The 54,938-nt window shown below is 59.6% G+C and carries 55 protein-coding genes (1 of these 55 only partly in view); 25 read left to right on the top strand and 30 right to left on the bottom strand.

All coding sequences use genetic code 11. The annotated features are described in order from the left end of the window. The first annotated feature begins 192 nt into the window (after positions 1-192). Both algB and BMZ10_RS21020 read left to right on the top strand, forming a co-directional pair. Positions 193-1,539: a sigma-54-dependent response regulator transcription factor AlgB gene (gene algB / locus BMZ10_RS21025; RefSeq protein ID WP_093466680.1), complete on the top strand. Its 1,347-nt coding sequence runs from the start codon at positions 193-195 to the stop codon at positions 1,537-1,539. A gap of 10 nt (positions 1,540-1,549) precedes the next feature. Then, positions 1,550-3,337: a KinB sensor domain-containing domain gene (locus BMZ10_RS21020; RefSeq protein ID WP_093466762.1), complete on the top strand. Its 1,788-nt coding sequence runs from the start codon at positions 1,550-1,552 to the stop codon at positions 3,335-3,337. 25 nt (positions 3,338-3,362) lie between these two features. Here the strand turns inward: BMZ10_RS21020 and BMZ10_RS21015 are convergent, their stop codons facing one another. The 6 genes from BMZ10_RS21015 to BMZ10_RS20990 all read right to left on the bottom strand — a co-directional run bounded on the left by BMZ10_RS21015 (position 3,363) and on the right by BMZ10_RS20990 (position 10,429). After that, the gene (locus BMZ10_RS21015) at positions 3,363-4,982 is read right to left on the bottom strand and encodes an EAL domain-containing protein (RefSeq protein WP_093466678.1); all 1,620 of its coding nucleotides are present in this window, start codon (positions 4,980-4,982) and stop codon (positions 3,363-3,365) included. Between the two features lie 81 nt (positions 4,983-5,063). Continuing rightward, the gene (locus BMZ10_RS21010; RefSeq protein WP_093466676.1) at positions 5,064-5,840 is read right to left on the bottom strand and encodes an N-acetylmuramoyl-L-alanine amidase; all 777 of its coding nucleotides are present in this window, start codon (positions 5,838-5,840) and stop codon (positions 5,064-5,066) included. A 98-nt stretch (positions 5,841-5,938) separates the two neighbouring features. After that, positions 5,939-8,092 (bottom strand): GGDEF domain-containing protein, encoded by a 2,154-nt coding sequence (locus BMZ10_RS21005; protein WP_093466674.1) that lies wholly within the window; start codon positions 8,090-8,092, stop codon positions 5,939-5,941. Next, a complete protein-coding gene (locus BMZ10_RS21000; protein ID WP_093466672.1) occupies positions 8,089-8,967 on the bottom strand; it encodes an endonuclease/exonuclease/phosphatase family protein in 879 nt (292 codons plus the stop codon). The genes BMZ10_RS21005 and BMZ10_RS21000 overlap by 4 nt, the downstream gene beginning before the upstream one ends. Positions 8,968-8,976: 9 nt before the next feature. Then, on the bottom strand, positions 8,977-9,618 hold the full coding sequence (locus BMZ10_RS20995) for a thiol:disulfide interchange protein DsbA/DsbL (RefSeq protein WP_093466670.1): 642 nt from the start codon (positions 9,616-9,618) through the stop codon (positions 8,977-8,979). A gap of 193 nt (positions 9,619-9,811) precedes the next feature. Further along, positions 9,812-10,429, bottom strand: a complete 618-nt coding sequence (locus BMZ10_RS20990) for a c-type cytochrome (protein WP_093466668.1) — start codon at positions 10,427-10,429, stop codon at positions 9,812-9,814. 174 nt (positions 10,430-10,603) lie between these two features. Here BMZ10_RS20990 and yihA point away from each other — a divergent pair, with 174 nt between their 5' ends. Further along, entirely contained in the window at positions 10,604-11,239 is a 636-nt protein-coding gene (yihA, locus tag BMZ10_RS20985; protein WP_093466666.1) for a ribosome biogenesis GTP-binding protein YihA/YsxC, read from the top strand. A 369-nt stretch (positions 11,240-11,608) separates the two neighbouring features. Here yihA and polA read toward each other — a convergent pair whose 3' ends face one another. Then, positions 11,609-14,377: a DNA polymerase I gene (gene polA / locus BMZ10_RS20980; RefSeq protein ID WP_093466664.1), complete on the bottom strand. Its 2,769-nt coding sequence runs from the start codon at positions 14,375-14,377 to the stop codon at positions 11,609-11,611. A gap of 74 nt (positions 14,378-14,451) precedes the next feature. Between polA and BMZ10_RS20975 the strand changes: the two genes are divergently transcribed. Further along, positions 14,452-14,742: a DUF2782 domain-containing protein gene (locus tag BMZ10_RS20975; RefSeq protein WP_093466662.1), complete on the top strand. Its 291-nt coding sequence runs from the start codon at positions 14,452-14,454 to the stop codon at positions 14,740-14,742. Positions 14,743-14,776: 34 nt separating this feature from the next. Then, on the top strand, positions 14,777-15,727 hold the full coding sequence (locus BMZ10_RS20970) for a homoserine kinase (RefSeq protein ID WP_093466660.1): 951 nt from the start codon (positions 14,777-14,779) through the stop codon (positions 15,725-15,727). A gap of 106 nt (positions 15,728-15,833) precedes the next feature. Here the strand turns inward: BMZ10_RS20970 and znuA are convergent, their stop codons facing one another. Beyond that, positions 15,834-16,766, bottom strand: a complete 933-nt coding sequence (gene znuA / locus BMZ10_RS20965) for a zinc ABC transporter substrate-binding protein ZnuA (RefSeq protein WP_093466658.1) — start codon at positions 16,764-16,766, stop codon at positions 15,834-15,836. Positions 16,767-16,823: 57 nt separating this feature from the next. Between znuA and zur the strand changes: the two genes are divergently transcribed. The 4 genes from zur (at position 16,824) to BMZ10_RS20945 (ending at position 19,759) form a co-directional block, all read left to right on the top strand. Further along, positions 16,824-17,306, top strand: coding sequence for a zinc uptake transcriptional repressor Zur (zur, locus tag BMZ10_RS20960; protein ID WP_093466656.1), 483 nt, complete (start codon positions 16,824-16,826; stop codon positions 17,304-17,306). After that, positions 17,306-18,112, top strand: a complete 807-nt coding sequence (gene znuC, locus BMZ10_RS20955; protein WP_093466654.1) for a zinc ABC transporter ATP-binding protein ZnuC — start codon at positions 17,306-17,308, stop codon at positions 18,110-18,112. The genes zur and znuC overlap by 1 nt, the downstream gene beginning before the upstream one ends. Further along, positions 18,105-18,887 carry a zinc ABC transporter permease subunit ZnuB gene (znuB, locus tag BMZ10_RS20950; RefSeq protein WP_093466652.1) on the top strand — a complete coding sequence of 261 codons (783 nt, stop codon included), beginning with the start codon at positions 18,105-18,107 and terminating at the stop codon, positions 18,885-18,887. Before znuC ends, znuB begins: the two co-directional genes overlap by 8 nt. Before the next feature lie 158 nt (positions 18,888-19,045). Further along, positions 19,046-19,759: a PA5502 family lipoprotein gene (locus tag BMZ10_RS20945; RefSeq protein WP_093466650.1), complete on the top strand. Its 714-nt coding sequence runs from the start codon at positions 19,046-19,048 to the stop codon at positions 19,757-19,759. A gap of 199 nt (positions 19,760-19,958) precedes the next feature. Here the strand turns inward: BMZ10_RS20945 and katE are convergent, their stop codons facing one another. Continuing rightward, positions 19,959-22,118, bottom strand: coding sequence for a catalase HPII (gene katE / locus BMZ10_RS20940; protein ID WP_093466648.1), 2,160 nt, complete (start codon positions 22,116-22,118; stop codon positions 19,959-19,961). A 371-nt stretch (positions 22,119-22,489) separates the two neighbouring features. Between katE and BMZ10_RS20935 the strand changes: the two genes are divergently transcribed. From BMZ10_RS20935 to BMZ10_RS20925, 3 genes are all read left to right on the top strand, one after another. Next, positions 22,490-23,497 (top strand): methionine ABC transporter ATP-binding protein, encoded by a 1,008-nt coding sequence (locus tag BMZ10_RS20935; protein ID WP_093466646.1) that lies wholly within the window; start codon positions 22,490-22,492, stop codon positions 23,495-23,497. After that, positions 23,497-24,171: a methionine ABC transporter permease gene (locus BMZ10_RS20930; protein WP_093466644.1), complete on the top strand. Its 675-nt coding sequence runs from the start codon at positions 23,497-23,499 to the stop codon at positions 24,169-24,171. The genes BMZ10_RS20935 and BMZ10_RS20930 overlap by 1 nt, the downstream gene beginning before the upstream one ends. Positions 24,172-24,237: 66 nt before the next feature. Further along, positions 24,238-25,011: a MetQ/NlpA family ABC transporter substrate-binding protein gene (locus tag BMZ10_RS20925; RefSeq protein WP_093466643.1), complete on the top strand. Its 774-nt coding sequence runs from the start codon at positions 24,238-24,240 to the stop codon at positions 25,009-25,011. 561 nt (positions 25,012-25,572) lie between these two features. Here BMZ10_RS20925 and BMZ10_RS20920 read toward each other — a convergent pair. The 4 genes from BMZ10_RS20920 to BMZ10_RS20905 form a co-directional block, all read right to left on the bottom strand. Then, positions 25,573-26,205: an SCO family protein gene (locus BMZ10_RS20920; RefSeq protein WP_093466641.1), complete on the bottom strand. Its 633-nt coding sequence runs from the start codon at positions 26,203-26,205 to the stop codon at positions 25,573-25,575. A 169-nt stretch (positions 26,206-26,374) separates the two neighbouring features. Beyond that, the gene (locus tag BMZ10_RS20915) at positions 26,375-27,442 is read right to left on the bottom strand and encodes a COX15/CtaA family protein (protein WP_093466639.1); all 1,068 of its coding nucleotides are present in this window, start codon (positions 27,440-27,442) and stop codon (positions 26,375-26,377) included. Between the two features lie 12 nt (positions 27,443-27,454). After that, on the bottom strand, positions 27,455-28,048 hold the full coding sequence (locus BMZ10_RS20910) for a hypothetical protein (RefSeq protein ID WP_093466760.1): 594 nt from the start codon (positions 28,046-28,048) through the stop codon (positions 27,455-27,457). Beyond that, entirely contained in the window at positions 28,014-28,778 is a 765-nt protein-coding gene (locus BMZ10_RS20905; protein WP_093466758.1) for an SURF1 family protein, read from the bottom strand. Before BMZ10_RS20905 ends, BMZ10_RS20910 begins: the two co-directional genes overlap by 35 nt. 71 nt (positions 28,779-28,849) lie before the next feature. Between BMZ10_RS20905 and BMZ10_RS20900 the strand changes: the two genes are divergently transcribed. Further along, positions 28,850-29,053 (top strand): twin transmembrane helix small protein, encoded by a 204-nt coding sequence (locus BMZ10_RS20900; RefSeq protein WP_093466637.1) that lies wholly within the window; start codon positions 28,850-28,852, stop codon positions 29,051-29,053. A 46-nt stretch (positions 29,054-29,099) separates the two neighbouring features. Here BMZ10_RS20900 and BMZ10_RS20895 read toward each other — a convergent pair whose 3' ends face one another. The 4 genes from BMZ10_RS20895 to coxB form a co-directional block, all read right to left on the bottom strand. Continuing rightward, positions 29,100-29,984: a cytochrome c oxidase subunit 3 gene (locus tag BMZ10_RS20895; protein ID WP_093466635.1), complete on the bottom strand. Its 885-nt coding sequence runs from the start codon at positions 29,982-29,984 to the stop codon at positions 29,100-29,102. 24 nt (positions 29,985-30,008) lie between these two features. Beyond that, positions 30,009-30,572: a cytochrome c oxidase assembly protein gene (locus BMZ10_RS20890; RefSeq protein WP_093466633.1), complete on the bottom strand. Its 564-nt coding sequence runs from the start codon at positions 30,570-30,572 to the stop codon at positions 30,009-30,011. A 1-nt stretch (position 30,573) separates the two neighbouring features. Then, a complete protein-coding gene (ctaD, locus tag BMZ10_RS20885; protein WP_093466631.1) occupies positions 30,574-32,160 on the bottom strand; it encodes a cytochrome c oxidase subunit I in 1,587 nt (528 codons plus the stop codon). A gap of 64 nt (positions 32,161-32,224) precedes the next feature. Continuing rightward, entirely contained in the window at positions 32,225-33,352 is a 1,128-nt protein-coding gene (gene coxB, locus BMZ10_RS20880) for a cytochrome c oxidase subunit II (RefSeq protein ID WP_093466629.1), read from the bottom strand. A 371-nt stretch (positions 33,353-33,723) separates the two neighbouring features. Between coxB and BMZ10_RS20875 the strand changes: the two genes are divergently transcribed. Next, positions 33,724-34,374, top strand: a complete 651-nt coding sequence (locus BMZ10_RS20875) for a hypothetical protein (protein WP_093466627.1) — start codon at positions 33,724-33,726, stop codon at positions 34,372-34,374. A 154-nt stretch (positions 34,375-34,528) separates the two neighbouring features. On the opposite strand, the gene BMZ10_RS20870 is transcribed toward BMZ10_RS20875, so the two are convergent. From BMZ10_RS20870 to BMZ10_RS20860, 3 genes are all read right to left on the bottom strand, one after another. Next, on the bottom strand, positions 34,529-36,058 hold the full coding sequence (locus tag BMZ10_RS20870) for a SulP family inorganic anion transporter (RefSeq protein WP_093466625.1): 1,530 nt from the start codon (positions 36,056-36,058) through the stop codon (positions 34,529-34,531). 140 nt (positions 36,059-36,198) lie between these two features. Further along, a complete protein-coding gene (locus BMZ10_RS20865; protein WP_093466623.1) occupies positions 36,199-36,927 on the bottom strand; it encodes a carbonic anhydrase in 729 nt (242 codons plus the stop codon). A gap of 250 nt (positions 36,928-37,177) precedes the next feature. Continuing rightward, positions 37,178-38,236: a PA0069 family radical SAM protein gene (locus BMZ10_RS20860; RefSeq protein WP_093466621.1), complete on the bottom strand. Its 1,059-nt coding sequence runs from the start codon at positions 38,234-38,236 to the stop codon at positions 37,178-37,180. Positions 38,237-38,426: 190 nt separating this feature from the next. Between BMZ10_RS20860 and BMZ10_RS20855 the strand changes: the two genes are divergently transcribed. Beyond that, positions 38,427-39,119 (top strand): dual specificity protein phosphatase family protein, encoded by a 693-nt coding sequence (locus tag BMZ10_RS20855; protein ID WP_093466619.1) that lies wholly within the window; start codon positions 38,427-38,429, stop codon positions 39,117-39,119. Positions 39,120-39,298: 179 nt separating this feature from the next. Here BMZ10_RS20855 and BMZ10_RS20850 read toward each other — a convergent pair whose 3' ends face one another. Continuing rightward, positions 39,299-39,586 carry a YheV family putative zinc ribbon protein gene (locus BMZ10_RS20850; RefSeq protein ID WP_093466617.1) on the bottom strand — a complete coding sequence of 96 codons (288 nt, stop codon included), beginning with the start codon at positions 39,584-39,586 and terminating at the stop codon, positions 39,299-39,301. Next, positions 39,583-41,670: an oligopeptidase A gene (gene prlC / locus BMZ10_RS20845; RefSeq protein WP_177182175.1), complete on the bottom strand. Its 2,088-nt coding sequence runs from the start codon at positions 41,668-41,670 to the stop codon at positions 39,583-39,585. The genes BMZ10_RS20850 and prlC overlap by 4 nt, the downstream gene beginning before the upstream one ends. A gap of 76 nt (positions 41,671-41,746) precedes the next feature. On the opposite strand from prlC, the gene BMZ10_RS20840 reads away from it, so the two are divergent. Further along, positions 41,747-42,292, top strand: a complete 546-nt coding sequence (locus tag BMZ10_RS20840) for a gamma carbonic anhydrase family protein (RefSeq protein ID WP_093466613.1) — start codon at positions 41,747-41,749, stop codon at positions 42,290-42,292. Positions 42,293-42,337: 45 nt separating this feature from the next. Further along, the gene (locus BMZ10_RS20835) at positions 42,338-42,988 is read left to right on the top strand and encodes an HAD family hydrolase (protein ID WP_093466611.1); all 651 of its coding nucleotides are present in this window, start codon (positions 42,338-42,340) and stop codon (positions 42,986-42,988) included. A 96-nt stretch (positions 42,989-43,084) separates the two neighbouring features. Here BMZ10_RS20835 and BMZ10_RS20830 read toward each other — a convergent pair whose 3' ends face one another. Further along, positions 43,085-44,152, bottom strand: coding sequence for an aminopeptidase (locus BMZ10_RS20830; RefSeq protein ID WP_093466609.1), 1,068 nt, complete (start codon positions 44,150-44,152; stop codon positions 43,085-43,087). Between the two features lie 106 nt (positions 44,153-44,258). On the opposite strand from BMZ10_RS20830, the gene BMZ10_RS20825 reads away from it, so the two are divergent. Beyond that, on the top strand, positions 44,259-44,675 hold the full coding sequence (locus BMZ10_RS20825) for a PA0061/PA0062 family lipoprotein (RefSeq protein WP_093466607.1): 417 nt from the start codon (positions 44,259-44,261) through the stop codon (positions 44,673-44,675). Between the two features lie 252 nt (positions 44,676-44,927). Here the strand turns inward: BMZ10_RS20825 and BMZ10_RS20820 are convergent, their stop codons facing one another. Both BMZ10_RS20820 and BMZ10_RS20815 read right to left on the bottom strand, forming a co-directional pair. After that, positions 44,928-45,161 (bottom strand): DUF1161 domain-containing protein, encoded by a 234-nt coding sequence (locus BMZ10_RS20820; RefSeq protein ID WP_093466605.1) that lies wholly within the window; start codon positions 45,159-45,161, stop codon positions 44,928-44,930. Between the two features lie 130 nt (positions 45,162-45,291). Next, positions 45,292-45,723, bottom strand: a complete 432-nt coding sequence (locus BMZ10_RS20815) for an OsmC family protein (protein WP_093466603.1) — start codon at positions 45,721-45,723, stop codon at positions 45,292-45,294. A gap of 288 nt (positions 45,724-46,011) precedes the next feature. Between BMZ10_RS20815 and BMZ10_RS20810 the strand changes: the two genes are divergently transcribed. Then, positions 46,012-47,013, top strand: a complete 1,002-nt coding sequence (locus BMZ10_RS20810) for an LLM class flavin-dependent oxidoreductase (RefSeq protein WP_093466601.1) — start codon at positions 46,012-46,014, stop codon at positions 47,011-47,013. Between the two features lie 141 nt (positions 47,014-47,154). Here the strand turns inward: BMZ10_RS20810 and BMZ10_RS20805 are convergent, their stop codons facing one another. Together BMZ10_RS20805 and BMZ10_RS20800 are read right to left on the bottom strand one after the other, a co-directional pair. Then, complete coding sequence (locus tag BMZ10_RS20805) at positions 47,155-47,379, bottom strand: DUF1161 domain-containing protein (RefSeq protein WP_093466599.1); 225 nt, start codon at positions 47,377-47,379, stop codon at positions 47,155-47,157. Positions 47,380-47,539: 160 nt separating this feature from the next. Further along, positions 47,540-47,755 (bottom strand): dodecin, encoded by a 216-nt coding sequence (locus BMZ10_RS20800; protein ID WP_093466597.1) that lies wholly within the window; start codon positions 47,753-47,755, stop codon positions 47,540-47,542. A gap of 179 nt (positions 47,756-47,934) precedes the next feature. Between BMZ10_RS20800 and BMZ10_RS20795 the strand changes: the two genes are divergently transcribed. Further along, positions 47,935-48,261, top strand: coding sequence for an ElaB/YgaM/YqjD family protein (locus tag BMZ10_RS20795; RefSeq protein ID WP_093466595.1), 327 nt, complete (start codon positions 47,935-47,937; stop codon positions 48,259-48,261). On the opposite strand, the gene BMZ10_RS20790 is transcribed toward BMZ10_RS20795, so the two are convergent. Continuing rightward, the gene (locus BMZ10_RS20790) at positions 48,262-49,161 is read right to left on the bottom strand and encodes a LysR family transcriptional regulator (protein WP_093466593.1); all 900 of its coding nucleotides are present in this window, start codon (positions 49,159-49,161) and stop codon (positions 48,262-48,264) included. It lies immediately after the preceding gene. A gap of 120 nt (positions 49,162-49,281) precedes the next feature. On the opposite strand from BMZ10_RS20790, the gene trpB reads away from it, so the two are divergent. From trpB to BMZ10_RS20775, 3 genes are all read left to right on the top strand, one after another. Further along, entirely contained in the window at positions 49,282-50,517 is a 1,236-nt protein-coding gene (trpB, locus tag BMZ10_RS20785) for a tryptophan synthase subunit beta (protein WP_093466591.1), read from the top strand. Continuing rightward, a complete protein-coding gene (gene trpA, locus BMZ10_RS20780; protein WP_093466589.1) occupies positions 50,517-51,329 on the top strand; it encodes a tryptophan synthase subunit alpha in 813 nt (270 codons plus the stop codon). Before trpB ends, trpA begins: the two co-directional genes overlap by 1 nt. 124 nt (positions 51,330-51,453) lie before the next feature. Beyond that, the gene (locus BMZ10_RS20775) at positions 51,454-51,942 is read left to right on the top strand and encodes an anti-virulence regulator CigR family protein (RefSeq protein ID WP_093466587.1); all 489 of its coding nucleotides are present in this window, start codon (positions 51,454-51,456) and stop codon (positions 51,940-51,942) included. 123 nt (positions 51,943-52,065) lie between these two features. Here BMZ10_RS20775 and BMZ10_RS20770 read toward each other — a convergent pair whose 3' ends face one another. After that, complete coding sequence (locus BMZ10_RS20770; RefSeq protein WP_093466585.1) at positions 52,066-52,398, bottom strand: DOPA 4,5-dioxygenase family protein; 333 nt, start codon at positions 52,396-52,398, stop codon at positions 52,066-52,068. Between the two features lie 87 nt (positions 52,399-52,485). Between BMZ10_RS20770 and BMZ10_RS20765 the strand changes: the two genes are divergently transcribed. Then, positions 52,486-53,154: an NAD(P)-dependent oxidoreductase gene (locus BMZ10_RS20765; RefSeq protein WP_093466583.1), complete on the top strand. Its 669-nt coding sequence runs from the start codon at positions 52,486-52,488 to the stop codon at positions 53,152-53,154. A gap of 44 nt (positions 53,155-53,198) precedes the next feature. On the opposite strand, the gene BMZ10_RS20760 is transcribed toward BMZ10_RS20765, so the two are convergent. Next, positions 53,199-54,149, bottom strand: a complete 951-nt coding sequence (locus BMZ10_RS20760) for a choline sulfate utilization transcriptional regulator (protein ID WP_093466581.1) — start codon at positions 54,147-54,149, stop codon at positions 53,199-53,201. 114 nt (positions 54,150-54,263) lie between these two features. Here BMZ10_RS20760 and betC point away from each other — a divergent pair, with 114 nt between their 5' ends. After that, on the top strand, positions 54,264-54,938 hold the start of the coding sequence (betC, locus tag BMZ10_RS20755; RefSeq protein WP_093466756.1) for a choline-sulfatase. It continues 831 nt past the right edge of the window; the window shows 675 of its 1,506 coding nt (coding positions 1-675); its start codon is at positions 54,264-54,266; its stop codon lies off the right edge, out of view.

Genomic DNA, 54,938 nt, shown 5'->3' with positions numbered 1-54,938 from the left:
CTCACCCCGGCACCTGTCCCCAACCCACTGATGCCAGCCATCCAAAGGTTGGAGGCATCGCAGATCAATGGGTTAATGGTTTTTTCCGCAGATCGCTACCATGCATCCCACAGAATCAATCAGAATGAACCATGCAACTTGCCCGATTTTTCCGGGACTAACCAAGATCATTCATTTAGGAGCGTAGGAAAAATGGAAGCAGCCGCTGAGAATCAGGGCCGTATTCTGCTTGTGGATGATGAATCCGCCATCCTTCGCACCTTCCGCTATTGCCTGGAAGATGAAGGCTACAGCGTTGCCACTGCCAACAGTGCGACGCAGGCCGAGGCGCTTTTGCAGCGTCAGGTGTTCGATGTCTGCTTTCTGGATTTGCGTCTGGGCGAGGACAACGGCCTGGATGTATTGGCGCAGATGCGCATTCAAGCGCCGTGGATGCGCGTAGTCATCGTGACCGCCCACTCAGCGGTCGACACGGCTGTGGACGCCATTCAGGCCGGCGCAGCTGACTATCTCGTCAAGCCCTGCAGCCCGGACCAGCTGCGTCTGGCCACGGCCAAACAGCTGGAAGTGCGTCAACTGTCGGCCCGACTCGAAGCGCTGGAAGGCGAAGTACGTAAGCCCAAAGACGGACTGGATTCTCACAGCCCGTCGATGATGGCCATTCTGGAAACGGCACGTCAGGTCGCCAACACGGATGCCAACATTCTTATTCTCGGCGAGTCCGGCACGGGTAAGGGCGAACTGGCACGGGCCATTCATGGCTGGAGCAAGCGCGCCAAAAAAGCCTGTGTAACCATCAACTGCCCGTCGCTGACAGCCGAGCTGATGGAAAGCGAGCTGTTCGGCCACAGCCGGGGTGCATTCACCGGCGCCAGCGAAAGCACGCTTGGGCGAGTCAACCAGGCAGATGGCGGCACATTGTTCCTCGATGAAATCGGGGACTTCCCGCTGACCCTTCAGCCGAAGCTGCTGCGCTTCATTCAGGATAAAGAGTACGAGCGAGTGGGCGACCCGGTGACCCGCCGCGCCGACGTACGCATCCTGGCGGCCACCAACCTGAAACTCGAAGACATGGTTCGGGAAGGGCGCTTCCGTGAAGACCTGCTCTATCGCCTGAACGTCATTACGCTGCACCTGCCGCCGCTGCGCGAGCGGGCGGAAGACATTCTGACGCTGGCTGACCGTTTCCTCGCCCGCTTCGTCAAGGAATACGGTCGTCCCGCTCGCGGCTTCAGCGAAGAAGCCCGCAGCGCGCTGCTCAATTATCGTTGGCCGGGCAACATCCGCGAACTGCGCAACGTGATCGAACGCGCCAGCATCATCTGCCCCCAGGAAAAGGTCGAAATCAGCCACTTGGGCATGGCCGAACAGCCGACCAATAATGCGCCACGCGTGGGGGCGGCGTTGAGCCTGGATGAGCTTGAGAAAGCCCACATCGGCGCGGTACTGGCCACCAGCGACACGCTCGATCAGGCTGCGCGCACGTTGGGTATCGATGCTTCGACGCTGTACCGCAAGCGCAAGCAGTACAACCTGTGACAGGCTATCGATAATGTTCGCCATGAAGTTGCGTACCCGGCTGTTTCTCAGTATCTCGGCGCTCATCACGGTTGCCTTGCTGGGCCTGCTGCTGGGCCTGGTCAGTGTCATGCAGATGGCCAAGTCGCAGGAATCGCTGATCAGACACAACTTCATTACGCTGGATATCGGTCTGAAGCTGCGACAGAACCTGGGCGATCAACTGGTGATGTTGCTCAAGGACAATCCTGATCCGAAGGCGCTGCTACAGAATCAGCAGCAGTTTCAGGAACTGCTCGATCAGGGCATTGATCATGACCAACAGACCAACACGCGCAGCGGCTTTGAAAAGGCCCGTGGGGACTACGAGCGTTTCCTCAAGGCATTACAGGACACCAGACAGCCGACCAATTCGCTGACCGATGACACCGAAGTCACTAACGCCTTTAATACGCTGCGAAACGGTCTGCTCGATGCGCATCGTCAGGCCCTCGCCAATATCAACGACGCCGAAAGCGCCTCACGATCGAAAGCGTTGTGGGTAGCGTCGCTGCTGGGGCTGGTGGGTCTGGCCGTGCTGGCGATCGGTTTCATCACCGCTCATGGTATTGCGCGTCGCTTCGGTGGCCCTATCGAGGCGCTGGCCCGGGCTGCGGACAACATTGGCGAAGGAAATTTCGACGTCACGCTGCCGATCTCTTCGTCGGCGGAAATGAACCAGCTGACCCGTCGTTTCGGAATGATGGCAGAATCCCTTCGCCAGCATCAGGTCACCAACGTCGATCAGTTGCTCGCAGGGCAGCAAAGGCTTCAGGCGGTGCTGGACAGCATCGACGATGGCCTGCTGATGATTGATCGGCAAGGCCGTCTGGAGCATTTGAACCCGGTCGCCCAGCGCCAGCTGGGTTGGGAAGAGGGTCGACTGGGCCAAGGCCTCGGCGAAGCCTTGCAACGACCCGAGCTGGACGAGCAACTTTATCTGGTGCTGCGTGGCGGAACGCTGGAACGGGCACCTGAGGACCTTTCCATCGAGGTTGACGGAGAAACCCGTCTGCTGACGTATAGCCTGACGCCGGTCAGCCACACCAAAGGTCATATTCTGGGTGCTGTGATGGTGTTGCATGATGTCACGGAGCAACGCGCCTTCGAGCGTGTGCGCAGTGAGTTCGTTCTGCGCGCATCCCATGAGTTGCGAACGCCGGTGACGGGGATGCACATGGCGTTCGGACTGCTGCAGGAACGCGTGCACTTCCCGCCCGACTCGCGCGAAATGGACCTGCTCGACACCGTCAACGAAGAAATGCAGCGCTTGATGCAGCTGATCAACGACCTCCTTAACTTTTCCCGCTACCAGAACGGCCTGCAGAAGCTCACGCTGGAACCTTGCGACATCGGGGAATTGCTCGGTGCCGCTCGCCAGCGCTTTGCGGAGCCGGCTGCGAAGCAGGATGTACAGGTGTTGATGGAAATGCAGGAACCGCTGCCCAGACTGCAGGCTGATAAGGCACAACTGGACCGCGTGCTGGACAATCTGCTGGATAACGCGCTGCGCCATACACCGCAATCAGGTCTGATCCGTCTGCAAGCTCGACGTCACGGAGAGCGCCTGATCATCAGCGTTGAAGACAACGGCGAAGGCATCGCCTACGGCCAGCAAGCCCGGATTTTCGAGCCCTTCGTGCAGGTCGGCCGTAAGAAAGGCGGCGCTGGACTGGGTCTGGCATTGTGCAAAGAGATTGTGCAACTGCATGGCGGACGCATGGGCGTGTATTCACGTCCGGGGCAGGGCACGCAGTTCTACATGGCGCTGCCGCTTTAAGCGACTCGATCGGCGTGACCCGATTTCACGCCACATCATCCGTCCTGCGGCCACCGCTGCGTCGCCCGCCGGTGACCAGCTCGGTGAATTTGGCCGCACTCAGCGGCCGGGCAAAGAGCCAACCCTGCCCATAAATCACGCCCTCGCTCTTGAGCAGCAGCGCCTGAGACTCAAACTCGATGCCTTCAGCGATCACCCGCAACTGCAGTGCATGCGCCATGCGAATGATGTGCGGGGCGACGCCGCTGCTGGCAGCATCATGGCCCAACGCGTCGATGAACGCTTTGTCGATCTTCAGGCAATCCACCGGGAGCGTCTGCAGATAGGCCAGGCTGCAATAGCCGGTGCCGAAGTCATCGATCAATACCTGATGCCCTCGGTCGCGCAACGCCTGAAGATGATTGCGCGCGACCACCACATCCACCAGCCCGCGCTCGGTGACTTCAAAAGCGATCTGTCGCGGGGCAACCCGATGCAGCGCCAGCAGCTTGGCCGTAACGCGGCCGATGCGCGGCGCCATCACGTCGCAAGCCGCCAGATTTACCGAAATATAAAGATGCGGATTGGCGCGCAGGAGTTGCCCGAGCTGCTCGAGCAACTGTTGCAGCACAAAATCGGTGATCTGACGGATTTGCCCGGTATTTTCCGCCAGCGGGATAAACAGATCCGGGCTGGTGAGCGTGCCGTCTGGTCGTCGCCACCGCACCAATGCCTCAGCACCCACGCACAAGCGGGTATTGAGGTCGAAAATAGGTTGATACAAAACCTTCAGTTCGCCACGTCTTAGCGCACCGTGCAATTCACCGCCGAGCGACTGACGCTGCCTGACCAGTTGCAGGACCAGAATCCCGATGCACAAAGACACCAGCAGGCTGACGGGCACCAGCAGCCACCACGCCCCCGTGACCTTCTGCTGCAGGCCGCTGCGCGGCGTGATCAGCACCAGCTGATATTCCGGGCTCTGCGTGGGCATCCGGTACACCAGTTTGTCGTGGGTTGTTATCAGCGTTTCAACCGTGGTCGGCGTCCAGTCGGGCGTCGGCGGCCAGGGTTGAGTCGGTCCCAGAACCGGAATGGCTTTGGTCCCCTGATCCAGGACTACCACCAGGCTGCCTCCGGCGGGCAAATCCACAACGTCGGTCAAATGCCCGCGAGAGGTCGACACCCTGAAATCGCCACGCCCCAGCATCAGCGAGGCGAGGTTATCGTCGGGTTGGGTGGAAGTGTTCAGCCAGTAATCGTAAGTCGGTCCGCGAATATCTGGCGCCCTCGGCTTGCCGATCATGCTCTGGCGTGTCCAGCTCGAACAGAACTGGGTGTCGTCGACATAAGCGACTTCATAAATGAAGCGATAGCGGGAGTTCACCTGCCGCAACTGCTCAACCATTTCAGGGCTGCAACCGCGAAGCGGCTGGGCCTCAAGTTGGTCCAGCCCTGCGCGCAGCTGGCCGAACAACTGCTCCAGTCTCACCAGGAACCGCTCGCCCTGGGCATTCATTTGGGCACTTTCTTCCTGTCGCGCCTGATGCATGGCGAGACCGAAACTGGCTGAAAGCAGGACGACCGCGCTCAGCAACGCTGCGAGAAGCGCAAGAAGCGTCGGGCGATAGAGAAAAGTGCGCAATTGCGGCGTCGCCGTAAACATCGGCCGTCATCCAAATGAATACTACTGATGTATAGCAACAAGCGCGCAAATAGCCCGAAAAAAAATCAGAGGATGGCTAACTTAGTGCCTGAGGTTCAGAACCTGAAGGATAGCTGCACTTTGAAGATCCGGTTCACCGTCAAATTTCTGCGGACGGTAATGCATCTGGAAGGCCGCTATAACGTGGCGTGTAGCGATGTCCAGCTCCCCGGTTTGCGGGGTCGGATAGCCCACTAACGCCAATTGTTGCTGAAACCAGGAAATGCTCGGCATCACACCCATCATCTGAGTTTGCCGCTGAGCGACCTGCTGTTCGTCGGGCCAGATCCCCAGCCCTTCCTGCGCCAGGCGTTTCCATGGGAACAAAGGCCCGGGATCAAGCTTGCGAAAGGGCGCGATGTCGCTGTGACCGATCACGTGCCGGGGCTCGATATGGTTCCGTCTGACGATGTCCTTGAGCAGCACGATCAGCGCTTGAATCTGCGCCTCACTGTACGGGTACCACAGACGCCCGGTGGGCGTGTCGCGATAGCCCGGATTCACAATCTCGATGCCGATGCTGCTCGAGTTCAGCCAGGTGCGACCGTCCCATTCGCTTTCACCGGCATGCCACGCCCGCTGGCTTTCGTCTACGAGCTTGTACGTCGTCGCCGGACCGTCTCCGATCAAATAATGCGCACTGACTTCGCCATGAGTCAGCAGCTCCAATGATCGCTCAAGCGACGCGGAGGTGTAATGCACCACCACGAATTGCGCGCGGCTGTCGTAATTGGCTGAAGGATGGCTGGTGTCCAGCTTCGGGCCACTGGCGCACGCGGTCAGCAGCAGGAGCAGGGAAAGGGCAATCAGAGACTTCATAAAAGGCAGAGCACACCGGCAAATAATGCAACAGTGTAACGTAGCGCTGCCGATGTGCTCAAAATTGCCTGAGTATTTTGATGACCTGACCCGAGCGCTCAACCTGGCTCGATTCGATTCCGCCCCTCATCCTTGGCGCGATACAGCGCCTGATCTGCACGCTTGAGTACCACGTCGCTGCGCTCGCCAGGCCTGAAAGTGGTCATCCCCATTGACACCGTAATGGTGACCGGCTCGCCCTTGAAGTGGAAAGGGCATTGTTCGATGGCAGCGCGCAGCTGCTCAAGCAGAGCGAGCCCTTCCTCCATCTGCGTATGGGGCAGCAGGAAGACGAATTCTTCTCCGCCAAAACGTGCGATGAAATCAGAAGGCCGGAGACGCTTTTTCAATTGCCCGGCAATAATCTTCAACACTTTATCGCCAGCCAGATGCCCATAGCCATCGTTGATACGTTTGAAGTGATCGAGGTCCAGAATGCCCAGCAGCAGACTGGCGCGCTTCTTCTGCAACTGATCGATTTCGTGTTCCAGGCGCTCGTTCCATGCCGCGCGGTTCGGCAGGCCGGTCAGCGTATCGATCAACGCTTTCTGTCGCTGCTCCTCAAGATGCACACGAAACCCTTGAGCCTCCTGCTCCATGGTCGCCACGCGGCTGGCCAGCGACTGCAGGCGCGAGGCAACTTCCTGTTCGCGCTGATCGCGCTGCTGTTGATGCTGATCCATGGTGCTGATCAGACCTTCAAGACGGCGTTCGAGAACGTTTTTAAGCGTATTCAGATCTGCCGCTTCCTGAACGCTGTTTTGCAGCCCGCCGACGTGCTCGCGCAACTGATCGTCCAGTTGCCGTGACGCCGACTGTTGGTCAGCATGGTCTTCACTCGCGGCGCGCAGGTTGCTTTGGAAGGACTCGAGTCGCTCGTTGAGCTGCTTGAGATACGCCTCGAACTCGTGCTGCCCGCTGTCGGTGATCGCCAACATCAACACAGCAAGATCGTCGAGTATCGGCAGTAATTCGTACCAGTTCAGCCCATGTTCGAGCCGCGTGCGCATCGCTTCAGCTTGCGGGCGATGATGTTCAGGCAGCGTCAGATCGTTGAGCAGCCCCAGCAGCGTGTCTTCAATGTGCGCCGCAACCGAGCTGTAACTGGGCTCAGGTGAGGAGGGCAGTGCATAGGGACCGTCCTCGTCCTCGATCTCTCCGTCTTCTTCGTCTTCTTCGTCATCCGGCTCTTCGACCAACGCTTCGTAGGCCTCATCCGCCACGGACTGCTCGGCAACCGACGCTTCGTCGTCTACGACGGCCTCGTCATCCGCGACCGTCGATGGACGCTCCGCAGCCGGTTCGGCATCAGCGACGGGCACGGCATCAGGCTCGATGGCGTGTTCAACGACCTTCGCTTGCGCCTCACTGACCTCAGCGTCAGTCGGCAAAGCGTCGACAGGCTCGTCGAGTGCCGGCTCCCCCGCGTCAACATGCTCATTACGCTCGGCGGCCAGGGCTTGCGCTGCTGGCGCTGGCTCTATAGACGAGGCCTCTGAGGCAGAGGCCGGATTTTCGTGAGCGGTCGGATGTTCAGTTGAAACGGGGGCTTCGTTGATCCACTGCGCCTCTTGCTGCGCCGTGGCGTCGGATGTAGGCGCAGGCTCTTCATCCACTTCACGGGCAATGGGTTTTGCCGGCTCGACGGCAGGCTGCACAACCTGCGCCGGCTCCCCATCCTCGCCATGGGCGTGGCTGCCGAACAGACGTTGCAGAAAGCCAGGACGGGCGGCTTCCTCGGGATGATCGAGCTGCGACAGCGCCTTTCCCTGCAGGCCGCTCAACTCACTGAGCAGCAGCGGTAGTTCGCGCGCCTGGGTGACGCGGTCTTCGAGGTTCTTGGCAAAGCGTTTGAGCGGCTTGCTGACTTCCTTGGGCAGCGGCAGCGATTGCAGCTGAGCGACCAGCGAGGTCAACGCGGTGCCCATTTGCTCGACGCGCTTCTCGCGCCGCTGCTCGGAGTCCAGCACAGCCTTCTCAAGGCGCGGGATCAAAGCCGCCAGTCCAGCATCCATATCGTCCTTGCGGACGATCTCGCGCATTTCCTTCATGCATTGATCGACGGCCTTGTCAGCACCTTCGGCCGCCAGGCTGCTGCGTACCAGACCGCGACGCAACAGGTCGAGGCGCGCGTTCCAACGCCGCTCGAGCTTGTCTTGCTGCTCGATGCTTTTCAGGTACTTTTCTTTCCAGCGTTGTGCTTCGTCGCTCATTCCGAAGGTCCGAGAGGAGATGTGCTTGTTATCGGCAGCGAGTCACCGATTAATGAGGCCGGCAAGCGAATCTCCACCGCGACCGGCAGATGATCGGAAATGGGCTGGGCCAGCACCTGCACTTTTTCAAGCGTCAGGGTCGGGCTCAGAAGAATGTGGTCCAGACACCGCTGGGGGCGCCAGCTGGGGAAGGTCGCCTCGATCTGCGGCGCAAGCAGGCCCAGATCGCGCAAAGGCGAGAGCTCCAGCAGATCGGTGGCGTGGGTGTTCATGTCACCCATCAGCACCTGATGACGATAACCGCCGATCAGCTCCCGAATGTATGCCAGCTGGCGAGTGCGCGTCCGAGCGCCCAGCGCAAGGTGCATGACCACCACGACCAGCGCGTCCGGCCCCTCGCCGAAGCGTACGAGAATGGCGCCACGACCGGCAGGCCCGGGCAGCGGGTGATCTTCGATGTCCCAGGGACGCAAGCGGCTGAGCACGCCGTTGCTGTGTTGAGCAAGACGTCCCAGGTTTCGGTTGAGTTGCTGATGCCAGTACGGAAATGACCCGAGCTGAGCGAGGTGTTCGACTTGATTGACGTAGCCCGACCTCAGGCTTCCGCCATCGGCTTCCTGCAAAGCGACCAGATCATAGTCGTTGAGCAGGTCGCCGATCTTTTGCAGGTTCCCGGCCCGGCCGTTGTGCGGGAGCAGATGCTGCCAGCCGCGGGTCAGGTAGTGCCGATAGCGCTCGGTACTGATGCCCACCTGAATGTTGAAACTGAGCAAACGCAGCCGGCCATCGGCTGGCAATCCTGTTTTCTGCAGATGACGCTCGTTGACCTTGGGCGTATGCCGGGCAACGACACGTTCAGTACCCCAGCGCCCCATGATCAGGGCTTACTTGGCAGTCAGCGTGGTGCGCTCTTTGGCGATCAGCTGATCAGCCACTTCCAGCGCCTGGTCCGCACCACCCGCAGAGGCGAGGTCGAAACGATACTTGCCGTTGACGATCATGGTCGGTACACCGCTGATCTCATACTTCTTGGCCAGCTCTTTGTACTGGACGATCTTGCCCTTTACTGCGAACGAGTTGAAGGTCTCGAGGAACTTGGTCTTGTCGACGCCCTGAGTGGCCACGAATTCAGCCATGTCGTTCGGGTCAGTCAGGCGCTTGCCGCCCTTCTGAATGGCATCGAACACGGCGGCGTGGACTTTGTTCTCGACGCCCATGGTGTCCAGCGTGATGAACAGCTGGCCGTGAGCATCCCAAGGGCCGCCGAACATTGCAGGAATGCGCAGGAAGTGGACGTCGGCAGGGAGTTTTTCAATCCAAGGATTGATGGTCGGTTCGAACGCGTAGCAGTGTGGGCAGCCGTACCAGAACATTTCAACGACTTCGATCTTGCCGGGTTCGGAAACAGGGACAGCTTTGCTCAGCTCGACATATTGTTTGCCGGCTTCGATCGGCTCCGCCGCCTGAGCGGTCAGACCGAACAGGCTGGTGAAAACCAGAGCGGCGCTGAGAATCAGATTACGCATGCTTAACTCCTAGGCATGAAAAGTCACCTCGATGGCCGCAGTTCGACCGAGCGAGGTGATACGAGTTCGCAAGTGTAACGCCTGCGGGCACAAAAAAGGGCAGCCGTTCGCTACCCTTTTTAGCCCGTCGATGCGGGGAAACACTAACAAACATTTCACTGGTCGAAGCGCCCTGAATGCGCGTTCCTCCCGATCAGTGCAGCCCTTGAATATAGGCCGACAACGCTTCGATATCCTTGTTGCTTAACTTGGAAGCAATCGTGCGCATCACCATGGTATCGCCGTCATTGGTACGTTCGCCTTCGCGAAAGGCCGTCAGCTGTTTCTTCACGTAATCTGCGTGCTGTCCGCCAAGGTGCGGAAAACCTGCGGCGGCTATACCTGCGCCATTGGGTGAATGGCACCCGGTGCATGCCGGCATGCCCAGATCCAGCTTGCCGCCCCGGAACAACGCCTCGCCGCGCGCCACCAGATTCGGGTCAGCGGCGCCGACACTGCCTTTCTGGCTGGCGAACCAGGCAGCGATATCGGCCAGATCCTGATCATTGAAATTGTTGAGCAAGCCGGTCATCTCAAGGACGACACGCTTGCCATCCTTGATTTCATGCAGTTGCTTGAGCAGATAACGCGGGCCTTGGCCAGCCAGTTTGGGAAAATTGGGAGCCATGCTGTTGCCATCGGGCCCATGACAAGCCCCGCAGACTGCCGTTTTTGCCTGGCCTGCGACCGGGTCGCCTACCACCGCATCGGCGGCGAGCGTCGCGCCAGCAATGCCAAAGGTCAGAAGCAGGCTAACCAGTAGTTTGTTCATCGGTTGATCCAATGCGCTTTATTGTTCGTGTAAGGTTAGTCTGACTTCTACGAACTTCATCCTGCGAGTGGACAAAGCACACACAAAATCTGCGGCATTATATACTTGCGTCCATCAAACGGAAACGACACCCCGTTGCCGCGCCTCTGCCGCAACGCTCCCACCGGATATCCCATGCAACTGAAAAACCCGATCCTCGGTTTGTGCCAACAAGCCAAGTTCATGCTCAGCGCTGCCAAAGTCGATCAATGCCCCGACGACGAAGGCTTTGAAGTGGCTTTCGCCGGTCGCTCCAACGCCGGTAAATCAAGTGCGCTGAACACGCTGACCCATGCCAGTCTGGCGCGCACTTCCAAGACGCCGGGCCGTACCCAGCTGCTGAACTTCTTCAGCCTGGACGATGATCGTCGGCTGGTGGACCTGCCAGGTTATGGCTACGCGAAAGTACCCATCCCGCTCAAGCAGCACTGGCAGCGTCACCTTGAGGCGTATCTGGGCAGCCGCGAAAGTTTGAAGGGTCTGATTCTGATGATGGACATTCGCCATCCGATGACCGATTTCGACCTGCTGATGCTCGACTGGGCCATCGCCAGCGGCATGCCGATGCACATTCTGCTGACCAAAGCGGACAAGCTGACCTTCGGCGCCGCGAAGAACACGCTGCTCAAAGTGCAGTCCGAGATTCGGAAGGGGTGGGGCGACACGGTCACCATCCAGCTGTTTTCGGCACCCAAGCGCATGGGCCTGGAAGAGGCGTACACCGTGCTCGCTGACTGGATGGAATTGGAAGACAAAGCGCCTGCGGCTTGAATCGCAGGCAAAAAAAACCCCGGACTTCATATGGGGAGGGGAAGTTCGGGGTCTAAGTCCAGACCTCTAGGGAAGGGGTCCGGATATCTGCCAACACTTAACACAACATAGGAGCATGAATGGCTACGTCAGCCATTCGCAAACTCTGACCGGGTTTTGTCCGCGGAAGTTCAAAACCTGAGGAAATTTAATGTTGGCGGCAGGCAAGGCTTGCCTCACGCCGCGCGTTTCAGAGCGCTCAACCGGAGGCACTGCCCAGCGCGCGCGCTCGCGAGGTCTCAGGCCCATACGACACCTGTGCGTGGCGTCTGAAGGCTGACTCACGGGCGAGCTCGCTGACAAAGCCGCAAATCTTCGGTCAACTATTGATCAATGCGCCTCGTCCCAGTTGTTCCCCACGCCCACTTCCACCAACAGCGGCACGTCCAGCTCGGCTGCACCGCTCATGTGCACACGGATGTCCCTGCTGATCTGCTCCACAAGGTCCTCGCGCACCTCGAGCACCAGTTCGTCGTGAACCTGCAGGATGACGCGCGCGTCCAGGCCTGACGAATCCAGCCAGCCGTTCACCGCCACCATGGCGCGCTTGATGATATCGGCGGCAGTGCCTTGCATCGGGGCATTGATCGCCATGCGTTCGGCGCCTTTGCGCAGCGCCTGGTTCTTCGCGTTGATGTCCGGCAGGTAGAGACGGCGACCGAAAATGGTCTCCACAAACCCTTGTTCCGCCGCTTGCGTGCGGGTGCGCTCCATGTACTCCAGCACGCCCGGATACCGCGCGAAGTAGCGGTCTACATAGGCTTGCGACTGTTTGCGGTCGACACCAATCTGCTTGGCCAGACCGAATGCGCTCATGCCGTAGATCAGACCAAAGTTGATCGCCTTGGCGCTGCGGCGCATGTCATGGGTGACATCCGCCAGCTCGACGCCGAACACCTCGCCAGCTGTCGCCCGGTGCACGTCCAGATCATTGCGGAACGCGTGCAACAGCCCTTCGTCCTTGGCCAGGTGCGCCATGATCCGCAGTTCGATCTGCGAGTAGTCCGCCGCCAGCAGCTTGTAGCCCTGCGGGGCGACGAAGGCCTGACGAATACGGCGACCTTCGGCGGTCCTGATAGGGATGTTCTGCAGGTTCGGATCGCTGGAAGACAAGCGCCCGGTGACCGCGACCGCTTGGTGATACGACGTGTGAATCCGCCCGGTGCGCGGATTGATCTGCTCCGGCAGCCGGTCGGTGTAAGTGCTCTTGAGCTTGCTCATCGAGCGGTACTGCATCAACACCTTAGGCAGTGGGAAGTCCTGTTCGGCCAGCTCCGCCAGTACGGCTTCGGCCGTGGAAGGCTGGCCGGTGGCTGTTTTGCTGATGATCGGCATGCCCAGCTTTTCGTAGAGGATCACGCCCAGCTGCTTCGGCGAACCGAGATTGAACTCCTCGCCGGCAATCGCAAACGCCTCGCGCTCAAGCTCGGTCATTTTGTTGCCCAGCTCCACACTCTGGATGCCCAGAAGCTTGGCATCCACGAACGCACCCTGGCGCTCAATGCGCGCCAGCACAGGCATCAACGGCATTTCAATGTCGTTGAGCACCGGCGCAAGGGAGGGTGTCTTGCCCAGTTTTTCCTGAAGCGTTTCGTGCAAGCGCAGCGTCAGATCGACTTCTTCAGCGGCGTACATGCCTGCTTGCTCGAGCGCGATCTGATCGAACGAAAGCTGCTTGGCGCCTTTGCCTGCAATTTCCTGGAAGTTCACCGGCGTGTGATCCAGATACTTGGCCACCAGACTGTCACGATCATGCCGCGTAGCCGTGGAATCCAGGACATAGGACTCCAGCATCGTGTCGAACTTGACGCCCTGCACATGGATACCCTGTTGCTGATCGCCGTCGATCGCGCAGTTGGCGAGCAAGTTGATCGCGAACTTTGCGTGCTGACCGACTTTAATCTTGCTGGCATCCTCCAGCATCGGCTTGACGGCTTTGAGCACTGCGTCCCGATCCAGCTGTTGCGGCACGCCCATGTAGGAATGGGTCAGCGGGATATAGCACGCCTCGTGGGTCTTTATCGCAAACGACAAGCCCACCACTTGCGCGCGCTGGGCGTCGATACCGTTGCTTTGCACTACGAAAGCAAACAAATCAGCCGCTTCAAGTTTCTTCAGCCAGGCGTCGAACTGCGTCTGCTCAAGGATCAATTCATACTTGGCTTCAATGACCGGCGCGGGCTCGGCGGCGGCGGTCGGTATTTCGGCGCCGTCCTGCTTGGCTTCGCGTTGCAGATCGTTGATCCAGCTCTTGAACTCAAGCTCGGTGTACAACGCCAGCAACGCCTCGCGGTCAGGCTCGCCGCAATGCAGAGCATCCAGTTCGATATCCAGCGGAACGTCCACTTTGATCGTCGCCAACTGGTAGGAAAGAAATGCCATTTCCCTGTGCTCTTCAAGCTTGGCTGGCAGGGATTTTGCGCCACGAATGGACAGCGTCGGCACCTTGTCGAGGTTCTCATAGAGCTCTTTGAGACCGCCGTTAATACCGACCAGCAATCCGGCCGCGGTCTTTTCGCCCACGCCGGGAACGCCCGGGATATTGTCGACTTTGTCGCCCATCAGTGCGAGATAATCGACGATGTGCTCCGGACCGACACCAAACTTTTCCTTAACCCCGGCCACGTCGAGAACGCTGCCGGTCATGGTGTTGACCAGCGTGATGTGGCCATCCACCAATTGAGCCATGTCCTTGTCACCCGTCGAGATGACGACCGGGCGGTCGGCGGCCGCACTGCTGCGCGCAAGTGTGCCAATTACATCGTCGGCTTCGACGCCTTCAACGCAAAGCAGCGGATACCCCAGGCCTTTGACGCAGTTGTGCAGAAAATCGATTTGCACGCGCATGTCATCGGGCATGCTGGGTCGATTGGCTTTGTACTCGGCGAACATCTCATCGCGGAACGTCCCGCCCTTCGCATCGAAGACCACGGCAAAGGGGCTTTCGGGATATTGCTTGCGCAGGCTCTTGAGCATGTTGAGCACGCCCTTGACCGCACCGGTGGGCAGGCCCTTGGACGTAGTGAGCGGCGGCAGCGCGTGGAAGGCGCGGTACAGATAAGAAGAACCGTCCACCAGGACGAGGGGCGCGAGACTCATGTGCAGGATCAACCTTTTCGGCGGGGTCGGCGCTAGAATGCGAAGACCGTTGACGACAAAGGGACAAGGTTATCATGCGCGCGCCAAATCGCCTGTCACTGGTCTTGTTGTTGGCCGCATGCCCTGCGCTTGCCATGGCTGTCGACGACGAAGCACCTTCGGCGGAGCCCGACGTCACCATCAGCAAGGACGGCGAGAATTTCATTCAGGAGTACAAAGCCAACGGCTTCGTGTATGCGGTTAAAATCACGCCCAAACATGGCAAGCCGTATTATCTGGTGCGCGCTGACGGCACGAGCGGGCAATTCATTCGTTCGGATCAACCGGACATGCTGATCCCTCAGTGGGTACTATTCAGCTGGTAACGCCTTACATTCACTCTTTTGCTGGCAGTCTTCTATGTCCGTTTTTACTCCCCTGGCTCGGCCCGAGCTGGAAGCTTTTCTCGCCCCGTACGGGCTTGGCGCACTGCGTGATTTCCAGGGCATTGCCGCCGGAAGTGAAAACACCAATTTTTTCGTGAGCCTTGAGCGTGGGGAGTTCGTGCTGACGCTGGTCGAGCGCGGCCCCGTTCAGGAGATGCCGTTTTTCATCGAACTGCTGGACGTGCTGCACGACGCCAACCTGCCCGTCCCTTACGCGCTGCGCACCACCGATGGTCAGGCCCTGCGCGAGCTCAAGGGCAAGCCGGCACTGCTGCAACCGCGCCTGGCAGGCAAGCACCCGACCGAGCCCAATACCCAGCATTGCGTGCAGATCGGTGAATTGTTGGCGCACATGCACTTGGCGACCCGCGAAAGAATCATCGAGCGCAAGACGGATCGCGGTCTGGACTGGATGCTGGAAGAGGGCAGCAATTTCATCTCGCATCTTGATGAGGTGCAAGGCGCGCTGCTCACCACGGCTGTGGAAGAAATCCGCCGCCTGAAGGCGAAGATCATGGCGCTGCCGCGGGCCAATCTTCACGCTGACCTGTTCCGCGACAATACCTTGTTCGAAGGCACGCACCTGACCGGCGTGATCGACTTCTACAACGCATGCTCAGGTCCGATGCTCTACGACGTGGCGATTGCCGTGAATGACTGGTGTTCGTTTACGGACGGCAGCATCGACGCCCCGCGTGCGCGCGCCTTACTCGGCGCGTATGCCGCGCTGAGGCCGTTCACCGCAGCGGAAGCCGAGCTGTGGTCAACCATGCTTCGTGTCGGGTGCGTGCGATTCTGGCTCTCACGCCTGATCGCTGCCGAGACCTTCGCCGGCCAGGACGTGTTGATCCACGACCCGTCCGAATTCCGCGTGCGACTGGAGCAGCGCCAGGAGACCCACATTCCGCTGCCGTTTGCGTTGTAATCTTTAAATTGCCATCGCAGGCAAGCGCGCCTAAGGGATTTGCTCAGCCCACAGAGGCGCGTGCACGGCAGGGGCGCGCTGGCCTGCAATGGCGTCAGCCCAGACGTTACAAACCCTCCAGACACCCCGCCAGATCATCCGCGAGTTTGCTCAGCAATTGCTCATAGCCCTGGGCAGTGGCTGGCGTGTACCCGCCCAGCGCGTCCAGCTCCGCCAGTTTGACCGGCAGACCGGCACTCAGCGTGTCGGCCAGACGCGGGCGCAAGGGTGGCTCGCTGAATACGCAGGTCTTGCCGAACTCGCTCAGGCGCGCGCGCATCGCGGCGACGTGCTGGGCGCCCGGCTGCACCTCGCTGCTGACCGCAAAGACACCGGCGTGCTTGATGCCATAGGCTTCTTCGAAGTAGTCGAACGCCTCATGAAAGACGAAGAATTTCTTGTCCGCGATGCCGGCCACGCGTTGCTTGATCTTCGCGTCCACAGCATCCATCCGCGCGTCGAACGCCTTCAGATTGCTGTCGTAGCGCGCAGCGTTGGCCGGATCCGCCTGGCTCAGATCTGCCGCCATTTTTGCCGCAATCACACGGGCATTCGCCGATGAAAGCCACAGATGCGCATCTACGCTCCCTGGGCGGTGATCGTGATCATGCTCGTCTTCGTCGCCATCATCGTGGTGCTCATCGCTGGCTGTGAAATGGCGCAGGTGCATACCCGGCAACGACTGAACGGCCACAGACGCCTGGGTCCGGTTAGCGAGCACGCGGGGGAGAAATGTCTCCATGTCCGGGCCGATCCAGTAAAGCAGATCGACCTCCTGCACGCGCCGTACGTCGGATGGACGCAGCGCGTAATTATGCGGCGACGCCCCCGGCGGCAGCAGCACTTCGGGCACGGCGATGCCATCCTGCACGGCCGCTGCAATCAGCTGTAGCGGCTTGATGCTGGTCAGCACACGAACGTCGGCCTGGGCTGTAGCAATGTAGGAAAAACCGGTGATGAATACGACAAAAAGTAAAAAAAGTCGGGACACGATGACCACTCATTGGGGCAGGAACGGGTAACATAATAACGTCTCTCACAATAGCCGTCGCCGCCCATGTCTAAAACACCGTTGGCCAGTCGCCCTCACGATCACTCTCACTGCGTGCACAGTGCGCTAGCTGAAGCCGATGCGCTCTGCGCCGGTAAAGGCCTGCGTCTGACCGCTCTGCGTCGTCGCGTTCTGGAGCTGGTCTGGCAAAGCCACAAGCCGCTCGGCGCCTACGACATCCTCGCGGTGCTCAGTGAAGAAGACGGTCGTCGCGCCGCGCCGCCCACGGTTTACCGTGCGCTGGACTTCCTGCTGGAGAACGGGTTGGTGCATCGCATCGCGTCGCTCAACGCATTCGCCGGCTGCAATCACCCTACGCACGCGCACCAAGGCCAGTTCCTGATCTGTCGCGAGTGCCATGCCGCCATTGAGTTGCAACACGCGGCCATCAGCGCATCCATCGTGGCAGCGGCCAATGAAGTCGGCTTTGCGGTGGAAACCCAGACGGTCGAAGTCGTCGGAGTGTGTGCTGGTTGCAAGGCTGCTTGATGAGCGACGCACTGATCCGCTTGAAGGACGTCAGCGTCACGCGTGCCGGCCAGAGCGTGCTGGAAAACATCCAGCTGAGCGTCAGCCCCAGCGAAATCGTGACGCTGATCGGGCCCAACGGTGCAGGCAAGACCACGCTGGTGCGCGCGGTGCTCGGCTTGCTCAAAGCTGACACCGGCGAGGTCTGGCGCAAGCCAAAATTGCGCATCGGCTACATGCCGCAAAAGCTCCACATCGACGCGACGTTGCCGCTGTCGGTGCTGCGTTTCCTGCGGCTGGTGCCAGGCGTGGACCGCGAGACCGCATTGGCGGCGCTGGCGGAAGTCGGCGCTGAAAAAGTCATCGACAGCCCGCTCCAGGGTATTTCCGGAGGCGAGATGCAGCGCGTACTGCTCGCGCGAGCGCTGCTGCGTGAACCTGAATTGCTGGTACTCGATGAACCGGTGCAAGGCGTCGACGTAGCCGGGCAAGCGGAGCTGTATGCACTTATTACCCAGCTTCGGAATCGCCACCGGTGCGGTGTGCTGATGGTCTCCCATGATCTGCATCTGGTGATGAGCACCACTGACCAGGTGGTCTGCCTGAATCGGCACGTCTGTTGTTCCGGCCATCCGGAGCAGGTCAGCAATGATCCGGCGTTTGTCGAGCTGTTCGGTCAGAACGCAGCGAGCCTGGCGATTTATCACCATCATCACGATCATGCCCACGACCTGCACGGCGAAGTCTGCCAACCCGCAGCGGCGCATGACCACGATCATTCCCACCCTCACGACCACAGTCACGGAGATAGCTGCAAGCATGGCTGATTTTCTACTCTATGCCTTGCTCGCAGGCCTTGCTCTGGCGGTCGTGGCTGGCCCGTTGGGGTCCTTCGTGGTCTGGCGGCGGATGGCGTACTTTGGCGACACGCTGTCGCACGCTGCATTGCTTGGGGTGGCACTCGGCTTTCTGCTGGATATCAGCCCGGCCATCGCCGTCACGGTGGGCTGCTTGTTTCTGGCCATCGTGCTGGTCACGCTGCAACAGCGTCAGCCACTGGCGTCGGACACCCTGCTCGGAATTCTTGCGCCAAGCACCCTGTCGCTGGGGCTCGTGGTCCTGAGCTCCATGCGCGATGTCCGGATCGATCTGATGGGCTATCTGTTTGGTGATCTGCTGGCGATCAGCCCAACTGACCTGTCATGGATTCTCGGCGGCAGCGCGGCGGTGCTCATCCTGATCTGCGCGCTGTGGCGTCCGCTGCTGGCGATCACCGTTCATGAGGAGCTTGCAACCGTCGAAGGCTTGCCAGTCGCGACCTTGCGCATGGCGTTGATGTTGCTGATTGCCGTGGTCATCGCCGTCGCAATGAAAATCGTGGGGGTTTTGCTGATTACCTCGTTGCTGATCATTCCAGCGGCTGCGGCTCAACGCCACGCCCGTTCTCCTGAGCAAATGGCACTGGGTGCCAGCGTCATCGGGGTGATCGCAGTCTGCAGCGGGCTGGCGTTGTCCTGGTTCAAGGACACGCCGGCGGGCCCTTCTATTGTGGTGTCTGCAGCGGCGCTTTTTTTGCTCAGCTTCGTTTTGCCCAAGCGGTAGAACCTTGTGCAGCAGTCACAGTCATATTCGGCAATAAATGCATGGCGGCAATGTGCAATGACCGTTCGCATCGCCCCCTGATAGTGATCAGTTATTTTCGGTGCAAGGCACTTATGTGTAGACTTGCTCGTTTTTTGCGCAAATAGAGAATCGCAGGAATGAAGCCGTTCGCATCCCGTTATCTGCTGCTTGCTGCATTTTCCGTCCTGTTGGTCGCCTGCCAGAGCAAGCCTGTCGAGCCTCCTGCTCCCGCCGCGGCGCCGGATGCGTATCAGCAGCTGGAACAGAACATCGCAAGCAGCGAGCTGGCGACCGCTGAAGATCAGCTGGCCGCACTGCAAGCCAAATCCCCCGATGATCCGCGTCTTGAGCAGTATCAGCGTCAACTCGCCGAGGCCTACCTGAGCCGCAGCCAGATCGTCCTGCAGAAGGGTGACGTCAACGCCGCGGCAACGGCGCTGAGTCGCGCTCGCGCACTGATGCCCAAGGCACCTGCTCTAACCAGCGGTGTGAACGGCGCCATCGCCCACGCCCGTAAAGCCGAGCTGGACAAAGCCGAAGCCGAACTGAAAGCGGCTGAAGCCAGGCGCACCGCCAAGGTCATCGATCCGACCGTGGAAAGCACCACCATCGAGTTGAACATCCGCGACTCCAGACAACTCCGTCGTCAGCTGAACGATATCGCCGCCGACGTGGCCGCGTTCAACTGCGAAGTGATCGTGCAGGTACCGCGAACGGACGATTATCCTTGGCTGGCCACGTTGCTGACCAAGCGCGTGATGAAGATCAATCCAGACTTCGAATTGCAGATTCAGCGTGAGATCGAGAAGACCGAGCCAGCTCAGATGATTCTGAAACCTGCCCCGCTCTGATCATTTTTTGATCAAACAAAAAGGCGTTGCCCTCACAGGCAACGCCTTTTTTATAACTGCAACGCATTTTGAAGCACGCTTGCCCGGTCTTGGACAGGTACATCCGACTCGAATGTGTCGAATGTATCGTCGTTCGCAGACAAGCGCGGTTCTGCATCTCAGCACTCATCCAGACAAGATGAGGCGTGCGATGCTGCTATCAAGCCGGAATCGCTTTGGCTTTAGGCTCCCGCGCCCAGACCCGGTGCTGCTTGATGGCGTCAAAGAAAGTCGCGAACGACTTGCTGTCCGACACGGCGAGCAGGCCCGCATCAGCCTCAAGACGCAGCAAGTCGATCAATTCCTTCGCGTCGCCGGCGTAGGCGATTGCCTTGAGATGCTTATAGGCCTCAAGCACATAATGCAATGCCACGCCGTCGCCCATCAGCGCTTTCACAGACGCCGCGCCGCCGGGAATGAAGACCGCGTCAAAAGCAATCGATGGCAGGCCTTCAGCAGAAGCATCCACTGCCAGAGTCCCGCCGTCAGCGGTTTTCACCGGTGCAGAGGTCGGCCCAAGCACCTTGGCGTGCGCCGCCTCGGCTTCAAGGGCTGCCTTCATGGTCGCAACAGCTTTGTCGTCGACACCGTCAGCCACCAGAATCGCCACTTTGCGCGAGGCGATGTCGCCTGGCAGCAAATTGACCTGGCTAAGCAGCGGAGACTTGTCCACCGTCGGTTTGCCGGATTTCTGCGGCGTGACGGTCGGAGCCGTCGGTGCCGGCAGACCCAGGTTTGTAGCGACGCGCTGTGCCAGGGTCAGATCGATATTGGCGAGAATCTCGTTCACTTGTCGCGCACGGATGTGCTCACGATCGACCTTGCCCAGCTCAAAACTGTAGGCCGCGATGATGTGCTCTTTCTCATGCTCGCTCATGCTGTTGAAAAACAGCGTGGCTTGCGAGAAATGGTCCGCGAAGGAAGGGCTGCGCTCACGCACCTTGTGCGCTTCGACGCGCTCCTGATACGTCTCGAAGCCGCCATCCTGGGGACCAGCCGGCGTTTCCTTCGGCCAACCGCCGTCAATGGAATTCGGCTCGTAGGACGCGCGCCCCTTGTCGATGGTCATGCGGTGCTGCGCATCGCGCTGGCCGTTGTGATTCGGCGAAACCGGGCGGTTGATCGGGATTTCGTGGAAGTTCGGTCCGCCCAGTCGGCTGATTTGCGTGTCGGTGTAGGAGAACAGCCGACCTTGCAGCAGCGGGTCGTTGGAGAAGTCGATGCCTGGCACCACGTGGCCTGGGCAGAAAGCGACCTGCTCGGTCTCGGCAAAATAGTTGTCGGGGTTGCGATTGAGCACCATTTTGCCCAACGGCGTGACCGGCACCATTTCTTCCGGAATGATCTTGGTTGGATCGAGCAAATCGAAGTCGAACTTGTGCTCGTCTTCTTCGGCGACGATCTGAACGCCCAGCTCCCATTCCGGGTAGTCGCCCATCTCGATGGACTCCCACAGATCGCGGCGGTGGTAATCGGTGTCTTTACCGGCCAGCTTCTGGGCTTCGTCCCACAGCAGCGAACAGGTGCCGTATTTAGGCTTCCAGTGGAATTTGACGAACGAGGACTTGCCCTCGGTATTGATCATGCGGAACGTGTGGATACCAAAGCCCTGCATGCTGCGCAGGCTTTTTGGAATGGCGCGGTCCGACATGGTCCATAGCACCATGTGCGCAGATTCCGGAACCAGCGAAACGAAGTCCCAGAACGTGTCGTGGGCCGATCCGCCGGTAGGAATTTCGTTGTGCGGCTCAGGTTTTACGGCATGCACAAAATCCGGAAACTTGATGGCATCTTGAATGAAGAATACCGGCATGTTGTTGCCGACCAGATCGTAATTGCCTTCATCGGTGTAGAACTTCACCGCAAAGCCGCGCACGTCGCGAACGGTATCGCCCGAGCCGCGTGGTCCTTGAACGGTGGAAAAACGCACGAAAACCGGTGTCTTTTTCCCCGGGTCGCGCAGGAATTCTGCCTTGCTGAGTGCCGAATGGTTCTCGTAGCTCTGGAAGTAACCATGGGCCGCGGTGCCGCGCGCGTGAACGATCCGCTCAGGAATACGCTCGTGGTCAAAATGCGTGATCTTCTCGCGCATGATGAAATCTTCGAGCAGCGAAGGGCCGCGACTTCCAACCTTGAGCGTGTTCTGGTTATCGGAGACTTTGACACCCTGATTGGTGCGCAGGGCCTGGCCAGTGGCGTCGGAGCGGAACTGCTCCAGACTGTCGAGCTTGGTGTTGGTGTTGCCCCGGTCCAAAGTGTCGGTGCCGGCAAGTTCGCTTTTCGGTGTTGCGCTGACGGGTGTGGGTTTATTTGTAGCCATCGGACAAAAACTCCTCGGTTCAGGCGGCTCTTTTCTCGTTCTTCCGTGGGCGAAAGGCGGTGCGAGCTCAGTAAGCAGGAACTTCCCTTACAGCCCTCAGGGAAATTTCGGCGCTTATGTAGTGACTGAGGATGAAAACGGCCGTTCCGTGTTTTTTTCGACCTTTGGTCTACCGTTGCTTGAATTCGACGTTATGACCGTTGAGCAGGTCCCGCGCGAAATAAATGCTAAGAATGATGGGCCCAACCCCAGCCCGACAGGCTAAAATGCGCGCCCGGTTTACCCAGCCGAGGCCGAAATGGCATCGCCCAGCAGCGTATTCGAGCTTCCTCGCACGCTGAATTTCTACCGCGCCCCACAAGGTTCGCTAAGTGATCGAGTTTCATAACGTCCATAAAACCTATCGCGTCGGCGACAGGGAAATCCCCGCACTGCACCCCACCAGCCTGCGGGTCGAGAACGGCCAGGTGTTTGGTCTGATCGGCCATTCCGGCGCTGGCAAAAGCACGATGCTGCGTCTGATCAATCGCCTCGAAGCTCCGAGCGGCGGCACGATTCTGGTCGATGACGTCGATGTCACCGCTCTGGACGCCGACGGCTTGCGCGGTTTCCGCAGGCAGGTCGGGATGATTTTTCAGCACTTCAACCTGCTGTCATCTAAAACCGTCGCCGATAACGTTGCCATGCCGCTGACTCTGGCCGGAGATATGTCCCGCGCGCAGATTGATCAGCGAGTGGCTGAATTACTGGCGCGTGTCGGTCTGGCCGACCACGCAAAGAAATACCCGTCACAGCTGTCTGGCGGTCAGAAACAGCGCGTCGGCATCGCCCGTGCTCTGGCGACCAAACCGAAGATTCTGTTGTGCGACGAGGCCACCAGCGCCCTCGACCCGCAAACCACGGCATCGGTGCTGCAATTGCTGGCAGAGATCAATCGCGAGTTGAAGCTCACCATCGTGCTGATCACCCACGAGATGGACGTAATCCGTCGGGTGTGCGATCAGGTCGCGGTGATGGACGCGGGCGTGATCGTGGAGCAGGGCGCGGTGGCCGACGTGTTCCTGCACCCTAAACACCCGACCACGCGCCGTTTTGTACAGGAAGACGAGCAGGTCGATGAAAACGAGCAGAGCAGCGACTTCGCCCATGTCGAAGGTCGCATCGTGCGTCTGACCTTTCAGGGCGATGCGACCTACGCGCCGCTGTTGGGCACCGTCGCCCGGGAGACTGGTGTGGATTACAGCATCCTGGCCGGACGCATCGACCGCATCAAAGATACGCCTTACGGGCAACTGACACTGGCCATCACCGGTGGCGACATGGAGGCCGCGTTCGCGCGCTTCACCGCAGCTGACGTTCACATGGAGGTCCTGCGCTGATGGATACCCTCACCACCCTGTTTTCCAACGTCGACTGGTATGAGATATGGGTCGCGATTGGCGACACTTTGATCATGCTCGGCGTCTCACTGGCGTTCACCGTTCTGCTGGGCCTGCCGCTGGGCGTGCTGATGTTTCTGACATCGCCACGTGAGTTGCTTGAGAACAAACCGGTCTACGCCACTGTAGGCCTGATCGTGAACATGCTCCGGGCGCTGCCTTTCATCATTCTGCTGATCGTGATGATGCCGCTGACCGAAATCATTACGGGCACTTCGCTGGGGATTCTTGGCACGCTGCCTCCGCTGATCGCCGGCGCCACGCCGTTCTTTGCCCGTCTGGTGGAAACTGCGCTGCGCGAAGTGGATCGCGGCATCATCGAGGCGGTTCAGGCGATGGGCGCGACCACGCGGCAGATCATCCTCAAAGCGCTGCTGCCGGAAGCGCGGCCGGGCATTCTGGCGGCGATCACTGTCACCGCTATCGCACTGGTGTCGTTCACGGCAATGGCCGGCGCAGTGGGTGCAGGCGGTCTGGGGGACCTGGCGATTCGCTACGGTTACCAGCGCTTCCAGAACGATGTGATGTTCGTGACGGTCGTATTGCTGCTGGTGCTGGTGCAGATCCTGCAAACCGTGGGCGACAGACTGGTCGCGCACTTCTCGCATCGTTAATTGAATGAGCCGGTCGCTGACCGGCAGGTGTTCGCCCAAGAGCGGGCATTTCAGGAGTAGAAACGCATGAAAAAGCTGTTGGCCATCTTCGCTGCAGTGGCTGCATTTTCCGCCCACGCCGATGAAACCCTGACCGTCGCGGCAAGCGCTGTGCCTCACGCCGAAATCCTCGAGTTCGTGAAGCCGACCCTGGCCAAAGAAGGCGTGACGCTGAACGTGAAGGTCTTCAACGACTATGTTCAGCCCAACGTACAGGTCGATCAGAAGCGCATGGACGCCAACTTCTTCCAGCACCAGCCGTATCTGGACGAGTTCAATAAAGGCAAGGGCACGCACCTGGTGAGCGTCGCGAAGGTTCACGTGGAACCGTTCGGGGCGTACTCGGACAAGATCAAGAACCTGGCAGACCTGCCTGACGGCGCAACCGTCGCGCTGCCGAACGATGCGACCAACGAAGGGCGTGCATTTCTGCTGCTGGTCAAAGCCGGTCTGATCACTCTGAAGGATCCGTCCAGCATCACCGCCAAACCAAGCGATGTGTTGCAGAATCCAAAGGCGCTGAAATTCCGCGAGCTGGAAGCGGCCACGCTGCCACGCGTGCTGACTCAGGTTGACCTGGCGCTGATCAACACCAACTACGCGCTGACCGCCAAGCTCGATCCGACCAAGGACGCGCTGATCATTGAAGGTCAGGAGTCGCCCTACGCCAACATCCTGGTGACCCGCGAAGACAACAAGGATTCGCCTGCCATCCAGAAACTGGTCGCTGCGCTGCACAGCCCGGAGACCAGGCAGTTCATCGAGACCCAGTACAAAGGCGCCGTAGTGCCGGCGTTCTGATCGGACGAATCTTTCGTCGCAAAAAGCCGACTTCGACCTCGGCCAGTGCGCGATCCAGGTAGGAGTGAGCCAGTTTCTTTCACACCTGCTTCGATTAACGCGTACCCGACGCCTTCCCGGCTAAAGCCGGTCCGACGAAAAACTCGCGGCGTCTGTAGGACCGGCTTCAGCCGGGAAGCGGCCGGTGCAGGCAGTGGCGATCTAGCTTCTGGAAGTCATGAGTAAGCTTGCCCTACAGGTTTTGTGGCCTGGCTCGATACCAGTCAGCGCCGCGTAGCCCTTGTAGGGGCGCGCTTGTTCTGGGCTGCACTCGGACGATCGGCTGCGCAGTCGCAAAACCAGCCACCGCGTTATGCCTGACACACCGTGTTCACCGGTTTTGCTGCCGGTCCCCGGCAGATCGCGGGCAAGCGCGCTCCTACAGAAAATTCGGGAATGCCCGAAGATCCCCGTAGGAGCGCGCTTGCCCGCGAAGGCTTTCTGACAGTCGACATCATTGTCACCGGGATGCCGCCTTCGTGAGCAAGCCTCAACACATCACGATCCGCCCTATCGTCGGATTCATTGCTTCTTGAGCAGGACCGGCAATTGAGCCACCAGTTTCTGGTTGTTCAGCGGTGCACGGATGAAGCCGCGTTGCGTGCCGTCGGGGCCGAGGAGGGCTAGGTTGCCGCTGTGATCGACCGTGTAGTTGGGTTTGCTGGTGTCGGCAGGAATGAACGGAATGCTCACCGCATTGGCGAGCTTCTGAATGTTTTCAACCGGCGTGGTCAGGCCAACGAACTGTTTGTCGAAGTAGCCCAGGTACGTCATCAGTTGTTGAGGCGTGTCACGATTGGGGTCGACGCTGACCAGCACCACACGCAGTCTGCCCGCCGCCTCTTCAGGCAACTCGCTTTTTATCTGCCGCAACTGCGCGAGCGTGGTCGGGCAGATGTCAGGGCAAAAGGTATAGCCAAAAAACAGCAGGGTCCACTTATCCTTGAGGGAGTCGAGTGACACCGGCTGGCCGTCCTGATTCGTCATCTGCAGATTCGGGACCTCCCGGCTTTGTGGCAGCAGAATGATGCCCGCATCGATGAGCGCGGTCTGATCACCTTGATCTTTACCGGACAACACTCGATTGACGGTCAGGCCCAGCACCACAGCGACGATGGCAACCAGGATGAATACGGTTTTCTGAGTTCGGGTCATGGATTCGGCATCAAGTAATGATCACGAGCAGCGCGACGAGCACCCTCAGCGGCGGTGAATCGGAGCCGACCGGAACAGCGATCGTCGCGCGCAACAGCGGCCACGGTACATCAGCAGGGCCCGTCGCCGAAAGTGATCCGCGCCTCAGCGCTCACACTCGCACACAGAATCAGCGATGCGGCCCGAGGTGCAAAAGCACATGAGCCTGTTGCCACCAGTTCGATGCCTGGCGGGGGGCGAAGGCAACCAGCGGCCCGACGCGGTAATTGATCAGCGTCAGGGTCAGCATCAATGCAGCACCTCCGGCGTTATGGGCGACGGCCAACGCAAGCGGCAGATGCAGCACGACATTGCCGACCCCCAACGCGATCTGCAGGCTCAACGCAGATACCAAGAGCGCCGCCATGCCTCTGAGCCCCAATCGGTACAGCGCGAAGGCCAGCGCCGACAATGAGAACGTCACCAGCAATGCGCCGATTCGGTGGGTGAGGTGTATGGCGGTGCGCGCATCGCTGTCGAGCTTGCCGCCCAAATAGTTGGGGCCAATGTGTTGGGTCAGGTGAAAGCCGTTCGCGAAGTCGGTATCCGGCCACCAGCGGCCCTGACAGGTGGGCAGATCCAGGCACGCCATCGCCGCGTAATTGGAGCTGACCCAGCCACCCAGCGCGATTTGCAATCCCACCAGCACCAGACCTGCCACGGCCATGCGCCGCAGACGCTGGCCCTCGGGCGTGGTAGTCAGCGCCATCGGTGCAAAGCGCCCGCTCAGCCGCAGGGTGAGCAAGAACAACAGGCTCAGCGTCGACATGCCGCCCAGCAGATGCGCTGTCACCACTTGCGGCCACAGCTTGAGCGTCACCGTCCACATGCCGAAGGCGGCCTGAGTGACCACCAATGCGAGGAGTAACAGCGGCAATCCCACGGGCTGCCCGACGATGTGACGCCGATGCCAGGCCTGAACGCCCAGCATCATGATCAGCAGCGTGAGCCCTCCGGCGAAGTAGCGATGCACCATCTCGTTGTGGCCCTTGGCGGCCTCCACCGGTGTGTCGGGAAATCTGACTTCTGCATGGGCCAACTGAGCTTCGGTGCTGGGCACGCTGATGAAGCCGTAACACCCCGGCCAATCGGGGCAACCCAGACCTGCATGGGTGAGCCGGGTGTAGGCACCGAGCAGCACGACCACCAGCGCGACTACCGTGGCGAGCAGTGCGAGACGAAATCCTGGCCGGGTCATGGCGCCTGCTCCTTAGCCGATGTTCGACAGTTTCAGCAGTTGACGAAGGTCGATGAGCACATTCTTGCCTTTGACTTGCGCGCCATAGCGCAACACCAGATTGCCATGGGGATCGACGATCCACAGTTGCGGCAGCTCGATACCCGGCGCCATGCGCCGATACCGCTTCACATCCAGCGGGTAGCGCTGAAGCTGCGGGTATTCGCGCGCAAGTGTTGCCTCAAACTGCGCCGTAAGCGGTTGCGCCGCGCTCAACGCATGGCTCGCACGCGACGCGTCTCGGCCCAGGCCGATCTGGATTTGCCGCGCCAGGTACACCAACTGCTGGCAATCGGCGTCGCACTGTTGCGGCGCAGTCACCAGCATCTGCCAGCGCGTCTCGTCCGACTGCACGCCGAGCTCGACGCGGCTTTCGCCATTGCCGATGAGTTCGCCATGAAAACTGCGGCTCTCCGGAACCCAGAACTTGAACGTGTACATGCAGGTGGCGAGCACCATCGGCCCGACCGCCACGAGCAGCACGAGGATCAACTGCAATCGACCCCGGCGACGTCTGATCGATGAGCCAGCGTCAGACGTGCTGGCTGGATTCATGGTGGTCCCCATGTGGCGTCTCCTTGTTCTTTTTGTGTCTGGCTGTTGCCGTCGGGTTGAAGCCCAGATAGAGATAAAGACCGAACAAAGCCGTGGCCATCGCGAACCACTGCACGGCGTAGCCCACATGCTTTTCCGGGCCCATGGCGACCACAGGCCAATCGGTGCGATAGGCAACAGGTCCCGCTTCGAGCCGCAGCTCATGGGCATAGCCGTCCCGATGCAACTCAGACCAGACCGCCGCAGGATCAAGGGCCGTGATCAGCCTTGGCCAGCGCTCGCTCCTGGCGTCCGGATGCAGCTGGAAGGTCGCTCCCGGCGCCACATACACCCAGGCGTCGAGGATGTAACGCTGAGCCGGCGTGTCGAACTGCGCAGGCAGCCGTCGATCCGGCCAAGGCAACCACCCTCGATTGACCATCAGCCAAAGCCCACTCGCCTGATCATGGAACGGCTGAATCAGCTCTACTCCGGCCTTGCCCTCGCGCGTGCTGTTGTCCAGCAAGACGGTGTGTTCGGCATCGAACGTGCCGCGCAACTGCACACGCCGATACGCCGGGTCGGCCACCGCGGACAGCAAATCGACAGCGACCGTAGGTGCCGCCCGGCGCTCGGCGTAGCTGGCGAGCATCTGGCGTTTCTCTTCACCTCGGCCCAACTGCCAGAAACCCAGCCAGATCAGCAGCGGCAACAGCGCAAAAACGACCAGCGTCGGCAACACCCCAGGGCGAAAGCGTTTCATCACGCCTCCGGTTTCCATGGGTGAGCCGCACCTATACTCCGTTGCATAGCGTTTGCTCCTGGAGTCGCACCATGCTCAAAGCCGCGATTGTTCTGATGCTCGTTGCCACAGTGGTCAGTCTGTTCAGCGGCCTGTTCTTTCTGGTCAAGGACGACGCTTCATCGACCCGCCTGGTGAAAGCCCTGACTGTGCGCGTGTGCTGCGCAGCGATCACGCTGGCGCTGATTGGCTACGGGTATTTCAGCGGGCAACTGGTCTATCACACGCCGTGGTGAGCGCGTTTACGCCTGCGGTTTTCGCGTCAGCTCAGTCACCCGGCATTCACAGCACGTAGACGAAAACGAATAACCCCACCCACACCACGTCGACAAAATGCCAATACCAACTGGCGGCCTCGAATCCGAACGGGTGCTCGGCATCGAAATGCCCGCGCAGAATGCGCATCAACATCACGAACAGAATGACCGTGCCGATGGTGACGTGTGCGCCGTGGAAGCCGGTGAGCATGAAGAACGTTGCGCCGTAGATGCCTGAACCCAGCGTCAGGCCGAGCTCTGTGTAGGCTTCGTGATATTCCATCGCTTGCAGCGCGAGAAACGCCACGCCCAACAGGATGGTTGCCGCCAGCCATAGCTTCAGCGCGCCACGATAACCTTTTTTGAGCGCGTGGTGGGCGATGGTCACGGTCACACTGGAGCTGACCAGCAGAACGGTATTGATCAGCGGCAGATGCCAGGGATCGATGACTTCCTTCGGCGGCACGAACATCGCCGGGTCGGGGGTATGCAGCAGTGGCCAGGCGTACTGGAAGTTCGGCCAGAGCATGTGTGCGATGCCTTTCGCCCCTTCACCGCCCAACGCGGGGCCGGCAATCACGCGCACATAAAAAAGCGCGCCGAAGAAGGCCACGAAGAACATCACTTCCGAGAAAATGAACCACCCCATTCCCCAGCGGAACGAGCGATCCATCTGAGCGCTGTAAAGCCCGGACCGGCTCTCTTTGACGACGGTGCTGAACCAGCCGAACATCATGTATGCCACGATCAGCACACCGATGGCGAAGATGACAGGGCCGTGGGAGTCACGTGCCGCCTTCATGTCGATGAACCAGGTACCCAGGCCATACATCGTGGTGAACATGCCGATGGTGGCGATGATCGGCCATTTGCTCTGCGCGGGGACGTAATAGTGCTCATGGATTGCCATCGTCTGTCTCTCCTGGCCTGAGGCCTAGCCGCCATTGCCCGCCTCTGTTTTAGGAACGGGCGGCATGCGAGCGGTGATATCGAACAGCGTGTAAGCGAGCGTCAAATGTTTCACGTCCGCGGGCAGATCGCGGTCGACAATGAAACGCACCGGCATTTCGATCCTCTCGCCCGGCTGCAGCATTTGCTGGGTGAAGCAGAAACATTCGGTCTTGTGGAAATACACGGCGGCGATGCTGGGTGAAATGCTCGGCACTGCCTGCGCGGTCATCGGCCTGTCGCTGGGGTTCTGGGCCACGAACAGCATTTCGCTGACCTCACCGGGATGCACATTCATCTCCTCGGCCTTGGGGAAGAACCCCCAGACCATGTCGGCGGAATTGGTCGACACAAACTGCACGCGCACCTGTCGGCTCTCATCGATCTGCTGCGCCTGGGTGTAGCGTTCGCCAGTCTTGCCATTGATACCCAGTGTCTTGCACATCACGTCATACAGCGGCACCAGCGCGAAACCGAACGCGAACATCGCGATCGCCAGCAGCAGCAGGCGGGTCACCAGTCGCTTGTTCGGCTGCAAGGCATGGCTCATGTCATTTCACTTCCGGTGGCGTGACGAAGGTGTGATAGGGCGCCGGCGACGGCACGGTCCACTCCAGGCCGTCTGCTCCGTCCCAAGGTTTGGCCGGCGCAGGCGGACCACCGCGAATGGTCTTGATCACGATGAACAGGAAGAAAATCTGCGTGGCGCCAAAGGTGAATGCACCGATCGACGACACCATGTTGAAGTCGGCGAATTGCAAGTTGTAGTCCGGCACCCGACGCGGCATCCCGGCCAACCCGACAAAATGCATCGGGAAAAAGGCCATGTTCATGCCGACGAACGACAACCAGAAATGCAGCTTGCCCAGGGTTTCGTCGTACATGTGGCCCGTCCATTTCGGCAGCCAGTAGTAGGCCGAAGCGAAGATGCCGAAGATTGCGCCGGGCACCAGAACGTAGTGGAAGTGAGCCACCACGAAGTAAGTGTCCTGGTACTGAAAATCTGCAGGCGCAATGGCCAGCATCAGCCCGGAGAAGCCGCCGATGGTGAACAGGATCACGAACGCCACGGCAAACAGCATGGGCGTCTCGAACGTCAACTCGCCCTGCCACATCGTGCTGACCCAGTTGAAGACCTTCACCCCGGTTGGTACGGCAATGAGCATGGTGGCGTACATGAAGAACAGCTCGCCCACCAAGGGAATGCCCACCACAAACATATGGTGAGCCCAGACGATGAACGACAGGAAGGCGATGCTCGCCGTGGCGTAGACCATTGAGGTGTAGCCGAACAGCGGCTTGCGCGAGAACGCCGGAATGATCGAACTGACCGCGCCGAACGCGGGCAGGATCATGATGTACACCTCGGGATGGCCGAAAAACCAGAACACGTGCTGGAACAGCACTGGATCGCCACCGCCCGCTGCGCTGAAGAAACTGGTGTGGAAATGGATGTCCATCAGCATCATCGTCACGCAGCCGGCCAGCACTGGCATCACCGCGATGAGCAGAAACGCCGTGATCAGCCAGGTCCAGACGAACAGCGGCATTTTCATCAGGGTCATGCCTGGCGCGCGCAGGTTGAGAATGGTGGCAATGACATTGATCGCGCCCATTATCGAGCTGATGCCCATCAAGTGAATGGCGAGGATGAAATACGTCACGCTTTGCGGTGCGTAAGTGGTTGAAAGCGGCGCATAGAACGTCCAGCCAAAATTCGGTCCGCCGCCCGGCGTGAAGAGCGTGGACACCAGCAACAGGAACGCCGCCGGCAGCAGCCAGAAACTGAAATTGTTCATGCGTGGAAGCGCCATGTCCGGCGCGCCGACCATCAATGGAATCATCCAGTTGGCAAGGCCGACGAAGGCGGGCATGACCGCCCCGAAGACCATCACCAACCCATGCATCGTCGTCATCTGATTAAAGAATGCGGGTTCGACGATCTGTAATCCGGGCTGAAACAGCTCGGCACGAATTACCATCGCGAATGATCCGCCGAGCAGGAACATCGAGAAGCTGAACCACAAGTAAAGTGTGCCGATGTCCTTGTGGTTGGTGGTCAGCACCCAGCGCATCAGCCCCTTTGCCGGGCCGTGGACATGGCCTTCGTGGCCATGGTCGTCAATCACTGCACTCATGTCCTGTCTCCTGCGAAACATTGACGGGAGGAACCATCCATTCCGGCCATACCCAGTTGACTGCTCATTTGGCAGCCGCCTGCTTCAGCGCCAGCACGTCTTTGGGCGTGACCATATCGCCCGTGTTGTTACCCCACGCATTGCGCTCGTAGGTCGCAACTGCGGCGATGTCCACTTCCGAGAGCTGCTTGCCGAATGCCGCCATTGCTGTGCCCGGGCGGCCGTTGAAAACGGTCTTGAGGTGTTCTTCTTTAGGACCGAGGGCGGTTTTGGAGCCTTTGAGCGCCGGGAACATCGGCGGCAGCCCTTGCCCTTCCGCCTGATGACAGGCTACGCAGGTGGTGTGATAGACCTTGTCGCCCTGAGCCATGAGGTCCGCCAGGGTCCAGTCCTTGCTGGTCAGCTCTTTGAGCTTCGCGACTTCTTCCTTGCGGCCGGCCAGCCAGGTGTCGTAGTCGGCCTGGCTCTTGGCTTCCACCACGATCGGCATGAAACCGTGATCCTTGCCGCACAGTTCCGAGCACTGGCCGCGATAGATGCCAGGCTTTTCGATGCGGGTCCACGCCTCGTTGACGAAGCCGGGAATGGCATCGCGCTTGACCGCGAACGCCGGCACCCACCAGGAATGGATAACGTCGGCAGCAGTGACCAGAAACCGGATTTTCACCCCCACGGGCACCACCAACGGCTGGTCAACCTCAAGCAGGTAGTGCTCGCCCTTCGCTTCCTGGTTATGGATCTGATCGGCTGGCGTTGCCAGATTGCTGAAAAACTCGACGTCCTGACCTAGATACTTGTAATGCCATTTCCACTGATAACCGGTGATCTGGATATCCAGTCCGGACTCCGTGTTGTCGTACATCTGGATGAGGGTTTTGGTGGCAGGGATGGCCATGACCACAAGAATCAGCAGCGGCACGATGGTCCAGAGAATCTCGACCCTGGTGCTCTCGTGAAACTTGGCGGCCACTTGGCCGGTCGAGCGGCGGTGAACGATCATCGACCAGAACATCGCGCCAAACACGACGATGCCGATCACCACACATATCCAGAAAATGGTCATGTGCAGGTCGAAGACCTTATGGCTCACCTCAGTCGCTCCAGGCGCCATATTCGTGGTCCAGGCAGCGTGTGCCTGGCCGAATACCCACCACAACAGGAGCCCCATCCAGATATATGGATGTCGCACCATTGCGATTTCCCCTCTTGTTCTTCTTATCGTTGCCAGCAGTCACATGCGGGCGAGGGAGCGGTCGACAAGTTGCAAGGGGACCGGGGCCAGGCCAGCTTCACAGTTCCGAGTTCATCAGAAAGCCATTCACTGACCCGAGTATAGACACGGTGCAATCGGGCGCACGGGGTGGAGAATTCGCCAATTCGAGCTATACGTGTGCGCGTTTACTGAGGGAAATCATGCCAAAGGCGCCGAAATTGACGTTTTAATAGCCGATGCACATAAGTGTGAAACTGTTATGACAATTACGTCTTAGCGCCGTAGATAAGCAGGCTAACGTATGACTTCCCCTATAATAACGGCCTGGTTTTTTGCCCAACGGAGTATTCATGAACACCGCCGCATTGCGCGAGCAGATCACACGAGCACAGGAACACGAGACCCGAACCGGTCAGTTATTGCGCCAGCTGGAAATGCAACTTCCTCATCTGCACCCTGCCATTCACCTTCCTGACGTCGACGCCCGAGGCGTACTGGCGCGCTTTGTCGTCGCCTACATCGAACAAGTACCCGACCTGCTCGACGCTGCCCATGAAGTGGCGCTTCAGGCCGGCATCGAGAGCCAGATCAAGCCGGTGCTGAAGATCGCTGAACAGTTCTTCAGCGCCCCGCCAGCCATCATGGCCGGTCACGAAGGCCTGGACGGCCTGCTGGACGAAGCCTATCTGGCGCATCGTCTGGTGGAAGAGGTCAACGACCTCTACATCGTGCACTTCGGACAACCTCTGATCCCGGTGAACACTACAGTCGCCAGCGTCATTGCTCACCAGTTGATCGGGGAGGAATTTGCCAATCAACTGGACGAAGTGGTGCACCACGCCATCGATGAAATGCTTGATGAAGACAGCTTTTCGTTGGAGTCGGTCGAAGCCTATCGCGAACGCCTTGTCAGCCCTGACACCGAAGCGGCCTGGAAGCGCTGGCCGAGTCTGTCGCGCCAATTGGGCGTTGGCCTTGAAATGGAATGCGCCAAGGATTGATGAGTCAGGTCGCAGCGCAAAGTTGATGCTGCCGACTGTCCCCCCATGGAAGCGAGCTTGCTCGCGAAGAGGCCGGAACATCGGATATGCCTCTGTCGTTTCGCAAGCAGGCTCGCTCCCGTAGGAGAGGGTGAAGAGCCGGATCACCCTGACATCAATGAAGCGCCGCGCCACCTATAGAAGTACGAATCCGCCCTTCCACTCGCCGCTTGAGCAAGCGCTGCTCAAGCAGCAGTCGCGACCCCTGAGCCGCGTTGGCGCGCCCCCATTCCTCAAGCAGCTCCAGGCATGAATGATCGATGTAGCTGAGATTGCTCAGCGGCACGTGCAACGTGGTGCCCGCAGGCACTGAAGCCAGCGCCTTTGTCAGCGCGGGGACCTTGAGGAACGTGGCCGCACCGGTCAGACGCAGTTCCATCTCGCCTTCGGTAGGAAGGTCCACCAGATTGATTTTAAGACGCGATGCATTCAGCGCCAATTTCACCAGCGTCAGACCGAAACCGATCAACACCCCGGTCAGCAGATCCGTGGAGATAATCGCGGTCGCCGTCGCACCGTAGATGAACATCGGCATACGTCCGTAGCGACCCAAGCCCCGCAGCGCTTTGAGGTCGACCAGCTTCACACCGGTGAAGACCAGCACACCGGCGAGGCTCGCGACGGGAATGCTTTGCAGCACGCTGGACAGCAGCAGCACGAAGGCCAGCAACCACAAGCCGTGGAACATTGCAGACAGACGGGTTTTCGCACCGGCCTGGACGTTTGCGGAGCTGCGCACAATGACGCCCGTCATTGGCAAAGCGCCCACCAGACCGCACAGCATGTTGCCAACGCCTTGCGCACTCAGTTCCTTGTCAAAGTCCGAACGCTGGCCGTCGTGCATGCGATCCACGGCAGCCGCCGACAAAAGCGTTTCGGCGCTGGCGATGAATGCCACTGCAATCGCTGCAATCAGAATTGTCGGATCCGCCAGGTTCAGCAGATCGGAAGGAGTCAGCCAGTCGATCGCTTCGGCAAGGTTAGCCGGCACTTCCACGCGCTTGACCTGCAAGTTCATCGCAAGGCTGACCGCCGTGGCGATCCCGACGCCCAGCAACGCGCCCGGCACGAAACGCAGCGCGTGGGGCTTGCGCTTTTCCCACAACCACATCACGGCGATCGTGCCCAGGCCCAGCAAACCAGCCTGCATGCCGCTTCCCGGCCCGATGGCGCCCAATAGCGTCTGCGGGAAGGCAATCAGGTTATCCAGCCCGGAAGGTTTCGGGCCGCTGTCGAACATCACATGGACTTGGGAGAGCACGATCAATACGCCAATGCCCGCCAGCATGCCGTACACCACGGCTGGCGCGGTGACGCGAAACCAGCAGCCAAGCCTCAGCCGACCCGCGAGCAGTTGCAGCACGCCCGCCATTACAAGAATGGGGCCCAACATCGCCATGCCGTGCTCGCGAACGAGTTCGAACACCAGCACCGCAAGACCCGCGGCCGGGCCACTGACCTGCAAGGGCGAGCCGGCGAGCCAGCCCACCACCAGACCACCGATGATTCCGGTGATCAAGCCTTTGGCTGGCGGCATGCCCGACGCGATCGCAATACCCATGCAAAGTGGCAATGCCACCAGAAACACCACCACGGAAGCCAGCAGCTCCCGAGGTAACAAAGCTTTCAGATCTGTAGAAGCCATGACGACTCTCCGGTAAATCTTCAGACGTGACAACGCCCGACGGCACGCGCAAAGCGCGGCCGCTACGAGCTTGAATGAGGTTCGAACCGTCAGCTGTGAAGTGGATTCACGGGCTCTTGGGTGTGATCAGCGAGTGATCGTCAATAGCGCTTTCGAGGTGTCGCCATCGGGATCGAGTGTTCGCCATCGAGGGGCAGGAATGTTCCTTGTTCGGCATCGTAGGCCCGGATTTCACTGGTTTCGATGTCGTATACCCAGCCATGAATGAACAACTGGCCACTGGCGATTTTCGACGCGACAGAAGGGTGGGTCTGCAGGTGACGCAGCTGGGCGATGACGTTTTCTTCGGTCAGCACGTGCATGGTTTCGTGCTCGCCTGTGCAACTGCAGTTGTCTTGCACCACGGTCTTGGCGACCTCGGCATGACGCAGCCAGGCTTTTACGGTCGGCATGCGTTCCAGGGTGTCTGGATTGAGAACCGCACGCATCGCGCCACAATCGGAGTGGCCGCAGATGATGATGTGGTGCACGCCCAGCGCCAGCACGGCATATTCGATGGCGGTCGACACGCCGCCGTTCATGGGCCCGTAAGGCGGCACGACGTTGCCCACGTTACGTGTGACGAACAGGTCGCCAGGGGAGCTTTGAGTGATGAGCTCGGGCACGATGCGCGAGTCGGCGCACGTGATGAACATTGCTTTTGGATGCTGTGCGGTGGCGAGTTTCTTGAAGAGCTCTTCCTGTTCAGGGAAGACGTCTTGGCGGAAGTGCTTGAAGCCATCAACGATGTGCTGCAGCGCTGCATCGGCGGAATCTGTAGTCGAGGTGCCTGCCGAGGCAGCCGACTGCGGTTTATCCTGGTTACTCATGTCTGATCCTCACTGTCGGATTGAAGTGGATATTCCAGTGTTTCCCGGGGGATGACCCACTTTTTTTCTGGCATTACGGACAATTCCCTTTGCACGCGACCAGCCGGTCACTTGCAGTTACCCTAGCGGTCCAAACTTAATTGAAACTGAATGCATCGCTCTAGACCGCGGGTTCCGCTTAAGAAAATCTTAATTGATGCAAGCCAGGCGCCTATACCTCAGCTGCAATACAGTTAAGACGCCCGCCGAGTCACAGCAACGACATCTGTCCTCCCGGCGGGCAGAAGGCCTCGCAGTCGAGCCGGAAACGCTCGCGGCGGTTCAGCCCCAGTTTCTTCACCGCGATACTGTAACGCTGCGCCAGCAACTCTGCGAACACACCTTCGCCGCGCATACGCGAGCCAAATCGGCTGTCGTAAACCTGACCGCCGCGGCTCTGCCGGACCAGACTCATCACGTGTTCCGCCCGCTGAGGATAATGCGCCTGCAGCCACTCCTCGAACAGCGGCGCCACCTCCAGCGGTAACCTCAACATGACGTAGCTGGCGCTCAGGGCTCCAGCCTGTCTGGCCTCGGCCATGAGTTTTTCGAGCTCCATGTCGTTGATCATCGGAATGATCGGTGCCAGCAGCACGCCGACCGGAATGCCCGCGTCGCGCAGCACCCGGATCGCCCGCAAACGGGCCTTGGGCGCGGCGGCGCGCGGTTCGAGGATGCGTTTCAGCTCGTCGTCCAGCGATGTCAGGCTGATGAACACCGAGACCAGGTTCAACTTCGCCAGTTCCCCCAGCAGATCAAGGTCGCGAAGGATCAGCGAGCCTTTGGTGATGATGGTTACCGGGTGCCGGAAGCGCAGCAGAACTTCCAGCGTTGCGCGAGTGATCTTGTATTCGCGCTCGATGGGCTGATAGGGATCTGTGTTCGCGCCCAAGGTGATCGGCGCAACGCTGTAGCCCGGTTTCGACAGTTGCTGCTCCAGCAAGGCTGCAGCGTTCGTCTTGGCGATCAGCCTGGTCTCGAAGTCCAGCCCCGGCGACATGTCCCAATAAGCATGGCTGGGTCTGGCGTAGCAATAAATGCAGCCATGTTCGCAGCCTCTGTATGGATTGATCGACCGGTCGAAGGGAATATCGGGCGAGGAATTGCGCGCAATGATGCTTTTGGCGGTTTCATGCGTGACCGTCGTGCCTTGTGTGACCGGCACTTCCTGATACCAACCGTCGTCCTCGGCGACCGAGCGATTTGGCGCAAAGCGGTTATGCGGATTCGTTGCGGTACCGCGGCCGCGTGGGGGTATTGAGATGGACATGCGAGCCTCTCGATAACTGTCTATTTATACAGTATCCCGAAACAACGCTCGCCTCCATGTGCACGGCAGAAATAATCCGCAGCGCCGATCAACGGCCACAACAAAGCTTTGACGCGTGTATTACACGATGTTGACCTCGTGCACCACAGACTCGCCGCATCCTAACCTGCCGCCCTGCACGGTGTCTCCGATGCGAAAATGCTTGCTCGTCTCTCCTGTTCTGCCGAAGGTCATTGTATTATTGCTCGGCGTCTCGCTGGCCAGTCTCGCATCGGCCGCGGACCCCGTTTCCCTTCCGACGCCACGTCCCGATCAATGGGCTCAGCCGATCGACCCGCATTACAACCTCTACCGGATCACGCCCACGCTGTACCGCAGCCGTCAGCCTGACGTGGCTGCGCAGCCGTTGCTGGAAAAACTGGGCATACACACCGTGGTGAACTTCATCAAAGACAGTGACAGCGCATGGCTCACCGACCCCTCCGTGCGGCAAGTGCAGATCCCTCTGCAAACCGTGCACGTCGACGATGCCGACATGCTGCAAAGCTTGCGCGCGATACAGTCGGCGCAGCAGAACGGACCAGTCCTCATCCACTGCAAACATGGCCTGGATCGCACCGGGCTGGTGGCCGCCATGTATCGAATCGTGATTCAGGGCTGGACCAAACAAGCCGCACTGGATGAGATGGAACACGGCGGTTATGGCGATGCTGACAGCCTGAAACACGCCATCGACTACATCAACAGGGTTGATGTGGGTGCACTGAAAGCGGCTCTCGACAGCGGCGCATGCAGCACCAGCGCGTTTGCCGGTTGCGCAGTAAAGGGGTGGTTTCAGAAGACCGATGTGGTCGGCGTGCAAACGATTCTGTGGCGGTTGTGACCTGCAGATTCCTAATCGGCTCCGTCGACGAGATTCTTGTCTCGGAACCATGTGCTGACCTGCACTCAGCACATCGAAGGCAAAATTTCTTCCGGCTACATCAACGGCGCGAGATAACTGAAACCCACACGAAAACGGGACACCCGACAGGTATCCCGTTTTCGTTTACTGGCGTCGCTTCAGCTCGGATCAATCGGCTTTTTCAGCTTCGGATTAGGGAAGAACTGCACGCCCTGCACCTTGGGGTCTGCCGGTTTGACCGGCGCCTTGTTGACGCGCGTGCCCAGCTCCTTGGGGATCGACTGCCCCTGAGCGTTGAGCGTGTCCGAATACCCGCAGTGCACGCATTCACGATGAGGCACGTCGTCTTCGTTCCACATCATCAACTTGTCAGGCTCGCTGCACGCCGGGCAGACAGCCCCGGCGATAAAGCGCTTTTTGGTAATCACTGGCGGTGTATCGGTCATGCTGCCGCTTCCTCACTCAAGCCGGAATGGCGCAAGAGTGCGTCAATCGAAGGCTCGCGTCCGCGGAAGTCGACGAACAGCACCATCGGCGCCTGTGAACCGCCACGGGCCAGGATCGCTTCGCGGAAGGCGCGGCCGGTTTCGGCATTGAGCACGCCGTCCTCTTCGAACTTCGAGAACGCGTCGGCCGACAGCACTTCTGCCCACTTGTAGCTGTAGTAACCCGCCGCGTAACCGCCCGCAAAGATGTGCGCGAAGCTGTTGGGGAAGCGGTTGTAGGCGGGCGGACGCATTACCGACACCTCGTCACGCACGCCTTCGAGCACTTGCAGCGTGCTGCGGCCATCGCCGTGCGTTGCGTGCAGTTCGAAATCGAACAGCGAGAACTCAAGCTGACGCACCATCATCAGGCCGGACTGGAAGTTCTTCGCGGCGAGCATCTTTTCCAGCAGATCCTGAGGCAGCGGCTCGCCAGTCTCATAGTGGCCGGAAATCAGCGCCAGGCCTTCAGGCTCCCAGCACCAGTTTTCCATGAACTGGCTTGGCAGCTCGACCGCGTCCCACGCCACGCCGTTGATGCCAGAAGCGCCCGCGTGCTCCACGCGCGTCAGCAAGTGGTGCAGGCCATGGCCGAACTCGTGGAACAGGGTGGTCACTTCATCGTGAGTCAGCAGCGCAGGCTTGCCGGGGGCAGCCGGCGTGAAATTGCACACCAGATTGGCAACCGGACTTTGCAGAGCGCCGGTTGAGGTGCGACGACGATCGCGAGCGCCGTCCATCCAGGCTCCGCCTCGCTTGTTGGCGCGGGCGTAAAGGTCGAAGAAGAAACGACCTACGTGCTGGCCGTTTTCCTTGATTTCAAACAGGCGAACGTCGGGATGCCAAGTGTCGAAGCCTTTCTGCTCGGCAATTTCGATGCCGTACAGCTTCTGCACGATAGCGAACAGGCCAGTGAGCACTTTGTCGATCGGAAAGTAGGCGCGCAGGGCTTCCTGAGAAACGCTGTAACGCTGCTCGCGCAGCTTCTCGCCATAGAAACCGCTGTCCCAGCTTTGCAGATCCGGGCAACCCTGTTCGGCGGCATAGGCTTTGAGCTGTTGCAGATCCTGAGCGGCGAACGGCTTGCTGCGCTTGGCCAGATCGCGCAAGAAGCTGAGCACTTGATCGCTGGACTCCGCCATTTTCGTCGCCAGGCTCAATTCCGAAAAGCTGGCGAAACCCAACAGCCTGGCCAGTTCCTGACGCAGGTCGAGGATTTGCTCCATGACCGGGCCATTGTCGTTTTTGCCAGCGTTGGGGCCCTGATCAGAGGCGCGGGTGCAATACGCCGCGTAGACTTCTTCACGCAGGGCGCGGTCTTCGGCGTACGTCATGACGGCGTAGTAGCTCGGAAACTCCAGCGTGATCAGGTAGCCGTCCAGGTCCTTGGCTTTGGCAGCCGCAGCCATTTGTGCCTTGGCAGAATCGGTCAGACCGGCGAGGGCAGCCTCGTCCGTGACATGCTTGGTCCAGGCTTGAGTCGCATCGAGCAACTGGTTGGAAAACTGGCTGCCCAGCTCCGACAGCTTGCTCTGCACTTCGGCGTAACGCTTCTGTTGTTCTGGCGGCAGGTCGATGCCGGACAGGCGAAAGTCACGCAGCGAGTGTTCCAGAATGGTTTTTTGCGCGACATCGTAAGTCGCTGCTTCCGGGCTATTGGCCAGCGCTTCGAACGCCTGGAACAGCTCACGGTTCTGGCCCATTTCGGTCGAATAGGCGCTCAGCGCTGGCAGGCACGACTCGTAGGCTTCGCGCAGCTCGGCACTGTTGCACACGGCATTCAGGTGGCTGACCGGACTCCAGGCAGCGCCCAGACGATCGTTCAGCTCGTCCATCGCCAGCACCAGGCCGGCCCATGTAGGCTGCGAACCTTGCTTGGCAAGGATGTCGGCAATCGCTGCGCGGTTGTCGGCGAGAATCTGGTCAATGGCTGGTTTTACGTGCTCGGCGCGGATCGCCGAGAAAGGTGGCAGGTCGTACGATTGCAAAAGAGGGTTGTTCGCGCTCACGGTTTGGCACCTTGGCTGGAAGAAACACCCAAGCATCTTAATTACAATCGGCGCTGACCGCAGCTATCTAACGGGGATAGCCCTGCTATCAGTGCCAGAGAAGGAGCCTATCGTGGCCATTCGCACATTCCAGAATCACACGCCAGCCCTTGGAGAGCGGGCGTTCGTCGATCATTCGGCCGTTGTCATCGGCGACGTCGAAATCGGGACGGACAGCTCGGTGTGGCCGCTGACGGTGATCCGCGGCGACATGCACCGCATCCGCATCGGCGCGCGCACCAGCGTTCAGGACGGCAGTGTGCTGCACATCACGCACGCCGGGCCTTTCAATCCTGATGGCTTCCCGCTGTTGATCGGCGACGAAGTCACCATCGGCCACAAAGTGATGCTGCATGGCTGCACCATCGGCAGTCGGATACTGATCGGGATGGGCAGCACGATCATGGACGGCGCAGTGGTCGAGGATGAAGTCATCATCGGGGCCGGCAGTCTGGTGCCGCCGGGCAAACGCCTTGAGAGCGGCTTCCTGTATGTCGGCCGGCCGGTGACACAGGTTCGTGCGCTGACCGAAAAGGAAATGGCGTTCTTCCCATACAGCGCGACCAATTACGTGAAGCTCAAGGACCAGCATCTGGCCGAAGGTTTCGACAAGCCCTGATTGGCCGGACGGCTAAACATTCTTTACATGCTTCCGAGAGACAACATGCATTACCAGAACATTCTGTTCGACCTGGACGGCACTCTGACCGATCCTCGGGAAGGCATCACCCGTTCGATCCAGTTCGCCTTGAGCAAGCTGGGCATCGACGAACCCGACATCACCCGGCTTGAGCACTTCATCGGTCCGCCGCTGTTGCAGCAATTCATGCGCGCCTATGAATTCGACGAAGCCAGGGCATGGGAAGCGGTGGGCTTTTATCGCGAGCGCTTCAAGGTGACCGGCCTGTACGAGAATCTGGTGTTCGACGGCGTCTTCGAGCTGCTCGACCTGCTCTCGGATCAGGGCCGCACGTTGTTTATCGCGACGTCCAAACCGTGGGTATTTGCCCACGAGATCGCCCGGCATTTCGACTTTGCCCGGCATTTCAAGCTGATTTACGGCAGTGAACTGGATGGCACCCGCACCGACAAGGTCGAGCTGATCAGGCATCTGCTGGAAGAGGAAAAGCTGAACCCGAAACAGACGCTGATGATCGGCGACCGCAAACACGATCTGATCGGTGGCAAGCGCAACGGGCTGGATGTGGCGGCGGTGGGTTATGGATTCGGCAGTCGCGAGGAGCTGGAAGCCGAGGCGCCGACCTACCACTTTGATTCAATCCAAGCACTGCATCAGGCGTTTCTCAAGTCCTGAAAACGCCTTGAGTCGTGTAGAAGCGCGCTCGCCCGCAAAGGTGTTGCGTCTGTGAGGATTCAGCCCAGAGCAAGCGCGCGCCAACCGTTGATCACGTCAGCCTGCCTGCTTCGCTAAACGCAGCAACGCCGTCTTGCGCGCTTCCTTGGGCAATGCACCCAGCTTTTCGACGGCGGCGTAAAACATCGTCCAGTCTCCATTCACTTGCCTGAACAACGCTTCGAACGATGGCACCCATTGGTCATACAGGCCGATGGGCAGCAAACGTGCGTTGTTCAACGGCGCGTAGACCCAGCTGTCAAAGTGCTTGTCGCCATTCCACTGGCTGTCACGCATTTGCCGATAATCTTCGCGCAGCCGCTCGAATTCCGCCGCCTTGCGCTGGCGCATGACCTCTGCGCTCAAAGGCTCGGCGTACAGGGCTTTCAGACGATCTCGGGTCGCCAGAGCGAGCGCGGTCAGCTGATCGCGTCGCCGGGCTTCTGACGTGACGCCCTCGGCGGGCAATCCGCGCGCCGCCCGCCACTGCCGGGTTCCTTCCTGCTCCACGAAGGTGGCGTAGGACTCATTGAACTCACTGTCGTCCTTCACGTAAAAACGTTGATGCGCCAGTTCATGGAATATCAGCGTGGCCAGGCGCTCGTCGCCCCAGCTCATCATCGAACTGATGATCGGGTCGTCGAACCAGCCGAGGGTGGAGTACGCCTCGACGCCGCTGACGTAGACATCTCTGCCGTCGACTTTTTGCAGCGCCGCCTCGCCGCGCGCCGCGCCTTGCGTGTAATAGCCACGATAGGCGACGCACCCGGCAATCGGAAAGCAATGCGTGACCGGGTCCAGAGAAAATTCGCCCGTGGCGAAGACATTCCAGACCACATACGGGCGATGGATGTCCGCGTACAGACGATAGCTTTTGTTGTCCGGCAAATGCAGATGCTCGCTGGCAAACGCCCGCGCCTGTTGCGACTTGAGCAAATGTTCGCGCAGAGTCGGGTCACTGTCAGGGTCAGCGATGACCTGCGTCACCGGCTGACGCGCCCTGAGCAAGGCCATCTGGCCGCTGGCCAATTGCGAGTAATAGGAAAGACTGGAGCAGCCGCTGAGGAGTAAAATCGCCAGCATCGGCAGGGCACGCTGGAGCTTCGGGGTTTCAGATCGATTCATGCAGCGCCCTTGGCGTCCAGGTCGAAGATCGAAGAAAACAGCGTTATGCCGGACAGCCGGCCTTTAACGCAACTGCCATTATCATCTGCCCACTGCGGAGTTTGTCATGCGCTTGTCCTTGTCGTTCATCGCCCTGAGTCTGCTGGCCGGTTGCGCAGGCCCCTTGCCTGCAGTCGATCCGCAGCAGGCGTGGGTCGATCTGCACACGTTCACCGGCAAGACGCTGATGGCCGACAAACTGGACGGCAAGCGCACCGAAGACGGGCGCTATTTTCAGGTCACGCCGGGCAAGCACAAGCTTGAAGTGCGCTACGACTACGAATACGCGCCTGGCGGAATGGGGCTGTCGATGGACATCTACAACGAACTGACCTGCTACGTCACGATCAATTACGATCACTTCGAAGCCGGCCACCGATACCGTCTGGATGTTCGCCACATCGCCAATAGCATCGACGCCCAATTACGTGACGAACAGCGCAAGGTGCTGGCGCAAGAGGGTGAGATTTTTTGTATTCCCTGAGGCTTGTCGTCACGCCACTGCAATCCATGGGGTAATGATCTGAGACGTGAGCGTGCTCGCGAAGACCCATTTCCAACCACTGCATCTGCGCAGCATGCACCGGCCTGTTCCCGGCTGAAGCCGCTCCTGCAGACGCTGCGAGCTTTTCGCAGGACCGGCTTCAGCCGGGAAGGCGTCGGGTGTGACGCCGTTGATCAACGCGGCGTTTTAGACAGTTGGCCCATGCGCATGGGGAACGCATCAGGTACACACTCACCGATCATTCTTCTGATAAATGATCTTCCGAGTGCCGTTTTCGCAGGTGCCCACGACCATGTTCTGGTCCTGCACTTCTTCATTGCTGACGATTTCCAGTGTGTAGGAGCTGACATTCTGCGCCTGGATCTTGGCCTCGATTTCGGCTTTGAGTTCTTCGCAGGGTTTGGGGGCGGCCCACAGGCTGGTGCTCAATGCACCCAGCATCAGGGTTAGGGCGATACGTTTCATGTTCGTGTCCTCCGACGCCGAGCGATACGCATCGGCCCTTCATGTGACCGTCCAGGCTTGAGCGGGTTCTCAAGGCCAGAGACGAAGATGGCCCGCATTTGCGGGCCATCGGATACAACCATTGCTCGGATCAGCTCACCAGGGTGGCGTCCAGCGTGATCTTGGCATTGAGCACTTTCGAAACCGGGCAGCCTTCTTTGGCCATCGCGGTCAATTTCTCGAACTGCTCCTGAGTAGCGCCTGGCACTTTAGCTTTGAGGGTCAGGTGCACAGCGGTGATCGCAAAGCCGCCATCGACTTGGTCCAGCGTAACGTCAGCGGTGGTATCGATGCTGTCAGCTTTCAGGTTTTCGCCGCCCAGAATCATCGACAGGGCCATCGAGAAGCAGCCGGCGTGCGCTGCGCCGATCAGTTCTTCCGGGTTCGTGCCTTTACCGCCTTCGAAGCGGGCCTTGAAGCCATAAGGCGCTTCGCGCAGAACGCCGGTTTCAGTGGAGATGCTGCCGATGCCAGACTTCAGATCACCTTCCCAGTGTGCGGATGCTTTCTTGACGATGCTCATGGTGTCTCCTCATGAAAAAGTGCGATTTCGCTCGCACGCGGACCAAAGGTCTGAGGAGTGTAGGCGCGAGTAAGTTCAACGGTTATGACTTGCGTGCTTTTTTACTCTCGCGATGGGCCGCTATTTCCGACCAAATTAGTAGGAAATTTCCTTTTACCCATTGCAACCTCAAATTACGGCCTTATCCTAGGACCTTAACGCAAATATTTAGGCTTAACGAAGGCATTGTTCTGGCGTCGTGTAGATCCAGGCTGCCTGAACAAGCCCCAAGAGGATCGACAGCGGCCTATGAAACGACTAGCTGATGTGAAAATTTCCACCCTGGATCTGGTGCCTGTTCGCGAAGACACAGGCCCGGCAGTCTCTCTGCGCAACTCGCTGGATCTGGCGCAACACGTGGAGAAGTGGGGTTACAACCGATTCTGGGTGGCTGAGCACCACAACATGGACGGCATCGCCAGTTCGGCGACGTCGGTGCTGCTGGCTTATCTGGCAGGCGGCACCTCGACCATCCGTGTCGGCTCAGGCGGCGTGATGCTGCCCAACCACGCGCCACTGGTGATTGCCGAGCAGTTTGGCACGCTCGCCAGTCTCTATCCCGGCCGTATCGATCTGGGTCTGGGCCGGGCGCCCGGTTCCGATCAGATGACCGCTCGTGCCCTGCGCCGCGAGCGTTCCGGCAGTGCCGACGACTTTCCGGACGACGTCACCGAGCTGATGAACTACCTCGGTCCGCGCCAGCCTCATCAGCGGGTCATTGCCGTGCCGGGCACCAACACCAATGTGCCGGTCTGGCTGCTGGGTTCGAGTCTGTTCAGCGCTCAACTGGCTGGCCAGCGCGGATTACCCTATGCCTTCGCCTCGCACTTTGCACCGCGTTACATGCACGAGGCCATCCGCGTGTATCGCAACCACTTCCAGCCATCCGCCGTGCTCGACAAGCCTTATGTGATGCTGGGCGTTCCGCTCGCGGCCGCTGACACCGACGAACAGGCCGAGTATCTGGTGACCTCGGTCTATCAGCGCATTCTCAACCTGATGCGCGGACAGAGCCTGATGCAGAAGCCGCCGGTCGAGAGCATGAACGGTCTTTGGCTGCCTCACGAGCGCGAGGCGGTGATGGATTTCCTGGGACTGGCGATGGTGGGCGGCCCGGAAAAGATCCGCGCCAAGCTCGACGTGCTGCTGGAACAGACTGACGCCGACGAACTGATTTTCACCTGCGACATGTACGAGCATGCTGATCGACTGCGTTCGTACGAGATCCTGGCGCAGGTCGCTCGAGGCTGATTTCAAGGTCCTGCCGTTTGGCAGGCTTGAGCTTGCTCGCCGCCGCGATGACCGGAGCACTCCAGCTGCCAGGTCCATCGTCCGCGCATAAAAAAACCGACGCCATGTGCGTCGGTTTTCATTTTGCGTCAACGGGCGTTATCAGCCGCGTTTGTAAACGATTTCCTTGCTACCGCCTTCGCAGGTGCCGACAACTTTTCCGTCTGCCGAGCTGCCTTTGTCAACGGCCTCAAGGGTGTAAGACGCGACGCCTTTGGCTTTGATCTTCGCATCGATGTCCGCCTTCACGTCATCGCACGATTTCCCGGCCGCCATGGCAGTGCCCGCAATACTCAACAACCCTACCGCCAAAAGAAACTTCTTCATGGGTCACACTCCCTCGTCAGGCGCTTTCAAGCGAAAAGGGCCGCTGTCATCAAGCGGCCTGGCTACCTACCTTGCACCGCGAACGTTTCGATGAACGCACGATTGCGCGGTATGTATAGCGAAGGTTGTGGCACTCGGCCAGTCGAAAAGTTCAGCGTTTTCAGCTGTTGTCGATGCGGAAGCCTACTTTGACCGTCACCTGGAAGTGCGCCACTTTGCCGTCCTGAATGTGCCCTCGAGTTTCGAGTACCTCAAACCATTCCATGAACTTGACGGTTTTGGCCGCCTGGGCAATTGCATTTTGAATCGCATCGTCGGTGCTGGTGGTCGATGACCCCACCAGTTCGAGAATTTTGTAAGTGTGGTGATCAGTCATGGCAGTTCTCCTCAAGTGGTCTTCAATGGGAGCGTAGCAGCGAATTTGCTCCCTACGTCTGGTACGAAAACCGGCTGAAAAGTTCAGAAAAACGGCGCTTGCAAACCCGGAGTGCACTTTCTGAAAACCCTGTAGTCGGAAACAACACACGCCACTCATCACTGCAGGAGAGTTAAATCATGGCATTCACGTCATCCCGTAAAGCGTCTTTGCAAAGCATGGAAGCCGAGATCGAAAGTCTGCTCAAGTCGCTGGAGAGCCTGAAATCGGATGCTTCGGACGAGTCGCGCAGAACCCTGAAAACACTGAAAGCCAATGCTGAGAGCGCGCTGAGCCATTCGCGTAGCCTGTTGAACGACGTCTACGAAGACGCCAAGGTGAAGACCCGTGAAGCCAGCGTCGCGACCCGTGACTACGCTCAGGAACACCCTTGGACTACTGCTGGCGTCGCCGTTGGCGCCATCGGTCTGCTGGCCGCTTATCTGTTGTGCAAACGCGGCAACTGATTACACCCGTTCCGATTGCTCAAGCTCCTGTTTGAGCCACTGAGCAAGCTGCTGCGCGCGCCCGTCCACAGCGCGCCTGGGCACCCATAGTGCCAGTTGCGCCGGGGTTTCACTGAAACCCCATGGCGCAGCGAGGCGTCCTGCGTTCAGATCGTCAGCCACCAATGGTTCCGGCGCGATTGCTATTCCCAGGCCAGCCACGGCCGCTTCCAGCAAGTAATACAGATGCTCGAAACCCTGACCGAAATGCAGGGCGTCGGGATTGATACCGTTGCTCAACGCCCAACTGGGCCAGGCCTGCAATCGCGAAGTCGTCTGCAACAGTGGCTCGTCGAGCAGCGCGCGGGCGGGAGATGCCTGCAACGCGTCGAAGCGGGAAAACCTGGGGCTTAACACCGGACCGATGCGCTCGCTCGCCAATTCGTAAACCTGCATGTCCGCAGGCCATGGCGGCTCGGCGAATATCAGCAATGCGTCCAGGCCTGGTCGCCGAGGATCCAGATCGCCTTCTCCGGCAGACAGGTGCAGCCGCAGGTTCGGCAAATCAGCGTTGAGCCGGCCCAGTCGCGGAATGAACCAACGTGCCAGGAGACTGCCGGAGCAGCCAAGCACAAACGGGGCGTCAGCATTGCCGCGGCTTATTTCAACGCAGACGCTGCGCAAGCGGTCGAAAGCCTCGCTGCTGGCGTCGCGCAGTCGAATACCGGCATCTGTGAGTTTCAAGCCGCGACCGTCTCTCATGAACAACGCTACGCCAAGGTGTTCTTCCAGCACTTTCAGCTGCCGGCTCACGGCCCCATGGGTGACGTGAAGCTGTTCGGCAGCCTGACTGACGCTGTTCAAACGGGCGGTGGCTTCGAAAGCGCGTAAGGCATTGAGAGGAGGCAGGTCGCGGCTCATGATATCTGTGAGTTTTTCTGACAGGACGTACCGATCTTATCGGTTTTCATCCGTCTTTGCGCTGGTTAAAGTGTGATCACTGCCTCACGGCTCACCCCATTTGTCCTCCGGAGGTCCACCATGACCCAGACTCACGACGGCAATACCCAATATCGCAACGGCCCGGACGCTCGCGGCATGTTTGGTGCGTTCGGCGGGCGCTACGTTGCCGAAACCCTGATGCCCTTGATCCTCGACCTGAACCGCGAGTACGAGGCGGCGAAAGAAGATCCCGCGTTTCTGAAGGAACTGGCCTATTTCCAGCGTGATTATGTGGGCCGTCCGAGCCCGCTTTACTTCGCTGAGCGCCTGACCGAACACTGCGGCGGCGCCAAGATTTACCTCAAGCGCGAAGAGCTGAACCACACCGGCGCGCACAAGATCAACAACTGCATCGGCCAGATCCTGCTGGCACGACGCATGGGCAAAAAACGCATCATCGCCGAGACCGGCGCTGGTATGCACGGCGTGGCAACGGCCACAGTTGCAGCACGTTTCGGCCTGGAATGCGTGATCTACATGGGCACCACTGACATCGAGCGTCAGCAGGCGAACGTGTTCCGCATGAAACTGCTCGGCGCAACCGTCATCCCTGTCGTTGCAGGCACCGGCACGCTGAAAGACGCAATGAACGAAGCCCTGCGTGACTGGGTGACGAACGTCGACAGCACGTTCTATCTAATCGGTACCGTTGCCGGCCCGCACCCCTACCCGGCAATGGTTCGCGACTTCCAGGCTGTGATTGGCAAGGAAACCCGCGCGCAACTTCAAGAACAGGAAGGCCGTCTGCCCGACAGCCTGGTCGCGTGCATTGGCGGCGGTTCCAACGCGATGGGCCTGTTCCACCCGTTTCTGGATGACACCACGGTTCGCATCATCGGCGTCGAAGCCGCCGGTCACGGCATCGAGACCGGCAAGCACGCTGCCAGTCTGAACGGCGGTGTGCCAGGCGTTCTGCACGGCAACCGCACGTTCCTGCTGCAGGACGACGATGGCCAGATCATCGACGCCCACTCCATCTCAGCCGGTCTGGATTACCCGGGCATCGGGCCGGAACATGCCTGGTTGCACGACATCGGCCGCGTTGAATACACCTCTGTCACCGACGATGAAGCGTTGGCCGCGTTCCACCAATGCTGCCGTCTGGAAGGCATCATCCCGGCGCTCGAGAGTGCCCATGCTCTGGCTGAAGTCTTCAAGCGCGCGCCATCGCTGCCCAAGGATCACCTGATGGTGGTCAACCTCTCGGGTCGAGGCGATAAGGACATGCAAACCGTCATGCACCATCTGGATCTGTCCCAGCAGGAGAAACACTGATGAGCCGCCTGCAAACCCGTTTTGCCGAGCTGAAAGAACAAGACCGTGCCGCCCTGGTGACATTCATCACCGCAGGCGACCCGGCGTATGACACCTCGCTGGCAATCCTCAAGGGTTTGCCCAAAGCCGGTGCGGACGTCATCGAGCTGGGCATGCCGTTCACCGATCCGATGGCCGATGGCCCGGCGATTCAGCTTGCCAACATCCGCGCGCTAGACGCCCGGCAGAACCTGGCGAAAACCCTGCAAATGGTCCGTGAGTTCCGCGCAGAAGACAGCAGCACGCCATTAGTGCTGATGGGTTACTACAACCCGATTCATAACTATGGCGTCGAGCGTTTCATTGCCGAGGCGCGTGAATCCGGCGTCGACGGCCTGATCGTCGTGGACCTGCCGCCCGAGCACAACAATGAGCTGTGCGACCCTGCGCAGGATGCAGGTCTGGACTTCATCCGCCTGACCACACCAACCACCGATGATGTTCGATTGCCGACGGTTCTGAACGGCAGTTCCGGCTTCGTTTACTACGTATCGGTCGCCGGTGTGACCGGCGCTGGTTCAGCCACGGTCGACCACGTCAAAGAAGCCGTGGCACGTCTGCGTCGTCATTCCGACCTGCCGATCAGTGTCGGTTTCGGTATCCGTACGCCTGAACAGGCTGCAGCTATCGCGCGCATTGCCGACGGCGTGGTGGTGGGCTCGGCATTGATCGATCAGATCGCCAAAGCCGAGTCGCCAGATCAGGCGGTCGGCGGCGTGCTCGAGCTCTGCTCGCAACTGTCGCAGGGCGTACGTCAAGCCCGCGTATCCTGAAGGTAAAGTTCCTGATACAGAGGAATCTCGACCTTCATCAGCGGACTAAGCCGTACAGCAAGGGGTTCAGAACCGGGTTCTGAACCCCTTTTTGCTGACTCGACAGTGTTCAGGAGCGCGGTACATGAAAGTCTCGAATCGTTTGATCGCCGGATTGGGCGTACTGATGCTCAGCGCCAGCGCGCTGGTGCAGGCGGCGCCGCCGGATCAACGTGGTGGCCATGAAGACGATGGCCCGGGCCAGCATCAGGACCGCGGTCCGCAAGGTGGTCCACAAGACAATCGCGGTAACGGGCACGGCAATGATCATCGCAACGACCAGCATGTGGACAACCACGGCGGCGGGCGCCCACCGGAAGATTTCGGCGACGTGCGCCGTACCATTCAGGAGCATCGTGAGGTGATCGGTCGCGGCCAGCCGCTGCCGCCGAACGTCCATATCGTGAAAGGCCATCCGCTGCCGCGCGGCTATGGCCGTCGTCTGGACCAGCGCTCGCTGCAATACCTGCCGCGATACGACGGCTACGAATGGCGCCGCCTGGGCCCCGATATCGTGCTGGTCGCCATTGGCAGCGGCATCGTGTACGAGATTCTGGAAGGTGTCTTGAACTGATCCCGACGCAACACACCCACGGGATATGCGGCGTCGATTCATCTGTTGGCGCCGCACGACTTTAGCGGGGTGCTGGCCTCTGCGCGAGCGCAGCTTAACCCCGCAAAGGTAGCGCCATTGCCGCTATTTCTTGAACATCTCCACATTCAACTCCCGCACCCCGCCCATCCAGATCGCATGCTCCGTGTGGTCGGCCAGGTCATCGCCGGTCACCGGATGGGTGAAGATCACCAGGCCTTGACGGTTCAGCGCCAGATACAGCATGACGTCGGCAAACTGCGCATGATCGAACGCCAGCTGGCAGCTCCAGTCAGGGTGTGGGCCGACCGGCCGCTCGTGAACCCGTCCCATGCGAATCCCGAATCTGGCCGCGACGCTTTCGCACAACGCCCGCGCTTGCTCGAGAGTCTGGGCATCAAAATAAACGTGGGCGTGATAGCCCTCGACAGGTGACATGGCCGGTCCTCCCGTGGCATGGAACAGCCCTATGGCTGCTAGGCTCAATGAAAGACTAGAGTTATCCACAGACCCGGATTAATTGCCATGAAGAATGCAGAAACGCCGGTGATGAAAGTCGCGCTGTTTGGCGCCATCAGCAGCTTTGGCAGTGCGTTGATGGCCGAACTGCTGAGGCGTCAGCATGAGGTCATCGCCGTCGTCGACGATCTCAACTCTCTGGCGCCACGACCCGGACTGCGCACCAAGGTGGGTAACCTGTTCAGCGCTGATCGAGTGTGTGAAAGCATTGCCGGCTGTTCCGCGGTCATCGTCCTGCTCGACGCCAAGGTGCTTCCGGTCGGCCCGGAACATGATCACGCCCAAAAAGACCTGACCCCTTTCGAACAGCTCATCGCCACGCAGACGGTCCTGGCCTGCCTCCCACGTATGCAGATCCAGCGCCTGATTCTGGTAGCCGATATCCAGCTGATGCTCGACCAGACGCTGCCGGATCATCAGAACCCGAATCTTGACCAGTCCCAGGCCTCAGCCCTGATCGTCGACTCGCTGCAAAAAAGCGGGACGCAATGGACGCTGGTCAGCGCGCCCCAAGGCGTCGCGGGCCTGAGCATCGAACATTTCAGCCAGACCGGAGGCACGGTCGAACCGGGTCTGGCCATCCCGCTGGAAGTGTTGTCGCGAGTGGCAGCCGGCATTGCAGATGAACTGCAGCTCAATCTGCATGTTCGTCAGTATGTGAATTTTGTGGTTTGAACGCTTGGGTGAGTCAGCGAGGCGAGCCCGAAATGCCTGACAGATCAAACAGCAATGGACGGCAGCGGCTTGCCCACCAGGGAATCGCCGCTCAGCGCCTGTTCGCTTTTTAACCAGTCGACGAACCGCTGGACGATCTGTACTCGACGTTTGCGTTGCGGGAGGACGATGTAATAGCCGTAGGCAGAAATGGCCGTGGCGTCGATGGGGCGGCACAGCAAGCCTTGTTCGAGCAGATCATCCACCAGATGCCGCCAGCCGATCGCCACGCCCTGGCCCCCAATCGCCGCCTGGATCAGCAGCGTGTAATTGTCGAAACGCAATTGCCCCGGCGCGGGCATCTGCGCGATGTTGAGCGCGCGGAACACGCCGCCCCAATCAAACCAGTGGTTGCCACCTTCGCCACGCAGGTGCAGAAGCGCAAACTCCTTCAACGCCTCGACAGGCAAGGGGAGGGTGCGGTCCGTCAGCAGTTTCGGGCTGCAGACCGGGAAGACCTCCTCGCTAAATAGCCAGTGACTTTCTCCTTGTTTGAAGCGCCCGTCGCCAAACAGCACCGCCACGTCGATGTCAGCACGCAGCATGCTATGGCTGCGTTCGCTGGTCACAAGGCTGACGTCGACGTCGGGGTTTTCCTTGTGGAAGCGGTGCAGTCTTGGCATCAGCCAATAGGCAGCAAAAGCGAAATCCGTCGCCACTTGCAGAACCTCGTGCTGATGCTGCTCGGTGATTGCGTTCAGACCCGCATCCATCGACTGCAGCCCGGCCTGGACATGGCTGAAGAGAATCTGCCCGGCGTCCGTGAGCTCGATCCCGCGATAGATCCGGTCGAACAGGCGCGTGGCGAGTTGCTCTTCTAACCTTTTGATTTGCTGGCTGATCGCCGGCTGGGTGGTCCCAAGCTCGATGGCCGCGGCTGTGAAGCTGCGCAATCGCGCCGCTGCCTCGAAGCCGCGAAGCAGATCAAGGGACATATCACCAAAGGCTTCAAACATAAGGTTGGCTTATCCTAGGCATTATGTTTCATGGGCTTTACCGCTGATCTAATGGGTCCCATTCTCTGGAACAGCAATTTCGCATAAATATTCACTATGGAATGCCGCGAAGACATGAAGCGCAAGAACATTCTTTTCATCATGGCCGATCAGATGGCCGCGCCGATGTTGCCGATTTACGCCCCATCTCCAATCAAGATGCCGAATCTGAGTCGCCTCGCTGCTGACGGCGTGGTATTTGACGCCGCTTATTGCAACAGCCCGTTGTGTGCACCGTCGCGCTTTACCCTCGTCAGCGGCCAGCTTCCGAGCAAGATCGGCGCTTACGACAACGCCGCCGAATTTCCTGCCGACATCCCGACCTACGCGCACTATCTGCGCCGCATGGGCTACCGCACGGCGCTGTCGGGCAAGATGCATTTCTGCGGTCCCGATCAACTGCACGGTTATGAAGAGCGCCTGACCAGCGATATCTACCCGGCCGATTATGGTTGGGCGGTGAACTGGGATGAGCCGGACGTGCGTCCGAGCTGGTATCACAACATGTCATCGGTGCTGCAGGCTGGCCCGTGCGTGCGCACCAATCAGCTGGATTTCGATGAAGAAGTGGTGTTCAAGGCCCAGCAATACCTGTTCGACCACGTGCGCGAAGACGGCGACCAGCCGTTCTGCCTGACCGTGTCGATGACCCATCCGCACGACCCCTACACGATTCCCAAGGAATACTGGAATCTGTACAGCGATGACGACATCCCGCTGCCACCGGCGGCGCCCGCGCAGGCAGATCAA

The sequence above is a fragment of the Pseudomonas sp. NFR16 genome (assembly GCF_900108875.1).
Lineage (GTDB): Bacteria > Pseudomonadota > Gammaproteobacteria > Pseudomonadales > Pseudomonadaceae > Aquipseudomonas.
Note: the sequence above shows the minus strand (reverse complement) of the source record. Positions and strands in the feature narration are given on the sequence as shown.

Excerpts from the sequence above, each read along its gene's own strand:
- BMZ10_RS20925 (WP_093466643.1), top strand. The coding sequence starts at position 24,238 with ATGAAAAAGCTGTTGGCCATCTTCGCTGCAGTGGCTGCATTTTCCGCC.
- BMZ10_RS20870 (WP_093466625.1), bottom strand. The coding sequence starts at position 36,058 with ATGGCTTCTACAGATCTGAAAGCTTTGTTACCTCGGGAGCTGCTGGCT.
- BMZ10_RS20775 (WP_093466587.1), top strand. The coding sequence starts at position 51,454 with ATGAAAGTCTCGAATCGTTTGATCGCCGGATTGGGCGTACTGATGCTC.
- BMZ10_RS20830 (WP_093466609.1), bottom strand. The coding sequence starts at position 44,152 with ATGAATCGATCTGAAACCCCGAAGCTCCAGCGTGCCCTGCCGATGCTG.
- BMZ10_RS20760 (WP_093466581.1), bottom strand. The coding sequence starts at position 54,149 with ATGTTTGAAGCCTTTGGTGATATGTCCCTTGATCTGCTTCGCGGCTTC.
- znuB (WP_093466652.1), top strand. The coding sequence starts at position 18,105 with ATGGCTGATTTTCTACTCTATGCCTTGCTCGCAGGCCTTGCTCTGGCG.
- zur (WP_093466656.1), top strand. The coding sequence starts at position 16,824 with ATGTCTAAAACACCGTTGGCCAGTCGCCCTCACGATCACTCTCACTGC.
- BMZ10_RS20910 (WP_093466760.1), bottom strand. The coding sequence starts at position 28,048 with ATGGGGACCACCATGAATCCAGCCAGCACGTCTGACGCTGGCTCATCG.
- BMZ10_RS20975 (WP_093466662.1), top strand. The coding sequence starts at position 14,452 with ATGCGCGCGCCAAATCGCCTGTCACTGGTCTTGTTGTTGGCCGCATGC.
- polA (WP_093466664.1), bottom strand. The coding sequence starts at position 14,377 with ATGAGTCTCGCGCCCCTCGTCCTGGTGGACGGTTCTTCTTATCTGTAC.
- BMZ10_RS20875 (WP_093466627.1), top strand. The coding sequence starts at position 33,724 with ATGAACACCGCCGCATTGCGCGAGCAGATCACACGAGCACAGGAACAC.
- BMZ10_RS20850 (WP_093466617.1), bottom strand. The coding sequence starts at position 39,586 with ATGACCGATACACCGCCAGTGATTACCAAAAAGCGCTTTATCGCCGGG.
- coxB (WP_093466629.1), bottom strand. The coding sequence starts at position 33,352 with ATGGTGCGACATCCATATATCTGGATGGGGCTCCTGTTGTGGTGGGTA.
- algB (WP_093466680.1), top strand. The coding sequence starts at position 193 with ATGGAAGCAGCCGCTGAGAATCAGGGCCGTATTCTGCTTGTGGATGAT.
- BMZ10_RS21005 (WP_093466674.1), bottom strand. The coding sequence starts at position 8,092 with ATGAGCGACGAAGCACAACGCTGGAAAGAAAAGTACCTGAAAAGCATC.
- BMZ10_RS20770 (WP_093466585.1), bottom strand. The coding sequence starts at position 52,398 with ATGTCACCTGTCGAGGGCTATCACGCCCACGTTTATTTTGATGCCCAG.
- BMZ10_RS20945 (WP_093466650.1), top strand. The coding sequence starts at position 19,046 with ATGAAGCCGTTCGCATCCCGTTATCTGCTGCTTGCTGCATTTTCCGTC.
- trpA (WP_093466589.1), top strand. The coding sequence starts at position 50,517 with ATGAGCCGCCTGCAAACCCGTTTTGCCGAGCTGAAAGAACAAGACCGT.
- BMZ10_RS20815 (WP_093466603.1), bottom strand. The coding sequence starts at position 45,723 with ATGAGCATCGTCAAGAAAGCATCCGCACACTGGGAAGGTGATCTGAAG.
- BMZ10_RS20990 (WP_093466668.1), bottom strand. The coding sequence starts at position 10,429 with ATGAACAAACTACTGGTTAGCCTGCTTCTGACCTTTGGCATTGCTGGC.
- trpB (WP_093466591.1), top strand. The coding sequence starts at position 49,282 with ATGACCCAGACTCACGACGGCAATACCCAATATCGCAACGGCCCGGAC.
- ctaD (WP_093466631.1), bottom strand. The coding sequence starts at position 32,160 with ATGAGTGCAGTGATTGACGACCATGGCCACGAAGGCCATGTCCACGGC.
- BMZ10_RS20970 (WP_093466660.1), top strand. The coding sequence starts at position 14,777 with ATGTCCGTTTTTACTCCCCTGGCTCGGCCCGAGCTGGAAGCTTTTCTC.
- BMZ10_RS20930 (WP_093466644.1), top strand. The coding sequence starts at position 23,497 with ATGGATACCCTCACCACCCTGTTTTCCAACGTCGACTGGTATGAGATA.
- znuC (WP_093466654.1), top strand. The coding sequence starts at position 17,306 with ATGAGCGACGCACTGATCCGCTTGAAGGACGTCAGCGTCACGCGTGCC.
- BMZ10_RS20995 (WP_093466670.1), bottom strand. The coding sequence starts at position 9,618 with ATGCGTAATCTGATTCTCAGCGCCGCTCTGGTTTTCACCAGCCTGTTC.
- BMZ10_RS20820 (WP_093466605.1), bottom strand. The coding sequence starts at position 45,161 with ATGAAACGTATCGCCCTAACCCTGATGCTGGGTGCATTGAGCACCAGC.
- BMZ10_RS20825 (WP_093466607.1), top strand. The coding sequence starts at position 44,259 with ATGCGCTTGTCCTTGTCGTTCATCGCCCTGAGTCTGCTGGCCGGTTGC.
- BMZ10_RS21000 (WP_093466672.1), bottom strand. The coding sequence starts at position 8,967 with ATGGGGCGCTGGGGTACTGAACGTGTCGTTGCCCGGCATACGCCCAAG.
- BMZ10_RS20795 (WP_093466595.1), top strand. The coding sequence starts at position 47,935 with ATGGCATTCACGTCATCCCGTAAAGCGTCTTTGCAAAGCATGGAAGCC.
- BMZ10_RS21010 (WP_093466676.1), bottom strand. The coding sequence starts at position 5,840 with ATGAAGTCTCTGATTGCCCTTTCCCTGCTCCTGCTGCTGACCGCGTGC.
- BMZ10_RS20920 (WP_093466641.1), bottom strand. The coding sequence starts at position 26,205 with ATGACCCGAACTCAGAAAACCGTATTCATCCTGGTTGCCATCGTCGCT.
- BMZ10_RS20860 (WP_093466621.1), bottom strand. The coding sequence starts at position 38,236 with ATGTCCATCTCAATACCCCCACGCGGCCGCGGTACCGCAACGAATCCG.
- BMZ10_RS20895 (WP_093466635.1), bottom strand. The coding sequence starts at position 29,984 with ATGGCAATCCATGAGCACTATTACGTCCCCGCGCAGAGCAAATGGCCG.
- BMZ10_RS20805 (WP_093466599.1), bottom strand. The coding sequence starts at position 47,379 with ATGAAGAAGTTTCTTTTGGCGGTAGGGTTGTTGAGTATTGCGGGCACT.
- BMZ10_RS20900 (WP_093466637.1), top strand. The coding sequence starts at position 28,850 with ATGCTCAAAGCCGCGATTGTTCTGATGCTCGTTGCCACAGTGGTCAGT.
- BMZ10_RS21015 (WP_093466678.1), bottom strand. The coding sequence starts at position 4,982 with ATGTTTACGGCGACGCCGCAATTGCGCACTTTTCTCTATCGCCCGACG.
- BMZ10_RS20835 (WP_093466611.1), top strand. The coding sequence starts at position 42,338 with ATGCATTACCAGAACATTCTGTTCGACCTGGACGGCACTCTGACCGAT.
- BMZ10_RS20800 (WP_093466597.1), bottom strand. The coding sequence starts at position 47,755 with ATGACTGATCACCACACTTACAAAATTCTCGAACTGGTGGGGTCATCG.
- BMZ10_RS20765 (WP_093466583.1), top strand. The coding sequence starts at position 52,486 with ATGAAGAATGCAGAAACGCCGGTGATGAAAGTCGCGCTGTTTGGCGCC.
- BMZ10_RS20790 (WP_093466593.1), bottom strand. The coding sequence starts at position 49,161 with ATGAGCCGCGACCTGCCTCCTCTCAATGCCTTACGCGCTTTCGAAGCC.
- BMZ10_RS20855 (WP_093466619.1), top strand. The coding sequence starts at position 38,427 with ATGCGAAAATGCTTGCTCGTCTCTCCTGTTCTGCCGAAGGTCATTGTA.
- katE (WP_093466648.1), bottom strand. The coding sequence starts at position 22,118 with ATGGCTACAAATAAACCCACACCCGTCAGCGCAACACCGAAAAGCGAA.
- yihA (WP_093466666.1), top strand. The coding sequence starts at position 10,604 with ATGCAACTGAAAAACCCGATCCTCGGTTTGTGCCAACAAGCCAAGTTC.
- BMZ10_RS20890 (WP_093466633.1), bottom strand. The coding sequence starts at position 30,572 with ATGAGCCATGCCTTGCAGCCGAACAAGCGACTGGTGACCCGCCTGCTG.
- BMZ10_RS20810 (WP_093466601.1), top strand. The coding sequence starts at position 46,012 with ATGAAACGACTAGCTGATGTGAAAATTTCCACCCTGGATCTGGTGCCT.
- BMZ10_RS20915 (WP_093466639.1), bottom strand. The coding sequence starts at position 27,442 with ATGACCCGGCCAGGATTTCGTCTCGCACTGCTCGCCACGGTAGTCGCG.
- BMZ10_RS20865 (WP_093466623.1), bottom strand. The coding sequence starts at position 36,927 with ATGAGTAACCAGGATAAACCGCAGTCGGCTGCCTCGGCAGGCACCTCG.
- BMZ10_RS20905 (WP_093466758.1), bottom strand. The coding sequence starts at position 28,778 with ATGAAACGCTTTCGCCCTGGGGTGTTGCCGACGCTGGTCGTTTTTGCG.
- prlC (WP_177182175.1), bottom strand. The coding sequence starts at position 41,670 with ATGCTTGGGTGTTTCTTCCAGCCAAGGTGCCAAACCGTGAGCGCGAAC.